The 57,046-nt window shown below is 74.6% G+C and carries 53 protein-coding genes and 1 pseudogene (2 of these 54 running past the window's edge); 42 read left to right on the top strand and 12 right to left on the bottom strand.

What is annotated here, in order from left to right; genetic code table 11:
• Positions 1-556 carry the beginning of a protein kinase domain-containing protein gene (locus QRT03_RS12910; RefSeq protein ID WP_345783246.1) on the bottom strand. The gene continues 647 nt to the left of window position 1, outside the view, so only the first 556 of its 1,203 coding nucleotides appear in the window; it begins with the start codon at positions 554-556; its stop codon lies beyond the left edge, outside the window.
• 108 nt (positions 557-664) lie between these two features.
• On the opposite strand from QRT03_RS12910, the gene QRT03_RS12915 reads away from it, so the two are divergent.
• Positions 665-1,024, top strand: coding sequence for an Rv2175c family DNA-binding protein (locus QRT03_RS12915; RefSeq protein ID WP_286053228.1), 360 nt, complete (start codon positions 665-667; stop codon positions 1,022-1,024).
• Between the two features lie 3 nt (positions 1,025-1,027).
• Here QRT03_RS12915 and QRT03_RS12920 read toward each other — a convergent pair whose 3' ends face one another.
• Positions 1,028-1,369, bottom strand: coding sequence for a hypothetical protein (locus QRT03_RS12920; protein ID WP_286053229.1), 342 nt, complete (start codon positions 1,367-1,369; stop codon positions 1,028-1,030).
• Positions 1,370-1,464: 95 nt separating this feature from the next.
• Here QRT03_RS12920 and QRT03_RS12925 point away from each other — a divergent pair, with 95 nt between their 5' ends.
• Positions 1,465-2,313, top strand: a complete 849-nt coding sequence (locus QRT03_RS12925; protein ID WP_286053230.1) for a DUF5995 family protein — start codon at positions 1,465-1,467, stop codon at positions 2,311-2,313.
• A gap of 64 nt (positions 2,314-2,377) precedes the next feature.
• Here QRT03_RS12925 and QRT03_RS12930 read toward each other — a convergent pair whose 3' ends face one another.
• Genes QRT03_RS12930 through QRT03_RS12940 form a run of 3 tightly spaced genes read right to left on the bottom strand, consistent with a single transcriptional unit; the run spans position 2,378 to position 5,975 of the window.
• Complete coding sequence (locus QRT03_RS12930; RefSeq protein WP_286053231.1) at positions 2,378-3,367, bottom strand: phytoene/squalene synthase family protein; 990 nt, start codon at positions 3,365-3,367, stop codon at positions 2,378-2,380.
• The gene (gene crtI / locus QRT03_RS12935; protein ID WP_286053232.1) at positions 3,364-4,845 is read right to left on the bottom strand and encodes a phytoene desaturase family protein; all 1,482 of its coding nucleotides are present in this window, start codon (positions 4,843-4,845) and stop codon (positions 3,364-3,366) included. Before crtI ends, QRT03_RS12930 begins: the two co-directional genes overlap by 4 nt.
• The gene (locus tag QRT03_RS12940) at positions 4,845-5,975 is read right to left on the bottom strand and encodes a polyprenyl synthetase family protein (RefSeq protein ID WP_286053233.1); all 1,131 of its coding nucleotides are present in this window, start codon (positions 5,973-5,975) and stop codon (positions 4,845-4,847) included. The genes crtI and QRT03_RS12940 overlap by 1 nt, the downstream gene beginning before the upstream one ends.
• Before the next feature lie 133 nt (positions 5,976-6,108).
• On the opposite strand from QRT03_RS12940, the gene metF reads away from it, so the two are divergent.
• Positions 6,109-6,996, top strand: a complete 888-nt coding sequence (gene metF, locus QRT03_RS12945) for a methylenetetrahydrofolate reductase [NAD(P)H] (protein WP_286053234.1) — start codon at positions 6,109-6,111, stop codon at positions 6,994-6,996.
• 6 nt (positions 6,997-7,002) lie between these two features.
• Here metF and QRT03_RS12950 read toward each other — a convergent pair whose 3' ends face one another.
• Positions 7,003-7,677: an LppM family (lipo)protein gene (locus QRT03_RS12950; RefSeq protein ID WP_286053235.1), complete on the bottom strand. Its 675-nt coding sequence runs from the start codon at positions 7,675-7,677 to the stop codon at positions 7,003-7,005.
• 29 nt (positions 7,678-7,706) lie between these two features.
• Complete coding sequence (locus QRT03_RS12955) at positions 7,707-8,405, bottom strand: GNAT family N-acetyltransferase (protein WP_286053236.1); 699 nt, start codon at positions 8,403-8,405, stop codon at positions 7,707-7,709.
• Between the two features lie 273 nt (positions 8,406-8,678).
• Here QRT03_RS12955 and QRT03_RS12960 point away from each other — a divergent pair, with 273 nt between their 5' ends.
• Together QRT03_RS12960 and QRT03_RS12965 are read left to right on the top strand one after the other, a co-directional pair.
• Positions 8,679-8,969 carry a hypothetical protein gene (locus QRT03_RS12960; protein WP_286053237.1) on the top strand — a complete coding sequence of 97 codons (291 nt, stop codon included), beginning with the start codon at positions 8,679-8,681 and terminating at the stop codon, positions 8,967-8,969.
• 28 nt (positions 8,970-8,997) lie between these two features.
• Complete coding sequence (locus tag QRT03_RS12965) at positions 8,998-9,519, top strand: SAV_6107 family HEPN domain-containing protein (protein ID WP_286053238.1); 522 nt, start codon at positions 8,998-9,000, stop codon at positions 9,517-9,519.
• A gap of 2 nt (positions 9,520-9,521) precedes the next feature.
• On the opposite strand, the gene QRT03_RS12970 is transcribed toward QRT03_RS12965, so the two are convergent.
• A complete protein-coding gene (locus QRT03_RS12970) occupies positions 9,522-10,388 on the bottom strand; it encodes a ParA family protein (RefSeq protein WP_286053239.1) in 867 nt (288 codons plus the stop codon).
• Between the two features lie 58 nt (positions 10,389-10,446).
• Between QRT03_RS12970 and QRT03_RS12975 the strand changes: the two genes are divergently transcribed.
• From QRT03_RS12975 to QRT03_RS13000, 6 genes are all read left to right on the top strand, one after another.
• A complete protein-coding gene (locus QRT03_RS12975; RefSeq protein ID WP_286053241.1) occupies positions 10,447-11,196 on the top strand; it encodes a class I SAM-dependent methyltransferase in 750 nt (249 codons plus the stop codon).
• 233 nt (positions 11,197-11,429) lie between these two features.
• Positions 11,430-11,831 carry a DUF3040 domain-containing protein gene (locus tag QRT03_RS12980; RefSeq protein ID WP_286053242.1) on the top strand — a complete coding sequence of 134 codons (402 nt, stop codon included), beginning with the start codon at positions 11,430-11,432 and terminating at the stop codon, positions 11,829-11,831.
• 720 nt (positions 11,832-12,551) lie between these two features.
• Positions 12,552-12,983: a division/cell wall cluster transcriptional repressor MraZ gene (gene mraZ, locus QRT03_RS12985; RefSeq protein ID WP_286053243.1), complete on the top strand. Its 432-nt coding sequence runs from the start codon at positions 12,552-12,554 to the stop codon at positions 12,981-12,983.
• 220 nt (positions 12,984-13,203) lie between these two features.
• On the top strand, positions 13,204-14,211 hold the full coding sequence (gene rsmH / locus QRT03_RS12990; protein ID WP_286053244.1) for a 16S rRNA (cytosine(1402)-N(4))-methyltransferase RsmH: 1,008 nt from the start codon (positions 13,204-13,206) through the stop codon (positions 14,209-14,211).
• On the top strand, positions 14,208-14,924 hold the full coding sequence (gene ftsL / locus QRT03_RS12995) for a cell division protein FtsL (protein ID WP_286053245.1): 717 nt from the start codon (positions 14,208-14,210) through the stop codon (positions 14,922-14,924). The genes rsmH and ftsL overlap by 4 nt, the downstream gene beginning before the upstream one ends.
• A complete protein-coding gene (locus QRT03_RS13000) occupies positions 14,924-16,828 on the top strand; it encodes a peptidoglycan D,D-transpeptidase FtsI family protein (protein ID WP_286053246.1) in 1,905 nt (634 codons plus the stop codon). Before ftsL ends, QRT03_RS13000 begins: the two co-directional genes overlap by 1 nt.
• On the opposite strand, the gene QRT03_RS13005 is transcribed toward QRT03_RS13000, so the two are convergent.
• Positions 16,818-17,297: a GNAT family N-acetyltransferase gene (locus QRT03_RS13005; protein ID WP_286053247.1), complete on the bottom strand. Its 480-nt coding sequence runs from the start codon at positions 17,295-17,297 to the stop codon at positions 16,818-16,820. The two genes, QRT03_RS13000 and QRT03_RS13005, sit on opposite strands and share 11 nt — an antisense overlap.
• 52 nt (positions 17,298-17,349) lie before the next feature.
• Between QRT03_RS13005 and QRT03_RS13010 the strand changes: the two genes are divergently transcribed.
• The 29 genes and pseudogenes from QRT03_RS13010 (at position 17,350) to dnaE (ending at position 53,023) form a co-directional block, all read left to right on the top strand.
• Positions 17,350-18,006, top strand: a complete 657-nt coding sequence (locus QRT03_RS13010; protein WP_286053248.1) for a TetR/AcrR family transcriptional regulator — start codon at positions 17,350-17,352, stop codon at positions 18,004-18,006.
• Between the two features lie 14 nt (positions 18,007-18,020).
• The gene (locus QRT03_RS13015; protein WP_286053249.1) at positions 18,021-19,625 is read left to right on the top strand and encodes a UDP-N-acetylmuramoyl-L-alanyl-D-glutamate--2,6-diaminopimelate ligase; all 1,605 of its coding nucleotides are present in this window, start codon (positions 18,021-18,023) and stop codon (positions 19,623-19,625) included.
• Entirely contained in the window at positions 19,622-21,043 is a 1,422-nt protein-coding gene (locus QRT03_RS13020; RefSeq protein ID WP_286053250.1) for a UDP-N-acetylmuramoyl-tripeptide--D-alanyl-D-alanine ligase, read from the top strand. Before QRT03_RS13015 ends, QRT03_RS13020 begins: the two co-directional genes overlap by 4 nt.
• Positions 21,040-22,107 (top strand): phospho-N-acetylmuramoyl-pentapeptide-transferase, encoded by a 1,068-nt coding sequence (gene mraY / locus QRT03_RS13025; protein WP_286053251.1) that lies wholly within the window; start codon positions 21,040-21,042, stop codon positions 22,105-22,107. The genes QRT03_RS13020 and mraY overlap by 4 nt, the downstream gene beginning before the upstream one ends.
• Positions 22,100-23,566 carry a UDP-N-acetylmuramoyl-L-alanine--D-glutamate ligase gene (murD, locus tag QRT03_RS13030; protein WP_286053252.1) on the top strand — a complete coding sequence of 489 codons (1,467 nt, stop codon included), beginning with the start codon at positions 22,100-22,102 and terminating at the stop codon, positions 23,564-23,566. The genes mraY and murD overlap by 8 nt, the downstream gene beginning before the upstream one ends.
• Positions 23,563-24,843 (top strand): putative lipid II flippase FtsW, encoded by a 1,281-nt coding sequence (gene ftsW, locus QRT03_RS13035; protein ID WP_286053253.1) that lies wholly within the window; start codon positions 23,563-23,565, stop codon positions 24,841-24,843. Before murD ends, ftsW begins: the two co-directional genes overlap by 4 nt.
• Positions 24,844-24,862: 19 nt before the next feature.
• The gene (gene murG / locus QRT03_RS13040) at positions 24,863-25,987 is read left to right on the top strand and encodes an undecaprenyldiphospho-muramoylpentapeptide beta-N-acetylglucosaminyltransferase (RefSeq protein ID WP_286053254.1); all 1,125 of its coding nucleotides are present in this window, start codon (positions 24,863-24,865) and stop codon (positions 25,985-25,987) included.
• An 11-nt stretch (positions 25,988-25,998) separates the two neighbouring features.
• Complete coding sequence (gene murC, locus QRT03_RS13045; protein WP_286053363.1) at positions 25,999-27,495, top strand: UDP-N-acetylmuramate--L-alanine ligase; 1,497 nt, start codon at positions 25,999-26,001, stop codon at positions 27,493-27,495.
• Between the two features lie 239 nt (positions 27,496-27,734).
• Positions 27,735-28,376: a cell division protein FtsQ/DivIB gene (locus QRT03_RS13050; RefSeq protein WP_286053255.1), complete on the top strand. Its 642-nt coding sequence runs from the start codon at positions 27,735-27,737 to the stop codon at positions 28,374-28,376.
• 306 nt (positions 28,377-28,682) lie between these two features.
• Entirely contained in the window at positions 28,683-30,020 is a 1,338-nt protein-coding gene (locus QRT03_RS13055; protein WP_286053256.1) for a hypothetical protein, read from the top strand.
• Complete coding sequence (locus tag QRT03_RS13060) at positions 30,004-31,425, top strand: polysaccharide lyase family 20 protein (RefSeq protein WP_286053257.1); 1,422 nt, start codon at positions 30,004-30,006, stop codon at positions 31,423-31,425. The genes QRT03_RS13055 and QRT03_RS13060 overlap by 17 nt, the downstream gene beginning before the upstream one ends.
• A gap of 307 nt (positions 31,426-31,732) precedes the next feature.
• Entirely contained in the window at positions 31,733-32,986 is a 1,254-nt protein-coding gene (ftsZ, locus tag QRT03_RS13065; RefSeq protein WP_286053258.1) for a cell division protein FtsZ, read from the top strand.
• Between the two features lie 13 nt (positions 32,987-32,999).
• Positions 33,000-33,710 (top strand): peptidoglycan editing factor PgeF, encoded by a 711-nt coding sequence (gene pgeF, locus QRT03_RS13070; protein WP_286053259.1) that lies wholly within the window; start codon positions 33,000-33,002, stop codon positions 33,708-33,710.
• Positions 33,707-34,435, top strand: a complete 729-nt coding sequence (locus tag QRT03_RS13075) for a YggS family pyridoxal phosphate-dependent enzyme (RefSeq protein ID WP_286053260.1) — start codon at positions 33,707-33,709, stop codon at positions 34,433-34,435. The genes pgeF and QRT03_RS13075 overlap by 4 nt, the downstream gene beginning before the upstream one ends.
• Positions 34,436-35,160: 725 nt before the next feature.
• Positions 35,161-35,502 (top strand): annotated as a pseudogene (locus QRT03_RS13080) (cell division protein SepF); the annotation flags it as partial.
• A gap of 385 nt (positions 35,503-35,887) precedes the next feature.
• Positions 35,888-36,829: a DivIVA-like cell division protein Wag31 gene (wag31, locus tag QRT03_RS13085; RefSeq protein ID WP_286053261.1), complete on the top strand. Its 942-nt coding sequence runs from the start codon at positions 35,888-35,890 to the stop codon at positions 36,827-36,829.
• A gap of 72 nt (positions 36,830-36,901) precedes the next feature.
• Positions 36,902-38,743, top strand: a complete 1,842-nt coding sequence (locus QRT03_RS13090; protein WP_286053262.1) for a hypothetical protein — start codon at positions 36,902-36,904, stop codon at positions 38,741-38,743.
• Between the two features lie 41 nt (positions 38,744-38,784).
• Positions 38,785-39,594: a methyltransferase domain-containing protein gene (locus QRT03_RS13095; RefSeq protein ID WP_286053263.1), complete on the top strand. Its 810-nt coding sequence runs from the start codon at positions 38,785-38,787 to the stop codon at positions 39,592-39,594.
• Between the two features lie 89 nt (positions 39,595-39,683).
• On the top strand, positions 39,684-41,168 hold the full coding sequence (locus tag QRT03_RS13100; RefSeq protein ID WP_286053264.1) for a potassium/proton antiporter: 1,485 nt from the start codon (positions 39,684-39,686) through the stop codon (positions 41,166-41,168).
• Between the two features lie 46 nt (positions 41,169-41,214).
• The gene (gene lspA / locus QRT03_RS13105) at positions 41,215-41,838 is read left to right on the top strand and encodes a signal peptidase II (RefSeq protein ID WP_286053265.1); all 624 of its coding nucleotides are present in this window, start codon (positions 41,215-41,217) and stop codon (positions 41,836-41,838) included.
• Positions 41,835-42,770 carry an RluA family pseudouridine synthase gene (locus QRT03_RS13110; protein ID WP_286053266.1) on the top strand — a complete coding sequence of 312 codons (936 nt, stop codon included), beginning with the start codon at positions 41,835-41,837 and terminating at the stop codon, positions 42,768-42,770. The genes lspA and QRT03_RS13110 overlap by 4 nt, the downstream gene beginning before the upstream one ends.
• 80 nt (positions 42,771-42,850) lie before the next feature.
• Positions 42,851-43,510, top strand: a complete 660-nt coding sequence (locus QRT03_RS13115; protein ID WP_286053267.1) for a hypothetical protein — start codon at positions 42,851-42,853, stop codon at positions 43,508-43,510.
• A gap of 170 nt (positions 43,511-43,680) precedes the next feature.
• Positions 43,681-44,970, top strand: coding sequence for an NAD(P)/FAD-dependent oxidoreductase (locus tag QRT03_RS13120; protein ID WP_286053268.1), 1,290 nt, complete (start codon positions 43,681-43,683; stop codon positions 44,968-44,970).
• 98 nt (positions 44,971-45,068) lie between these two features.
• Entirely contained in the window at positions 45,069-46,187 is a 1,119-nt protein-coding gene (locus QRT03_RS13125; protein WP_286053270.1) for a sensor histidine kinase, read from the top strand.
• Positions 46,184-46,843 (top strand): response regulator, encoded by a 660-nt coding sequence (locus tag QRT03_RS13130; protein ID WP_286053271.1) that lies wholly within the window; start codon positions 46,184-46,186, stop codon positions 46,841-46,843. Before QRT03_RS13125 ends, QRT03_RS13130 begins: the two co-directional genes overlap by 4 nt.
• An 82-nt stretch (positions 46,844-46,925) precedes the next feature.
• Positions 46,926-47,903: a malate dehydrogenase gene (locus QRT03_RS13135; protein ID WP_286053272.1), complete on the top strand. Its 978-nt coding sequence runs from the start codon at positions 46,926-46,928 to the stop codon at positions 47,901-47,903.
• Positions 47,904-47,955: 52 nt separating this feature from the next.
• Complete coding sequence (dapA, locus tag QRT03_RS13140) at positions 47,956-48,798, top strand: 4-hydroxy-tetrahydrodipicolinate synthase (protein ID WP_286053273.1); 843 nt, start codon at positions 47,956-47,958, stop codon at positions 48,796-48,798.
• Positions 48,799-49,132: 334 nt separating this feature from the next.
• Entirely contained in the window at positions 49,133-49,303 is a 171-nt protein-coding gene (locus tag QRT03_RS13145) for a hypothetical protein (protein ID WP_286053274.1), read from the top strand.
• 177 nt (positions 49,304-49,480) lie between these two features.
• A complete protein-coding gene (gene dnaE, locus QRT03_RS13150; protein ID WP_286053276.1) occupies positions 49,481-53,023 on the top strand; it encodes a DNA polymerase III subunit alpha in 3,543 nt (1,180 codons plus the stop codon).
• A 75-nt stretch (positions 53,024-53,098) separates the two neighbouring features.
• On the opposite strand, the gene QRT03_RS13155 is transcribed toward dnaE, so the two are convergent.
• From QRT03_RS13155 to QRT03_RS13165, 3 genes are read right to left on the bottom strand one after another with little or no spacing between them, the layout of a single operon-like run.
• The gene (locus QRT03_RS13155) at positions 53,099-53,893 is read right to left on the bottom strand and encodes a crotonase/enoyl-CoA hydratase family protein (RefSeq protein WP_286053277.1); all 795 of its coding nucleotides are present in this window, start codon (positions 53,891-53,893) and stop codon (positions 53,099-53,101) included.
• Positions 53,890-54,927: an LLM class flavin-dependent oxidoreductase gene (locus QRT03_RS13160; protein ID WP_286053278.1), complete on the bottom strand. Its 1,038-nt coding sequence runs from the start codon at positions 54,925-54,927 to the stop codon at positions 53,890-53,892. The genes QRT03_RS13155 and QRT03_RS13160 overlap by 4 nt, the downstream gene beginning before the upstream one ends.
• Positions 54,928-54,934: 7 nt before the next feature.
• On the bottom strand, positions 54,935-55,969 hold the full coding sequence (locus QRT03_RS13165; RefSeq protein ID WP_286053279.1) for an LLM class flavin-dependent oxidoreductase: 1,035 nt from the start codon (positions 55,967-55,969) through the stop codon (positions 54,935-54,937).
• Positions 55,970-56,019: 50 nt separating this feature from the next.
• Here QRT03_RS13165 and QRT03_RS13170 point away from each other — a divergent pair, with 50 nt between their 5' ends.
• Complete coding sequence (locus QRT03_RS13170; RefSeq protein WP_286053280.1) at positions 56,020-56,835, top strand: class II aldolase/adducin family protein; 816 nt, start codon at positions 56,020-56,022, stop codon at positions 56,833-56,835.
• A gap of 10 nt (positions 56,836-56,845) precedes the next feature.
• Positions 56,846-57,046 carry the 5' portion of an amidohydrolase family protein gene (locus tag QRT03_RS13175; protein WP_286053281.1) on the top strand. It continues 633 nt past the right edge of the window, so 201 of the gene's 834 nt are visible here — the first part of the coding sequence; it begins with the start codon at positions 56,846-56,848; its stop codon lies beyond the right edge, outside the window.

Consider the following 57,046-nt stretch of genomic DNA (forward strand, 5'->3'; position numbering starts at 1 on the left):
GGTCGTCCGAGGTGGACCCGCCGGTGTCCAGCGACCCGTCGGCCGCCCCGTCCCACGCCGCGGCGACGAGGCCGAAGTCGGCCACCTTGAGCTGACCCGTCGTCGGGACCAGGACGTTCTCCGGTTTGACGTCGCGGTGCACCATGCCGGACCGGTGGGCCACCGAGAGGGCCGCGACGACCTGCTCGACCACCGTCAGCGCCGTCGCGGGCGCGAGCCGGACCTGCTCGCGCAGGACGTCGCGCAGGGTCCCGCCCTCGACGAGCTCGAGGACGAGGAAGATCGTGCCGTCCTCGTGCCGCCCCTGGTCGTGCACCGCCACGATCCCGGGGTGCGAGAGCCGCGCGGCCGCCCGGGCCTCGCGTTCGAAGCGGCGCACGAACACCGGGTCCCGGGCGAGCGACGGCTCCATGATCTTCACCGCGACCGGCCGGTCGAGCCGCAGGTCGGTCCCGCGGTGCACCGTGGACATGCCGCCCCGGGCGATCACCTCGCCGACCCGGTACCGGCCGTCGAGCACCGTGCGGGCGGTCCCCGGGGAGGCGTCGCGCGGCATGGGCCGATGCTAGGCGCGCCGCAGGGCCGTGAGCGGGGACGACGCGCGGCGCGCGTCCGTCCCGGAACCGATGTCCCCCGGGCGTGTCCTCTGGCACAGTGGGCGCCGATGACCGCCGCACTGACCGCTCTCGTGGGTCGCGAGATCGACGCCCTGACCCTCGCCGAGGCCGGCGAGCGGCTCGGCGTGCCCCGCACCCGAGTCAGCCAGATGATCAAGCAGGGCCAGCTCCTCGGCGTCCGCGAGGGCGACAAGTGGATCGTCCCCGCCGCGTTCCTCGTCGAGAGCGGCGTGGTGAAGGGCCTGCCCGGGCTGATCACGCTGCTCCGCGACGGCGGCTACACCGACGCGGAGATCCTCCGCTGGCTGTTCCAGGAGGACCCGACGCTGCCCGGCGCCCCCATCGATGCGCTGCGCTCCGACCGCGGTGGCGAGGTCAAACGCCGCGCGCAGGCGATGGCCTTCTGAGGGTCAGGGAGACGCAGCGGAGCGGAGCTCGACCCGGATGATCGTCGTCGCGAGCCCGACGAGTGCGGCCGCACGACGCGGACCCAGGGTCCGGACGAGGCCGAGCGCCACCGCCGGCCCGTGCCACGCCCGCACGTGGTCGGTGCCGTCGGCGCCGACGCTCACGGCGAGCAGCGTGGGCGCGTGCGGGGGCTCGGCGCCGTACGCCTCTTCGCGCCACGCCCGCACCCGGTAGTCCCGCAGCGGGAGCACGTCCATCTCGGGCACCCGCCGGCGGGCCTCGGCCGCGACCGTCCGGCACGTCGCGCAGTCCGCGTCGAAGGCGAGGACCAGCTCGTCGGGCACGCGTTGCAGTGTAGTGCTCACCCGTCCGGAGCAGATCGTGTGGACGCGGAGATCCGTACGGTGACACGGGGTGGTCAGGTCGGTGGGGAGGGCACGTGGACCGTCGTGCTTTCCTCGCCGCCGGGGCCGCCTGCCTGGTGGCGGCGGACGTGGCGGTGGCGGCCCGGCTCGGCTCGACGCCGCCCGCGGTCGGCGGTCCGCGCGATCCCGCGCGCCGGGCTGCCCTGGCCCGGGCAGCGGCCCCGACCCCGGTCCGTATCGACGACGTGGTCGACCAACTGGCCGCGATCCGCGACGTCGCGGCCGCCGAACCCGGCCGACCCAACGGCATCTGGTGCTTCAGCACGCTCTACCACCGGATCACCGTCGGGGTCCGCGACGGGCTGTCGGGCACGCCCGACGCGGACGCCCGCTTCGTGGCCCTGCTCGACGTCGAGTTCGCGAAGCTCTACATCGACGCGGTCCGCTGCTACGCGGCCGATCCCCGGACCTGTCCCGCGAGCTGGCGGGTGCTGTTCGACCGCCGCGACGACCCGACGATCCCGGCCGTGCACTTCGCCGCCGCCGGGGTCAACGCGCACATCAACTTCGACCTCGCCTTCGCACTGCTCCACACGTGGCCCCTGGTCGACGCGGGGGACGACCTCGACCGGACCCGCGCGGCCTACCTGACGGTGAACCAGGTGTTCGCGACCAACATGAACCGGCTGCGCACGACCTTCGACGCGCCACTCACGCGGTGGGGGACGCGCGCGGACCATGCCGGCGACCTGCTCGGGACGCTCCTCGTGCGCACGACCCGGGCGGAGGCCTGGTCGGTGGGCGTGGACCTGTGGGCCCACCGCCACGACCCACGCGCCCTGGCCGCCCGCCGCGCCGGGTTGGACGCCCGCACGGCCGCGCTCGGACTGGCCGTCCTGCGCTCGCCGCTGCTCGTGGCGTGACGCCCCCACCGTCGCGAGCGAACGGCTCTTTCGCAGCTTCTAGGCGCGCGAGGGTGCCGTTCGTTCACCGAGTACGCCGACGTACCCCCGGCGCACGGCGGGCCGCGACCGCGCGCAGCAGCCCGGGCCCCGCCACCGCGGCGCGCCGGGCCTTCCCGACGACGACCCGGTGCGTGATCACGTCGTAGTCCGCCGCCACGATCTCGTCGAGGATGCCGCTGTAGAGCACGGATGCGGTGCGGACGCAGGGCCGCGAGACGGGGTCGAGCAGGTCGATGCCCGCGTCGGCGCGGCGGTAGATCGCCCGGGTCCGGGCGACGAGGTGCGCGATCGCACGGCGGACCCGGGGCTCGGTGCGCTCGCGCTCCCGGCACCACACGAGCAGCTCGCGGTCGACCCCGAAGGCGGCGAGCTCGTCGGCGGGCAGGTAGATGCGACCGCGGTCGAGGTCCTCGCCCACGTCCCGCAGGAAGTTCGTCACCTGGAAGGCGACCCCGAGGGCCGCGGCGGCCGGCTCGGCCTCCTCCTGCGGCACGACGGTGCCCAGGACGGGCAGCACCTGCAGCCCGATGACCGCGGCCGATCCGTGCACGTACACCGCGAGGTCGTCGAACGTCGGGTAGTCGGTGATCGTCAGGTCCATCGCCATCGAGTCCATGAAGTCCTCGAGATGACGGTGGTCGATGCCGTACGTGTCGACGGTGTGGGCCAGCGCGGCCACGACCGGTTCCTCGGCCAACACGTCCCGCGTCCCCGAGAGCGCGACCCGCATGCGGGCCCGGATCTCCTCGATCCGGGCGACGACCTCCGCGACCGTCGCCGCCCCGGGCGCGTCGACCACGTCGTCGGCCATCCGAGCGAACCCGTACAACGCGTGGATCGCCGGGCGCTGCGCGGGCGTGAGCAGACGCGTCGCGAGGAAGTAGGTGCGGCCGTGCTCCGCGTTCAGGGCCCGGCACCGGGCGTAGGCGCCGCGCAGGTCCGGGGACGTGATGCCGGCGGCGTCCAGTTCTGCCGCCGCCCCGCGCGGCGGGACCGCCAGACCCGTCGTCATGAACCCTTCCCGACGACGCGGGCGGCCGCCAGCTTGCCCGAGACGACCACGGTGGGGACCCCGACCCCGGGGTTGGTGCCGCACCCGGCGAGGTAGGCGTTCGCGAGGCCGGCGACGCGGTTCCCGGAGCGGAACGGCCCGGTCTGCGCGAACGTGTGCGCCGCGGAGAACGGGGTGCCCGCCGCCATGCCGAGGCGCGCCCAGTCGGCGGGGGAGATGCGGTGTTCGGCGACCACGTGGCCGGTCACGTCGATGCCACGGCCGGCCAGCACGCCGAGGATCTCGTCCCGGTAGCGCGGGGCGATGCGGTCCCAGTCCAGGTCCGGCGCGGTGGCCAGGTTGGGACACGGCGCGAGCACGGAGACGTAGTCGGCGCCGGGGGGCGCGAGGCCGGGATCCGTGGTCGTCGGGCGCGTGACCAGCAGCGAGGGGTCCCGCATGAGCCGCCCCTCGGTGATGATCTCGTCGAAGGTCGACGCCCATGCGTCGCCGAAGGAGATCGTGTGGTGGCCGAGGTCGGGCTGCGGCCGGTCGAGCCCGAGGTGCACCACGAAGGCCGACGGCGACCACCGCAGCGGGACCGCGCGCCGCGGTCGGCGACCCACCAGCTCGTGCACCGCGGGCAGGTCGGGGGTCAGGACGACGGCGTCGGCCGGGATCGTGCCGCCCGCGGTCTCCACCGCGGTGACCCGGCCGCCGTGTCGTTCGAGCGCGGTGACCTCGGTGTCGTAGCGGAACTCGACGCCGGCCGCGGCCGCCGCGTCCGCGTAGGCCTGGGGCAGGGCGCGGACGCCGCCCCTCGGGAAGTACACGCCTGCGATCGTGTCCATGTAGGCGATGACCGCGTAGGCGGCGAGCGCCCGGGCCGGCGGTACCCCGGCGTAGAGGGCCTGGAACGAGAAGATGCGGCGGAGGCGCTCGTCGTCGAGGAAGCGCCCGATGCGCGGCCCGAGCCGGCCGAAGCCGCCGAGCAGTCCGAGGCGCACGAGGTCGCGGCCGAGGACGTCGAGGGGGGAGTCGAAGTTGGCGTCGATGAACGTCGCCATCTGGACGCCGTAGAGCTCGGTGAGCCAGGCCCGCAAACGGCGGTAGCCCTCGGCGTCGCCGGCGGAGACCTTCTCCCGGATCTCCTGCTCCATGGCGTCGCCGTCGGTGTGGACCTCCAGGGTGGAGCCGTCGGCGAACCGGGCGTGGTAGGCCGGGTCGAGCCGGACCAGGTCGAGACGGTCGCCGAGCTTCTCGCCGACCGCGGTCAACGGCTCCTCGAGCAGGTCCGGCATCGTCAGGACCGTCGGACCGGTGTCGAGCCGGAACGAGCCCGACCGGCCGTCGGGAAGATCGAGCCGCCCGGCCCGGCCGCCGGGGAAGCTCTCGCGCTCGACCACGGTGACCTCGCGGCCCGCGCCGCGCAGGTGCAGGGCCGCCGTCAGCCCGGCGAGTCCCGCGCCCACGACGACGACGTGTCCGCCGCCCGCCATCAGAACGCCCGCCGGGTGGCCTTGGCCGCGAGGGCGGTGAGGCGCTCGTGCGCCTCGGGCCCGACGTCGGCGGTGGCGAGCGCGTCGAGGGCCGAGGTGGTGAGGGTGGCGATGCGCTCCTCGACCTCGTCGACGACGCCGAGCCGCTGCAGGGCGGTGCGGGCGGCCTCGACGTCCGCCGGGGCGAGGTCGTCCAGGCCCAGGGCGTGCTCGACGGGGGCGGCCGCGTCCCGGTCGGGATGACGGCGGGCGAGGGCGACCAGCAGGGTGCGCTTGCCCTCGCGGAGGTCGTCGCCCGCGGGCTTCCCGGTGACCGCGGGGTCGCCGAAGACGCCGAGGAGGTCGTCGCGCAGCTGGAAGGCGATGCCGAGGTCGGTGCCGAACCGGCGGTAGCAGGAGACGAGGTCGTCGTCCGCCCCCGCGAGCGCGGCGCCGAGGTGCAGCGGCCGTTCGATGGTGTAGGCGGCGGTCTTGTAGCGGCTGATCCGCAGGACGCCCTCGGGCGTCGCGAGGTCCGTCGCGTGCCCCACGACGTCGAGGAACTGCCCGGTGAGCATCTCGGTGCGCATCGCGTCCCACACCCCGGCGACCCGGGCCAGGGTGGACGCGTCCAGCCCGGCCCCGCGCAGCATGTCGTCCGACCACGCCAGGGCCAGGTCGCCGACGAGCACCGCGATCGCGGCTCCGAGGCGCTCGGAGGAACCGATCCAGTCACGCTCCGCGTGCCGCGCGGACCAGCGGGCGTGCACCGTCGGGATGCCGCGGCGGAGGTCGGAGTCGTCGATCAGGTCGTCGTGCACGAGTGCGCAGGCCTGCACCAGCTCGAGCGCCGCCACCGTGCGCAGCACGACGTCGGGTCCGGGCCCGCCCTCCCGGCGGTCCCCGCCGGCACCACGCCACCCCCACCAGGCGAAGGTGGGCCGCAGCCGTTTCCCACCGCCGAGGGCCATCGCGGACAGGTCGTCGACCGCGTCGACGAACTCCGGCGCGAGGTCGGCGCAGGTCTCGCGGCGGACGGCGAGGAAGCGGGCGAGCTCCTCGGTGACCGCGCACGGCAGGTCGGCCTCGATCTCCTCGAGCCCGACCGGCACCCTCGTCTCGCGCGCGGGCAGCGTCCGGCCTGCGGTCATCCGTACTCCCATCGCCGTTCGGCGGACGCCAGGGTAGGGAAACGACGCGCACCCGGCCGGACGAGCGCAAGGGGTCGCGTCGACCGTCACACGAAAGCCCCACTCGGCGCGCTCGGCCACGTATGGTCACCGGATGCCCACTGTCATGGAGCGGATCCAGCGCGGGACGCCGACCTTCTCGGTGGAGTTCTTCCCGCCCAAGAACGACGAGGGCGAGCGGACCCTGTGGAACACGATCCGGTCGTTGGAGCCCCTGGACCCGGCGTTCGTGTCGGTGACCTACGGCGCCGGCGGGTCGAGCCGGGACCGCACGGTGCGCACCACCGGTCGGATCGCCACCGACACCACGCTCACCGCGATGGCCCACCTGACCGCCGTCGACGCCTCGATGGAGGACCTGCGCCACGTCATCGGGTCCTACGCCGAGGCCGGCATCTCCAACGTCCTCGCGATCCGGGGTGACCCGCCGAACGACAAGGACGCCGAGTGGGTCCCGCACCCGGCGGGCTTCGCCTACACCGAGGAACTGGTCCACATGGTCCGTCGCCTCGGGACGTTCTGCGTCGGGGTGGCGGCCTTCCCGTACCTGCACCCGCGGTCCGGCGACGAGGACTCCGACACCCGCTTCTTCGTCCAGAAGGTGAAGGCGGGCGCCGAGTTCGCCATCACGCAGATGTTCTACGACGCGGACCAGTTCCTGCGGATGCGGGACCGCATCGCCGCCGCGGGGTGCGAGATCCCGATCATGCCGGGACTGATGCCGATCACCACGCCGAAGGCGATGGAGCGCGGCGCGGACTTCTCCGGGGCCGCCCTGCCGCCGGCGATGACCGAGCGGCTGGAGCCCCTGGTCGACGACGCCGCGGCGTTCCGCGAGGCGGGCATCGACCTGTGCGTCGAGCTCTCGCAGCGGATGTACGACGAGGGCGTCGGCAACATCCACTACATCAGCATGAACCGCCACCCCGCCGTGGTGGACGTGGTGCAGCGGCTCGGCGTCGCGTCCTTCCCGGACGCCTGAGCCTCCTCAGCGGCGCGCCCGCCGGTCCACCCGCGGGCGCGTCGCGGCGGCCAGGGCGAAGACGACGCCGGCCGCCACCAGCACCACCGCGGTGAGCAGGAGGGCCCAGCTCACCCAGGACGGGGCGTTCGGGTCGGGGTACTCGGCGACGGCGTTGACCTCGCCGACCTCGCCCGGGGTGAAGGTCCAGCTGACGACGCCCGCCGAGACGGTGCCGTCGGTCTGGCGCACCGTGCCGGGGAAGGCCATCTTGAGCTGGACGTCGGCGCTCTCCGGCGTGACGCGCGTGAGGTCGACCTGCCCGGAGAGGACCACCCGGTCCCCGGCGCGGCGCAGCTGGAGCCGGACGGCCGACGACGTCGTCGGGCTGATCTGGGGGAGCAGCCGGGACACGTCGTCGAAGGACAGGTCCTCGAACGCGAGGTGCGACCCGATGTACCCGTCCTGCTCGTAGCGGGTGACCGTCACGTCGCCCTCGAGGTCGGACGGCACCTGCAGCGGCGGGCCGTTCCCGCCGGGCGTGCCCGCCGGGGTGCCGACGTCGATCGTCCCCGAGACCGTGTCCTGCGGGGACACCGCGAGCCCGGCCCGCACGCGGACGCAGCCCGTGCCGAGCAGGCCCACGAGCGCGAGGACGAGGGCGAGCAGGACGACGGAGCGTCGGCGACGGCGGGTGGGCACGCGGACATCGTGCCAGGCACCCCCGACGGTCACGGCGCGCGCCGGACGGGCTCCTCCGGGACGAGCGGCAGCGGGCGCCCGAGCACCGCGAAGGGGCGCGGGTCGCTGGAGAAGCGGTGGTGGCGCAGGACGTCGCGGAAGCCGCAGCGGCGGTAGAGCGACCAGGCCCGGGTCGGGGAGGGGGCCTCGGGCGTGGACAGCAGCACGTGCCCGGCCTCCGGACGGTCGAGCAGGCGGCGCAGCAGGGCCTCGCCGAGCCCGTGGCCCTGCGCGTCCGTCCGGACGTGCAGTTCGGTGAGCTCGAAGTAGTCCGCGAGGTAGGTCTCCGGGTCGCCGTCCAGCGGCCAGGCGTCGAGATCGGGATCCTCGCCGTGGGGGACGGTCTCGCCGAGCAGCCGACCGAGCCCGGCGCCGAAGAGGCCGCCCGGTGCCCGGGAGGCGCGGGCGGCGCGCCGCAGACCGCGCCGCACCTCCTCGTACCACCACTGGCCGGGCGCCCCGGGGTAGCCGTAGGCGATCCCGCGCAGGGCGTCCGCGCCGTCCACCGCGGCGACCGCGCGCCAGCCCCGGCGTCGCGAGTGCTCCAGCCACATCGGGGCGCGCTGCCGTGCGGTGCCCGGGGGATAGCCCATGGCCCGCACGTAGAGGTCGAGGGCCTCGTCGAGGCGACGGGCGAGCTCGGCCGGATCGAGGTCGACGAGGTGGGTGTCCTCGGGCGCGGCGGTCATGACGCCGTGGTCGCCGGCGTCGGTGCCTCCCCGTCCATCCTTCCATCTCATCACGCCGGGCGGCGCGGATCACGCTCACTCCCGGACGACTTGACGTTCGGCTCGGGGCAGGGTTCACTCAAGGTCGTCGAACACGTGTTCGACTGGCCGGTCGGCGAGGCGTGGGGAAGCGTCCCGTCGGCCGTGCCGGAGCCGCCGGCTTCCCCACGGTGGCAGGCACAGGCCGCCCCGCGCCATGCGGGCGGCATCGAGCGCGCCGCCCGTGGAGGACGCATGGTTCGCAGCCCGTCGCCGGTCCAGGTCCGGTGCGTCGACGGGGACCCCGTCGAGTTCCACCGCCGGCCGAACCGCCGGGACAGCCACTACCTGGTCACGGAGGTGCAGGAGCGGTGGATCGAGGAGTCGCGGTGGCCGTTCCGGTCGGTGATGCCCGTCGGGGGAGACCGGTGCCGGTGCTGGCGGGTGCTCGCGCGGCGCTCCGACGAGCCGCACCTGCCGCCCGGCGAGTTCGTCCTGCGCATGCGCTCCGGCCCGGGGGTCTGGGACCTCCGGTGGCTGACCTGACCCGTCCCGATCCACCCGAGGAGTTCCCGTGAGCACCACCTGCACCACCGGCGACCTGTTCGACACCGGGGCGGCCGACGCCCCCGCACCGCGTGCGGGCGACCGGGCGCACGTCCCGGCCCGGCGTGAGACCCGTCGTCGACCGTCCAGCACCCCCCGACCGCCCGCTCCGCCGCCCTCGCGGTCCGTGGTCTCCCTGCTCGGCGCCGCCCGCGACGGGCTGCGGGAGGCCCAGGGCGCGGAGACGCCGGCCGAGCGGTTCCGGCTGGCCCACCTGGCCGCGCTGCGCTCGGCCGCCGCGGTGCTGGCCGTCCGGGCGCGGTCCCGCCGGAGCACGCGTCCGACCGACGCCTGGACCCTGCTGGCCTCGGTCGCGCCGGAGTACGGGGAGTGGGCGGCGTTCTTCGCGGCGCACTCGTCGACGCGGTCGGCCGTCGAGGCGGGGGCGACGCGGCTGGTCGGCCAGCGCGACGCCGACGACATGGTCCGGCAGGCCGACCTGTTCCTGGCGCTGGTGACGCGGACGGTGGCCGGGCTCCGCCCGATCTGAGGTCAGCCCGTGCGGCGGGAGCTGCCGCGGCGCTCGCGGGCGCTGTGGCCGGCCCGCACGATGCGGCCGAGCAGGTTGTCGAACTGTTGCGAGATCTCGCGGGCACCGGGGGTGTCCCAGCGCTGGATCGGGACGCCGGCACCCTGGGCCTGCTGGACCGCGGTGCGGTCGGGCAGCACGCCGGAGAGCACGAGGGGGCCGAAGAGTTCGCGCAGCTCGTTGATCCGGAACTCGTGTTCGGCCGAGCGGGCGCGGTACCGGTTGATCAGGACCCCGAGCGGCTGCAGGCGCGGGTTGTGCGCGCGCTCGGCCTGGACCGCCTCGAAGGCGCGCTGCACCCCGGAGACCGCGAAGATGGTCGGCTCGGTCACCAGCACCGCCCGGTCGACCGCGACCAGCGCGGAGCGGGTCAGTTGGCCCAGAGAGGGCGGACAGTCGATGAGGACGAGTTCGTAGTGCGGCAGGTTCGCCCCCGGGGCGCTGCTGCGCGTCCGGGTCGTGGGCTCGTCGGGCTCGGTACCGCGGGGCAGGGCGGCCAGGAGGCGGGAGAGCCGACCGAGACGCTGGGACCCGGGGTCGGGGTGGTTGTGGCGCTCGATGTCCTCGGAGCCGACGAGGACGTCGATCGAGTCGTCCCAGTTGCTCGGGGCGATGGACGTGGCCAGGACGGCGGGGGAGGGGTGTTCGAGGGCGTCCGCGATCGTGGTCTCGCTCTCCGCGGGCTCGAGGGCGGTGGTGGCGTTGCCCTGTGGGTCGAGATCGACCACCAGGGTGCGCAGGCCCTGCTTCGCGGCGGCGCCCGCCAGCCCGAGGGTGACGGTGGTCTTGCCGACCCCGCCCTTGAGGCTGAGCACACCGGTCACGTACACGAGGGCAACGTACCGGCTCCGACGCGGATCCCCGATGGGTGAGCACTACGGTGTGGCCGTGACCGCCCGCCCGGCCCGAACTCCCGCGTCCCCGCCCGTCGACGTCGTGGCCGCGAGCCTGCGCGACGAGCTGGCCGCGGCGCGCGCCCGCGGCGGCACGGTGCGCGTCCTCGACGTGGGCGGCGGCAGCGGTGCCTGGGCCGTGCCGCTGGCCGTGCAGGGGTGCGAGGTCACGGTCGTGGACTCCAGCGCGAACGCGCTGGCCGTGCTGCGCAGCCGGGCGCGGGACGCCGGCGTCGACGCCGCCGTGCACGCCCTGCAGGCCGACGTCGACGCGCTGGCGGCCGTGACCGACGGGGTGCAGGCCGACCTCGTGCTCGGCCACGGCCTGCTGGAGTACGTCGACGACCCCGCCGCGGCCGTGCACTCGCTGGCCACCGCGACGGCGCCCGGCGGGGCGCTCTCGCTGCTCGTCGCGGGCCGGTACGCGGCGGTGCTCGCGCGCGTGGTGAGTGGCCGGGTCGGGGACGCGCGGCGCATGCTCGCCGATCCGGCCGGCCGCTGGGGCGCGGCCGACCAACTGCTGCGCCGGATGGACACCGCGGAGCTGACCGCCCTGGTCGAGCAGGAGCCGTCGCTGGCCCTGGAGCGGGTCCAGGGGCACCGGGTGCTGGCCGACCTGATCCCCGAGTCCGCCGCCGACGCCGGGACGCCGGCCGACGTCGCGGCCCTGGAGGAACTGGCCTCGACCACTCCGCCCCTGCGTGACCTCGCCTCGCGCATCCACGTGCTCGCCCGCCGCGCGTGACGCAGGTCTCGCGAGCCCGGTCGATCTTCACGCACCGCACCGCGGTGATCGCGGCGCGTCGCGGGTGGGAGGCGTCTCACCGGCCGAAAGAATGATCGTCCGCGCAGAACACCGGTCCGGGTAGTCGGACCGGCGGAGGGCTCGTACGATGAAGGCAGCCATCACGTTGATGTGCCGATCGTCCCTTCCCCCGGGGCCGGTCCTCGCTCTCGTTCCGGTGCCGGAGGAGAACCATGCCGCTCTCCGAGCACGAGCAGCGTCTGCTCGACCAGATCGAGCGCGCGCTCTATGCCGAGGATCCCAAGTTCGCGTCGACCGTCCGTGGTGGTCGTCTCCGACGGCCGTCGCGTCGACGCCGCATCCAGGGCATCGCGCTCTTCGTCGTGGGCGTCGCCGCCCTGGTGATGGGCCTGGTGTTCCAGTGGTTCCCCGGCGGCTTCCCGGTCGTGAGCGTCATCGGCTTCCTCATGATGTTCGCCGGCGCGGTGCTCGCGATCACCGCGACGGGCGGCAAGAAGGGCGAGGCCGCCGCCGGTGAGGGTGACGCCAAGGGCGCCCCGGCCGGTGACAAGGAGAAGAGTCGCTTCACCACGAAGATGGAGGAGCGCTTCCGCAAGCGCTTCGAGCAGGAGTAGCGCTCACCCGCACACCCACGCGCCGTCGACCTCGGGTCGGCGGCGCGTTCGTGTGTCCGGGGTCGCTCGGGGTTCGGCAAGGTCGACGTGAGGCAGGTTCCGGGGGCGGTCGGGATGCCTCACGTCGTCCTCGCGGCAGGTGCGCCGGTGCCGCGGCTCTGGCGCGCGAGCCGGAGGGTCTCGCCGCCGATGAATGAGTGGCGCCGTTCGCGCATCTGACGCCAGCAATGGGCCATCGCTGACACCGCGGGCCCGGGTCCCCCCACTCCGCCCCACCGGGCCGCCCCGCTCCGCCCCACGCCCGCACCGAGGTCGGTCGGCGGCGGCGTCGAGAGGCACATGAGGCACCTGCGGCGGCCCGGGAACGTGCCTGGTGTGCCTCTCGGCGCGGCGCGCCCCCACTCCGCCCCCACTCCGCCCCATCGGGCCGCCCCACTCCGCCCCACCGCGTCCCCCACGAGCCCCCACGGCGCCTCCGAGCAGGCCGGAACCGGGGCCGGGACGGGCTCGCAGGCGTGTCGAAGCCTGCTCCGACCAGGTGGATCAGGGATCGTCGGGCGCCGGTCCTCCCGCGTCCCCCACCTCTCCCCACCTGCACTGACCTGCGCGAACTCCACCGATCGGGGAGCACACGCCGGCCCGGGGAGGTTGAAGGTGGTGGATCGTGGGGTATTGTGGTGCGCAGTGGGGCGATAGGGGCCTCATCGGGGAGGTGGGGCCGTGTTCCTCGGCACCCACACCCCGCGGTTGGACGAGAAGGGCAGGCTCACCCTGCCCGCCAAGTTCCGCGACGAGCTCGCAGGGGGGCTGATGATCACGAAGGGGCAGGACCACTGCCTGTACGTGTTCCCCCGCGACGAGTTCGAGCAGATGGCCCGCAAGGTGGCCGAGGCGCCGTTCACCGACGAGCGGGTGCGCGCGTACCAGCGCTACCTGTTCGCCGGCACCGACGAGCAGCGTCCCGACTCCCAGGGTCGTATCCCGATCGCGGCCGAACTCCGGCGCTACGCCGGGCTCGATCGGGACTGCACGGTGATCGGGGCGGTCACCCGCCTCGAGATCTGGGACTCGGCGGCCTGGCAGAGCTACCAGGACGCCCACGAGGACAGCTACGCGCAGGCCCAGCAGGAGGTACTCCCCGGGGTCTTCTGATCCCGAACGCACCAGCAGGACCCCGCCCAGGAGAGCGAGACGGGTGCCGTGAGGCCCCGACCCGCAGGGTGACGGCCCTGGCACACCTTCCCCGGTGCCAGGTCCGCCCGCCCTGCGGGCCGGGACGTGACGGCATCCGCCCCGCCTCGGGCGCCGGCCGGCGACCACCGCCGGCCAGCACGCACCAGACAGCGCCCGGCGGACACGGTGGAGGCGGACGATGGACCCTTCCGGGCCCTCGGATGACGACGCCTCCGGATTCACCCACACGCGCCCCAGCGGTGAGCGCCACGTGCCGGTGCTGCTCGAACGTTGCCTCGAGCTCCTCGCGCCCGCCCTCGAGGTGCCCGGTGCGGTCGTCGTCGACGGCACCCTCGGGCTCGGCGGGCACGCAGAGGCGCTGCTGACCCGGCACGCCGACCTCACCCTCGTCGGCCTCGACCGCGACCGTGAGGCCCTGCGCCTCGCCGGTGAACGCCTCCGCCCGTTCGACGGGCGCACCCACCTCGTGCACGCCGTCTTCGACGAGATCGCCGACGTGCTCGACCGGCTCGGGCTCGGCCGGGTCCACGGCGTGCTGTTCGACCTCGGCGTCTCCTCGCTGCAGCTCGACGAGGACGAGCGGGGCTTCTCCTACTCCCGCGACGCCCCGCTGGACATGCGGATGGACCCGACGACGGGTCCGAGCGCGGCGGACGTCCTCAACACCTACGCGCCCGGCGAGCTGGTGCGCGTGCTCCGGGACCACGGGGAGGAACGCGCGGCCCGACGCATCGTCGAGGCCGTCGTTCGTGCGAGGCGGCGGGCTCCGCTGCGGACCAGCGCGGAGCTCGTCGCCCTCCTCGAGCAGGCCATGCCGGCAGCCAGCCGACGGACGGGCGGTCACCCCGCGAAGCGCACGTTCCAGGCGCTGCGCATCGAGGTCAACGGCGAGCTCGACGCCATCGCGGGGGCGGTCCCGGCCGCGGTCGACGCCCTCGCGCTGCACGGCCGCGTCGTCGTCATGAGCTACCAGTCCCTGGAGGACCGCATCGTGAAGCGGGTCCTCGGCGAGCGGTCCCGCCCCAGCGCACCCCCGGACATGCCGGTGCTGCGCGAGCAGGACCAGCCCGAGCTCGCGCTGCTCACCCGCGGCGCGGAGAAGGCCGACGAGTCCGAGGTCGCCGCGAACCCGCGGGCGGCCTCGGTGCGGCTCCGTGCCGCGGAACGCATCCGGGAGGCGGCATGAGCTCGGGCACCCTCACCCACCGGGAGGCGACCCGCACGACGACGGGTGCGAGCCGGTCGGCCACGACCGACACCCGCACGACGAAGGCCGGCGCCCGTGCCCGGGCGACCAGCCGGCGCACCCCGGCGCCCGGCGCGAAGCGCGCCCGCACCACGACCGCCCCGATCCCGGAGACGACCGGCGGCACGGCCCCGTTCGTCCTGCTGATCATGGTGCTCCTGACGTCGGGTCTGGTCGCCACGCTGTGGCTGTCCACCGCCGCCGCGGCGGACTCCTACCGCCTCGAGGACGCCCGGCAGACCACGCGGGACCGCTCGGAGGAGGTCGAGCGGCTCCACCGCGACGTCGCCGCGATGCAGGCCGCCCCCGCGCTGGCCGCGTCGGCGGAGCGGATCGGCATGGTCCCGGCGGGCGTGCCCGCGGTGATCCTCGTGCACCCCGACGGCACCAGCCAGGTCGTCGGCTCCCCGCAGAAGGCCCGCGCCGCGGCGCCCCCGCCCCAGCCGGCCCCGGCGCCCCAGCCCGCCCAGCCGGCACAGACCACGCAGCCGGCGCAGCCCACCCAGCCCGGCTCGACCTCCCAGGACGCCCGTTCCCAGGGCGACCCCGAGGGGCTCGCCGCCAACCCGTCGACCGGGGTCCAGGCGGCCTCCGGCGGCTCGCCCGCACCCGCGCCCGCCGGTGCCGGCACGACGTCGGGCGGCACCCGCTGATGGCCCGCCCCCCGGCCACCCTGACGCGGCCGCCGTCCCGGTACCCCGCCTCCCGCGGCCGTGACGACCGCCCGCCACCCCCACGCCGGCCGCAGCCGCCGGCCGGACCCCCACGCCGGCCCCGCGTCCCGAAGCCCCCGGACCCCCGCCGCCGCCTGCGCATCGGACGCCTGCTGCTCGTCGTCGTCCTGATCATCGCGGCGGTCAAGCTCGTCGAGGTCCAGGCGATCAGCGCCGGCGACCTCGCCGCCGACGCCGCGAAGCAGCGCATGACCCGCCTCGTCGTGCCCGCCGAGCGCGGCGCGATCCTCGACCGCAGCGGCACGCCCCTGGCGTTCTCGGTCGAGGCCAAGGCCCTCGTCGCGAACCCGCGCCGGATCGCCGAGGACTGGTCGAAGCCGGAGATCCGGTCCACCCCGGGGGCGCCGACCCCGGAGCAGCGCAAGGCGCAGATCGCCCAGGGGATGGGCGCGATCCTGCACGCCGACCCCGTGCCGTTCTACGCCGCGCTGATGAGCGACCGCAGCTACGTCGTGCTCGCCCCGCTGGTCGACCCGACCGCCGCGCGCACCATCCGCGAGCAGTTCCCCGAGATCGCCCAGGAGGACCGCGAGTCGCGGCAGTACCCCGCGGGCGACGTCGGCGGCTCCGTCGTCGGCAGCGCGTCCTGGTCGATGGACAAGAGCCGCATCAACGGCAACGTCGGGCTGGAGAGCGCCGAGGACACGGTGCTCGCGGGCCGCGACGGGTTCCGCGTCGTCGACACCGCGGAGGGCAGCGACGCCGTCATCCCCGGGTCGACGCGCGCCGAGCAGCCCGCGCAGGCCGGGAACGACCTCGTCCTGACCCTGGACTCCGACCTGCAGTACACCGTCCAGCAGAAGCTCTCCGCCTACGTCGGGCGGACGGGGGCGAAGGGCGGCAGCGCGGTCGTGCTGGACGCGCACACCGGGCAGATCCTCTCGCTGGCCAACGCCGGTGCCGGCGGCGGACCGGCGCCCGGCGACCCCGCGGTGACGACGCCGTTCGAGCCGGGGTCGGTGAACAAGGCCGTCACCTTCTCCGCCGCGCTGGAGGCGGGCCTGATCAAGCCCGAGGACGTGCTCACCGTCCCCGGGAGCATCAAGTTCGCCGACCGGACGATCAACGACGCCTGGTCGCACGGCCCCGTCCCGATGACGATGAACGGCGTCCTGGGCAAGTCCTCGAACGTCGGGACGCTCATGACGGCCCAGCGGGTCGGCCCGGACCGGTTCGGCGACATGCTCGACAAGCTCGGCATCGGCGCGCGGACCGGCGTCGAACTGCCGGGGGAGAGCGGTGGGTCGGTGCCGCCCCGGGACAAGTGGTCGGGGTCGACCTTCGGCAACCTGCCGATCGGTCAGGGCCTGTCCATGACGACGCTGCAGATGGCGAGCATGTACCAGGCCATCGCCAACGGGGGCGTCCGCGTCCCGCCCCGGGTCATCTCAGCGACCGTCGGCGCCGACGGCGTGCGGACGCCGGCCCCCGCCCCCGAGGGGGTGCGGGCGATGTCGCCGCAGACCGCGGACACGATGCGTCAGATGCTGCAGTCGGTGACCCAGGCCGGGAAGAGCCCCAACGAGGGCACCGGGGCCAAGGCGGCCATGGACGGCTACCCGGTGGCGGGCAAGACCGGCACCGCGCAGCAGGTCGACCCGTCGTGCGGCTGCTACGCCCGCTCGACGTACTGGATCACCTTCGCCGGCATGTTCCCGGCGGCGGACCCGCGCTACGTCGTCGCGCTCATGCTCGACGCGCCGCCCGGCGGCGACTCGGCGGCCCCGCTGTTCCATGACATCGGGACCTACCTCGCCGCCCACGGCGACGTGCCGGTCTCCACCGCGCCGCCGCGCCAGGTGCCGCTGCAGCTCACGCCGTGAGGACCAGCTCGTAGTCCTGGCCGAGTAGGGCGACCCCGAACTCGTCGTGCTCCGCCTCGGCGACGAGCCGGAAACCCTCCGCGAGGTAGATCGTGCGGGCGGCGTCCAGGGGGGCGTTGGTCCACAACACCAGCCGGCCGTACTCGGCGTCGCGGGCGTGGGCGACGCAGCGGCGCACGAGGGCACGGCCGACGCCGAGGCCCCGGGCCACGGGGTCGAGCAGCAGCAGGCGCAGCCGCGCGGTCGACGCGTCCTCGTGCACGCAGAAGACGCAGCCGACCCGGCGCCTGTCGAGCTCGGCGATCCACGCCCGGTCGTGTGCCGGCCCGGCCGCGAAGTCCGCGACGATCCGCGCCGTCACGGCCTCCACCGACCAGCCGTACTCGCGTGCGTACAGCTCCCCGTGCGCCATCACGACCCAGCCCAGGTCCCCGGGCCGGTCGGCGTCGCGCAGCACGACGTCACCCATGCTCACACCCTCCTGACTGAAACGAGTGTTTCAGTGAAGCACACTGGGCGCCGTGACGGTGACCGGTTCCCGGAGCGCGACGACGACCCCCGACGAGGACGGCGAGGGCTCGGCGCGCCGGCGCGAGCTGCTCGACGCGGCGTACGGGTGGGTCCTCGCACACGGCTGGGCGGGGATGTCGCTGCGCCCGCTGGCGGAGGCGATCGGCTCCAGCCCGCGGGTGCTGCTCTACCTGTTCGGCAGCAAGGACGGCCTGGTGCGCGCCCTGCTCGGGCGCTCCCGGGCCGATCAGTTGCGGGTCCTCGACGCCCTTCCCGACGACGTCGGGCTCGGCACGGTCGGGCAGGTCCTCTGGGACTGGCTCGCCGCGGACGAGCACCGGGCCCTGCTGCGGTTGTGGCTGGAGGCGTACAGCCGGTCGGTGGGGAACCAGGAGGACGACCCGACGACGCCGTGGGCCGGGTTCGCGCACGGCACCGTCACCGACTGGGACCTGCTGCTGGCCGCCCACCAGCCCTCCGACCGGGTCTCGACCCCCGACGGGACCGCCGAGCGTGCCCTGCTGCTCGCGGTCCTGCGCGGGGCCCTGCTCGACCTGCTGGCGACCGGCGACACCGCGCGCACCGGAGCGGCCGTCGCGGCGCACCTGCGCGGCCTCGGTCGCGGGGCGGGGACCCCAGGGCCAGGGGAGGACCGCACCGGGCGGTGAGTAGCCTTCGCCGCGTGCCGCCCGCGCCGAGCCGGACCGCCGTGGAGCCCGACGAGGGCCCCTCGGGTCCCGTGCCGTCGGGGGACGGCCCGACCGGCCAGGAGGACGTGATCCGGCCCGGGACGGTCGTCCCGACCTCGCTCGAGGCGCTGGTCGAGCGCATCACCGCGGCGACCGGCGAGGCCCCGGAGGTGCGGGGTGAGGTCGACGGCACCACGACCGGCGCCACGCTGCGGGCCGGCGAGGTCCGCCGCGGCGACCTGTTCGCCGCGCTGCCCGGGGCCCGCGCGCACGGCGCGGACTTCGCCGACCAGGCCCTCGGCCGCGGGGCGGCCGCCGTCCTGACCGATCCCGCCGGGGCCACGCGACCCGCCGTCGGGACCGTGCCGGTGCTCGTGCACCCCCGGCCGCGCGAGGCCCTGGGACCGGCCTCGTCGCGGATCTACGGCGACCCGTCGTCGCACCTGGCCCTGCTCGGGGTGACCGGGACCAGCGGCAAGACGACCACGGTCTACCTGCTCGAGGCGGCGCTCGCCGCGGCCGGCGCGACGACGGGCCTGATCGGCACCGTCGAGACGCGGATGCGCGGGCGGCGCGTGCCGAGCGCCTTCACCACGCCCGAGGCCCCCGACCTGCAGGCGCTGCTCGCGGCCATGGTCGAGCAGGACGTGACGCACGCGGCGATGGAGGTGTCCAGCCACGCGCTCGCGCAGGACCGGGTCGGCGGCACCGCCTACGCCGTCGGGGCCTTCACCAACCTCTCCGCCGAGCACCTCGACTTCCACCCGACGATGGAGGACTACTTCGCCGCGAAGGCCCGGCTCTTCGACGGGCGGGCCCAGCGCCACGTCGTCTGCGTCGACGACGCCTGGGGCCGCCACCTGGCCGGGATGGTGGAGGCGACGACGGTGAGCACCACCGGCGAGGCCGACTGGACCGTCGCCGACCTCGTCGCGCACCCGGACGGCACGCAGTCGTTCCACGTCCACGGCCCCGACGGCCTCGAGGTACCGGTCGAGCTGGCCCTGCCCGGCGCCTTCAACGTCGCCAACGCGCTGGTCGCCCTGGCCTGCGGGCACGCGGTCGGGCTCGACCCGGTCCGGCTGGCCGGCGGCCTCGCCACGGTCGCCGTCCCGGGCCGGATGCAACGGGTCGACGCGGGCCAGCCGTTCCTCGCGATCGTCGACTACGCGCACAAGCCCGCCGCGGTCGAGGCGCTGCTGACGACGTTGCGCGACGAGGTGTCCGGGCGGGTCCTGACGGTGCTCGGCTGCGGCGGCGACCGGGACCGCGAGAAGCGCCCCGTGATGGGGGCGCTCGCGGCGCAGCTCTCCGACCTGGTGTGGATCACCGACGACAACCCGCGCACCGAGGACCCGGCCGCGATCCGCGCGGCGATGCTGGACGGGGCGCACCGGGCCGAGGGGGCCCGTGCGATCGTGGCCGAGGAGGGCGACCGGCGGGCCGCGATCCGCGCCGCGGTGGCCGCCGCCCGCGCCGGTGACGTGGTCGTCGTCGCCGGGAAGGGCCACGAGCTGGGCCAGAAGGTCGGTGCGGAGGTCGTGCCCTTCTCCGACGTGGACGAACTCATGACCGCCATCCGAGAGGACCCTGCGTGATCGAGCTGACCCTCGCGGAGCTCGCCCGCCTCGTCGGCGGGCGGCTGCACCGGGCGACCGGCGACGAACGCGTCACCGGCACGGTCGAGTTCGACAGCCGCGCGGTGGGCCCGGGCGGGCTCTTCGTCGCCCTCCCCGGTGAGCGGGTCGACGGTCACGACTTCGCGACGACGGCCGTGGCCGCGGGCGCGGCCGGGGTGCTCGCCGCCCGCGAGGTGGACGCGCCCGCGGTGCTCGTGGAGCCGCTGACCGGTGCGCACGTCCCGGACGCCGCCCATGACGCGGCCGGCGCGGCCGTCCTGGTGGCCCTGCAGACCCTGGCGCGGCACGTGGTGGACGCGTTGCCGGACCTGGACGTCGTCGGCATCACCGGGTCCTCCGGCAAGACCTCCACGAAGGATCTGGCCGCCGCCCTGCTCGAGCGCGACGGTCCCACCGTCGCCCCGCCCGGGAGCTTCAACAACGAGCTCGGGCACCCCTGGACCGTGCTGCGCTGCGACCCCGCGACGCGGCACCTCGTCGCCGAGCTCTCCGCCCGCGGCCGCGGCCACATCGCGGCGCTGTGCCGGGTCGCACCCCCGCGGATCGGGGCGGTGCTCAACGTCGGGTCCGCGCACCTCGGGGAGTTCGGCTCGCGCGAGGCGATCGCGCAGGCCAAGGGCGAGCTGGTCGAGGCCCTGCCCGCGGAGGGTGTGGCCGTCCTCGGCGCCGACGACCCGGTCGTCGCCGCCATGCGCTCCCGCACCGCCGCCCGCGTGGTCCACACCGGCCGGGCGCCGGAGGCCGACGTCCGCGCGGTGGACGAGACGATCGACGGGGAGGGCCGGGCGCGGTTCCGGCTCCTCACCCCGTCCGGCGAGGCCGAGGTCGCTCTCGGGCTGCGCGGGGCGCACCAGGTCGACAACGCGCTGGTCGCCGCCGCGATCGCGCTGGAGTCGACGCGGCTGACGGTGGACGAGGTCGCGACCGCGCTGGGCGAGGCCGTCCCGCGCAGCCGCTGGCGCATGGAGGTCGGGGAGCGTCCGGACGGTGTCCGGGTGCTCAACGACGCCTACAACGCGAACCCCGAGTCGATGCGGGCGGCGCTGGCCACCCTGGCGTCGATGAGTGGGCGGCACACGGCCGTCCTGGGCGTGATGGGCGAGCTGGGCGACGACGCCGAGGCGGCGCACGCCGAGCTCGGCCGGCTCGCAGCCGCGTCCGGGCTGCAGCGGCTCGTCGTCGTCGGGGAGGCGGCCCGCCCGACCTACGAGGCGGCCCGCACGGCCGGGCTCGCCTCCGACCTGGTGCCCGACGCGGCCGCGGCCGTGGAGGCCGTGCACGCGGCCCCCGGCGACGTCGTGCTGGTCAAGGCCAGCCGGTCCGCGGGCCTGGAGAAGGTGGCCGAGGCGTTGCTGGACCAGGGAGCCGTCCGATGAGGGGCGTGCTGGTCGCGGCCGGGATCGCCCTCGCGGTGTCGATCCTGCTGACGCCGTACGTGATCCGGCTGTTCATCAAGCAGGGCTTCGGGCAGGAGATCCGCGAGGAGGGCCCGCAGAGCCACCAGGGCAAGCGCGGCACCCCGACGATGGGCGGGGTCGCGATCCTCATCGCGATCTGGGTCGGCTACCTCGTCTCGCACCTGGTCGCGGACGTGTCGATCTCCGCGTCGGGTCTGCTGGTCCTGCTGCTCATGACCTCGCTCGGCGTGGTCGGCTTCCTCGACGACTTCATCAAGATCCGTCGACAGCGCAACCTCGGGCTGAACAAGACCGCGAAGCTGGTCGGCCAGCTCGTCACCGCGGTGATCTTCGCGGTGCTCGCGCTGCAGTTCTCCGACGAGCAGGGGCTGACACCGGCCTCGACGAACCTGTCCTTCGTCCGCGACATCGCGATCGTCGGCTTCGGCAGCATCGGGTTCGTCCTGTTCTGCTACCTGATCGTCACGGCCGCCTCGAACGCGGTGAACCTGACCGACGGGCTGGACGGGCTCGCGGCGGGCATCTCGGCGATGGTGCTCGCCACCTACCTGATCGTCTCGTTCTGGCAGTTCCGCAACGCCTGCGGCACCGCGATCGAGGCGGGCTGCTACCAGGTCCGCGACCCGCTCGACATCACCCTCGTCGCGGCCGCCGGCATGGGCGCCTGCATCGGCTTCCTGTGGTGGAACGCGGCCCCGGCGCGGATCTTCATGGGCGACACCGGGTCCCTCGCGCTCGGGGGCATGTTCGCGGGCCTCGCGATGGTGACCCGCACCGAGCTGCTCCTGGTGGTCCTGGGGGGCGTGTTCGTCGTCGAGGCCCTGTCGGTGGTCCTCCAGGTCGCGGTCTTCCGGACGACGAGGCGGCGCCTGTTCCGGATGGCCCCGTTCCACCACCACTTCGAGCTGGCCGGGTGGGCCGAGACCACCGTCATCATCCGGTTCTGGCTGCTCGCGGCGATCTGCTGCGCGTTGGGGCTGGGACTGTTCTACAGCGAGTGGCTGGCCGCGTCCGGTGGCTGAGCGCGGGGGACTCGCGGGCACGCACGTCCTCGTCGCGGGGGCGCGCCGGACCGGTGCGTCCGTCGTCGACGTGCTCCTCGAGATCGGCGCCCGGGTCACCGTGGCGGACGCCGACCCGGCCCAGCTCGCCACCCTGTCCGACCGCAAGGCCGAGTTCACCGAGGACCTGACGACGCTGCCGCCGGACTGCGGCCTCGTCGTCACCAGCCCCGGCTTCCGCCCGGACTCGCCGCTCGCCACCGCCGCGCACGCGGCCGGTGTCGAGATGATCGGCGAGCCGGAGCTCGGGTGGCGCCTGGGGCAGGACCCGGCCGTGTGCCCGGACGGGCCGCCGACCTGGCTCGCCGTCACCGGCACGAACGGCAAGACGACGACGACCGGCATGCTCGAGGCGATCCTGCTCGCGGCCGGACGCGACGCGGTCGCCTGCGGCAACATCGGCCTGCCGATCGTCGACGCGCTGCGGGCCGGGCACCGGGTGCTCGCGGTGGAGCTCTCCAGCTTCCAGCTCGAGTGGTCGCCCTCGGTCGCGCCGTTCGCCGGTGCGGTGCTCAACGTCGCCGACGACCACCTCGACTGGCACGGGTCGATGGCCGCCTACGCGGCGGCGAAGGCGCGCGTGTTCCGGGGTCGGGTCGCCGTCGGCGGGCTCGACGACGAGCGGGCCGCCGGCCTGCTCCGGGCCGCCCCCGGGCGGCGGGTGGGCTTCACCCGGGGCGAGCCGGGGCCCGGCGAGCTGGGCATCGTCGCCTCCCGCGGGGTGCGCCGGCTCGTGGACCGGGCGTTCGACGACGCGGGCGGCGAGGACCGGCGCCCGACCGTGATCACCGACGCCGCGGACATCGTCCCGGCCGGTCCGCCCGGCGAGGCCAACGCGTTGGCGGCCACCGCGCTCGCGCGGGCGATCGGCGTGCCCGCGGAGGCGGTCGCGGCCGGACTCCGCGCCTACGCCCCCGGCGCCCACCGCGGCGCGGTGGTGGCCGACGCGGCCGGGGTCCGCTGGGTCGACGACTCCAAGGCCACCAACCCGCACGCCGCGGCCGCGTCCCTGGCCGCGCACGCCCGCGTGGTCTGGGTGGCGGGCGGCCTGCTCAAGGGCGCCGAGGTCTCCGACCTGGTGCTCGCGCACGCCGGCCGCCTCGCCGGGGCCGTCGTGCTGGGCGCCGACCGGGCCCGGATCCTCGACGCGCTCGCCCGACACGCCCCCGAGGTGCCGGTCGCGGACGTCGGCGGGGGCGACGATGGCCCGATGGACGCGATGCTGGCGGCGGCCCGGGCGGCCGCGACGATGGCCCATCCCGGCGACGTCGTGCTGCTGGCACCCGCAGCGGCCTCGATGGACATGTTCCGCGACTACGCGGCCCGCGGCGACGCCTTCGCCGCGGCCGCCCAGCAGGTCGCCGCCGCGGGCGGCGCGAGCGGGGACGTGGCCGGGACCGACGCGGACCCGTCGTCGTGACCACCCGGTCGTCGGCGCCGCGCCGCGAGCGACCCGCGCGCGGCCAGGCGCCGCCGCACGTCCGCGCCCTCGGCGGCGCGCTGCACCAGTGGCTCGGCCGCCCGCTGACCTCGCTGCACCTCGTCCTCGCGGTGTTCGGGCTGCTGACCGCGCTCGGCCTGGTCATGGTGCTCTCGGCGTCGTCGGTGAACGCCTACGCGTCCGGCGGCTCCTCCTACGGCGTGTTCGTCCGGCAGGCGGCGTTCGCCGTGCTCGGGGCCGGGCTGTTCTGGCTCGGGCTGCGCGTGCCGCCGCGACGGTGGCGTGCCGCCAGCCCGTGGCTGCTCGGCGTGTGCCTGCTGCTGCTCGCGCTGGTCCTCGTCCCGGGGCTGGGCGCGGAGGTGAACGGCTCGCGGTCGTGGTTCCGGGTGGCCGGGCTCTCCCTGCAGCCCAGCGAGATCACCAAGATCGCGCTCGCGCTCTGGGGCGCGCACGTGCTCGTGCGGCACCGCCCGGCGCCGCGGCGCTGGCGGCAGGCGCTGCTGCCGATGGTGCCGGTCGCGGTGCTGGTCTTCGTGCTCGTGATGCTCCAGCCCGACCTCGGCACGACGATCTCGCTCGGCGTCATCGTGGTCGCCCTGCTCTGGTTCGCCGGCGCGCCGCTGGGGCTGCTCGCGCTGATCGGCACCGGCGGCGTCGTGGGCATGGTGGTGCTCGGCGTGATCGCGAGTTACCGCCAGAGCCGGATCGCGGCGTTCCTCGACCCGGCGAACGCCGACCCGCTCGGCCCGGCCTACCAGGCCCGGCAGGCGCTGTACTCGCTCGCCGACGGCGGGCTGTTCGGCCAGGGCCTCGGGCAGGGCCGCGCGAAGTGGAGCTACCTGCCCAACGCCGACAACGACTTCATCTTCGCGATCATCGGCGAGGAGCTCGGCTTCCTCGGCGCGGTCGCGGTGATCGCCCTGTTCGTCACCCTCGCCTACACCGGCCTGCGCATCGCGGCGCGGTCCGTGGACCCGTGGATCCGGGTCGTGTCCGCGACGCTGACGGTGTGGCTGGTGGTGCAGGCCGCCATCAACATCGGCTACGTCGTCGGCCTGCTGCCCGTCACCGGCATCCCGCTGCCCCTGGTCTCCTCAGGTGGCACCTCGCTCGCCCTCGCCCTGTTCGCGGGCGGCCTGCTCGCGAACTTCGCCCGCCACGAGACCGACGCCGCCGCGGCGCTGCGCACCCACGGGCAGGGCCGCCTCGCGCGCGCCCTGCGCCTGCCCCCGCCCGATCCGGTGCGCGCCCGCTGACCCCCGAGGAGTACCCCTGGTGCCCGACCGCCCCCGCCACCCGCTCTCCGTCGTCGTCGCCGGCGGCGGCACGGCCGGCCACATCGAGCCCGCGCTCGCGCTGGCCGACGCGGTGAAGCGGCTGCGCCCGGACGCGCGGGTGACCGCCCTGGGCACCGCGCGGGGCCTGGAGACGACCCTGGTGCCCCGGCGCGGCTACCCGCTCGAGCTGGTGCCGCCGGTGCCGCTGCCGCGCAAGCCGTCCAAGGACCTCGCGGCGCTGCCCTGGCGCATCCTGCGGTCGGTCCGGCGGACCCGCCAGGTGCTGCGCCAGGTCGACGCGGACGTCGTCGTCGGGTTCGGCGGGTACGTGGCCCTGCCGGCGTACCTCGCCGCGCGGCTGCCCGGCACCCGCATGCCGGTGGTGGTCCACGAGGCGAATGCGAGCGCCGGCATCGCGAACAAGGTCGGGGCCCGCCACGCCGCGGCGGTCGCGGCCGCCGTGCCCGGCAGCGGGCTGGACGGGCCGGTGATCGGGATGCCGCTGCGCCGCGCCATCACCACCCTCGACCGCGAGGCGCTGCGCGCGAAGGCCCGGGCCCACTTCGGTCTCGACCCGCACGCGCCCACGCTGCTGGTGTTCGGGGGGTCGCAGGGCGCGCGGTCGCTCAACGAGGCGGTCGCGGGCGCCGCGCCGGAGCTCGCACGGGCCGGTATCGGCGTGCTGCACGCCCACGGGCCGAAGAACACCGTGGACGTCGCGCCCAGCACCCCGCCCTACGTCGCGGTGCCCTACCTGGAGCGGATGGACCTGGCCTACGCCGCCGCCGACCTCGCCATCTGCCGGTCCGGCGCCATGACCGTGGCGGAGGTGTCCGCGGTGGGCCTCCCCGCGATCTACGTGCCGTTGCCGCACGGCAACGGCGAGCAGCGTCTGAACGCGCTGCCGGTCGTGGAGCACGGTGGGGGCATCCTGGTCGAGGACGCGGAGCTCACCCCGGAGAAGGTCGTCGACCTCGTGGTACCGCTCCTGACCAGCGGTGAGCGGCTCTCCGCGATGAGCGCGGGAGCCCGGCGTACGGGCCACGCGGACGCGGACGAGACACTGGCCCGGATGGTGCTGGACGCGGCAGAGGGCCCGGGGGCCGAGGAGGGGGCACGGTGACCGAGGAGACCATGCAGCCCGGTGAGCAGGCGGTCGCGCCGGAGCTGCCGCGCCTGCTCTCGCGCGTGCACTTCATCGGCGCGGGCGGGGCGGCGATGAGCGGGATCGCCCGCATCCTGCTCGCCCGTGGCGCCATGGTGTCCGGCTCGGACGCGAAGGACTCCCGGGCCGTCCTCGCCCTGCGCACCCTGGGCGCCGAGGTCTCGATCGGCCACGACGCCGCGAACCTCGACCTGCTGCCCGGCGGCCCCACCGCCCTCGTCACGACGAAGGCGGTGCACCAGGCGGACCCGGACAACCCCGAGCTCCTCGAGGCCGCCGCCCGCGGGATCCCGGTACTGCACCGCTCGGCGGTGCTCGCCGAGCTGATGGCCGACCACCGCGCGGCGTGCGTCTCGGGCAGCGCGGGGAAGACCTCGACCACGTCGATGCTGGTCGTCGCGCTGCAGGCCTGCGGCACCGACCCGTCGTTCATGATCGGCGGCGACCTGCTGGCGTCCGGTTCCAGCGCCCACCACGGGCACGGCGACGTGTTCGTGGCCGAGGCCGACGAGTCCGACGGGTCGTTCCTGGCCTACACGCCCGCCGTCGCGATCGTCACCAACGTCGAGCCCGACCACCTCGACCACCACGGCACCGTCGAGGCCTACGTGGCGGTGTTCGACGCGTTCGCCGGACGCATCGAGCCGGGTGGGGCCCTGGTGGTGTGCGCGGACGACCCGGGCGCCGCCGCGCTGGGCGACCGGGCGGCCGCGGCCGGGGTGCGCGTGCGCCGCTACGGCCGGACGGCCACCGGCCCCGACGACGTCGCCGTGCTCGACTACCGCGCCGAGGCCTCGACGGGGGTCCTGACGATCCGCGTCGACGATGTGGAGCGGACCGTGCGGCTCGGGGTCGCCGGGGAGCACCAGGCCCTCAACGCGTGCGCCGCCCTCCTCGCCGGGCTGGACCTCGGGGCCCCGCTCGAGAAGCTGCTCGACGGGCTCACCTCGTTCACCGGGGTCCGCCGGCGGTTCGAGCTGCGCGGTGAGACCGGGGGGGTGCGCGTGTACGACGACTACGCGCACGCGCCGACGAAGGTCGCCGCCCAGTTGCGCGCCGCGCGGCCGGTGCTGGGGGAGCGGGGCCGGCTGATCGTGGCGTTCCAGCCGCACCTCTACTCGCGGACCCGGGACTTCGCCGAGCAGTTCGGCGAGGCGCTCTCGCTGGCCGACGAGGTGGTGCTGCTCGACGTGTACGGCGCCCGGGAGCAGCCGGAGCCGGGCATCAACGGCACGACGATCGCGCGGCACGTCGCGCTGCCCGCCGAGGACGTGCACTACGAGCCGTCCTGGGCGGCCGTGCCGAGCCTCCTCGCCGACCTCGCCCGCCCCGGTGACCTCGTGATCACGATGGGCGCGGGCGACGTCACCGTGCTCGGCCCGGAGGTCCTCGCCGAGCTCGAGCGTCGGGACCAGGCGAGCGGAGCGACGGGGACGGGCTCGAGCCCGGCCCACGTCGGGGGCTGAGCCCCCTGCCGCCCCCGACCCGACGTCCGCGGTCCGGCGCCCCCGACGGCCGGTCGGGGCGCTCGGGCGGGTCCCGCTCGACAGCCTCCCGCTCGACGGGCTCCCGGTCGGCGGGCGGCCGGGACCGGGGACGCCGCCCGTCGTCGCGACCCCCGCGGGAGCGTCCGCCCCGCGACCACGCCGCGATCGAGGCACGGGCCGCGCGCCGGCGCACGCTGCGGCGGCGCTGGACGGCGGGGGTGCTCGCGCTCGCCGTCGTCGGGGGACTGGTCTACCTGCTCGGCTTCTCGCCGGTGTTCGACGTGCGCGGTGTACAGGTCGACGGTGCGACGCCGGAGACCCTCGGGACCGTGCAGGAGGCCGCGGCGGTGCCGCCGGAGACGTCGCTGCTGTGGCTGTCGACGGCGGAGCTGGACGCACGGGTGGCGGCGATCCCCCGGGTCGCCTCGGTGGACGTCCGGCGGTCCCTGCCGGGCACCGTGACCGTGACGGTGACCGAGCGGGAGCCGGTGGCGGCGGTGCCGATGGCGGCCGGTGTCGCCCTCGTCGACGGCACCGGGTTCGTCTACCGGACCATGCCCGCGCCGCCCCCCGGCATCCCGCGCCTGGTCCTGCCGCCCGGGGTGGCGGCCTCACCCGAGGACCCGGCCACGGTGGCCGCCGTGCGGGTGCTGGAGGCCCTCCCGCCGAACCTGCAGACGAAGGTGACCGAGCTGCGCGCCGGGAGCGCCTACGACGTCTCGTTCACCCTCGACGGGCGCACGGTGCGCTGGGGCGCCGACGCCGAGGACGACCGCAAGGCCGCCGTCCTCGGCCCGCTCCTGACCCGGCCGGGCTCGGTCTACGACGTCTCCACCCCGGAGCTCCCGGTCGTCAGCTGAGCGCCGTACGACCGGCCGCGCTGCGCGACCGGACGACTCTCGATCACCACTCGAAGTATCACGCACGGTCACCGTGTCTGCGGTGGTCGGCGGCCACCGAGGGTCGCCAACTCCCGCGGAGAACAACTCGTCCGAGGTCGCCGCCCCTCGCTCGGGGGACACGCGAAGGACCTGTGACCTGCGCGAACGAGTTTCACCACTCCGGTTATCACTCACGTGCACACCACGCGTTTCGCTTGACCCAGATGTGTCACGCAGCGTCAACTCTGCGCCGTCGGCACGACGGTGGGGAGAGGTGCGAGGGCGATGACCATGAGGACCGGCCGCGACACGCGGGGTGCGGCGCCGCCACGGGTGCGGCGGGCGCTGGCGACCGTGCTCGCCGCGGCCGCGACCGCCTCGATCCTGGGGGCCACCCTCGGCCACGCCCCCGTCGCCCGGGCGTCCGAGCCGGGCGAGACCTGGGTCCCCGAGCTCGCCGTCGAGGGCGGTGACGACACCAACGTCGTCGCGACCACCGGCGCCGTCCGTCTCGCCGCCGGTGTCGTCCGCGCCCAGAGCGCCCGCTCGACGCGGAACGAGGGAGAGCTGCTCCTCGCCCCGCGCCGGTCGTCCACGCCCGTCGACCGCGTCACCGCGGAGGTCACCGCGGACGTCCCGCCGGGCGGTGAGGTGCTCGTCGACGTCCGTGGCCTGCGCACCGACGGCACCTGGAGCCAGTGGAGCACCGCGAGCCCCGCGGGCCCCGCCGTGCTGGCCCAGCCCGCCACCGAGCTGCAAGTCCGCGTCACCCTCGTGTCGGGCGACTTCGGGGCGAGCCCGGCCCTCCAGCGCCTGTGGCTCGCGGCCGACCGCTCCACGCCGACCCCCGCACCCACGGCCCCACCGGCTCCGCCGGCGCCGACGGCCCCGCCGACCGTCCCCACCGCCGCCCCCGCGCCCGCCCCGGAGCCCGCGAAGGCCGCCCCGGTCACGAGCCGCGTGTTCGCGACCCGCATCGGCCTGGTCGGCAACACCACCGCCAACGGCCACGTCATCGTGCCGCGGGACCACTTCGTCGCCCTGCCCTCGCGCCGCGGGCTCTCCCCGCGCGACAAGGGCGACTACACGGTCAAGGTCTGCGCCGCGAACGGGCGCTGCGCCTGGTCCCCGGTGTGGGACGTCGGGCCGTGGAACATCCGCGACGACTACTGGAACGCCGCCCGCCAGCAGTGGGGCGATCTCCCGCTGGGCTTCCCGCAGGCCCAGGCCGCCTTCCAGCGCGGCTACAACGGCGGCAAGGACGGGTTCGGACGGCGGGTCGCGAACCCCGCGGGCATCGACCTCGCCGACGGCACCTACTACGACGACCTCCAGCTGCGCGACAACGGCTGGGTCACCGTCACCTACCTCTGGACCGGCACCGGTCCCTCCGCCCTGGCCCGCCCGACCGGCGCGCCGACCCTCGTCGTGCGCTCCGCCCCCACCGACGCGTCGTCCTCGGTCGGTGCCGTCGCCTCCGGCGCGCGGATGGCCGTGACGTGCACCGCCACCGGCCAGCTCCGCGCCGGGTCGCAGGGCCCGAGCGCGCAGTGGCTCCAGATCGGTCCGCAGCAGTACGTCCCCGCCGCCGCCGTGGAGGCCCCCCGTGTCGCGCCCTGCTGATCTCCTCGAACCGCTCGCCCCCCGCCCGCTCTCCCCGCACGCCGGTCCCGGCGCGACGCCGCCGACCGCCCCGGAGGACCGCGAGCGACGCCGTCGCCACCGCCACCGCGCCGTCCTGACGGCGGGTGCGGGCGCGCTCCTCGCCGCCGTCCTCGGCCTGGCGGCCTCCGCGACCGCCGTGCCGACCGGGGAGAGCTGGGGCAGCGAGCTCGCCGTCTCCGGCGGCGACGACGTCAACGTCTCGATGGTCGACGGGGCCGTCCGGCTCGCGACGCCGTCGACGGCGAAGGCGCGCTCGGAGGGCGTCATGCTCCTGCCGCCGCGCCGCCCGGCGGCCCCGACCAATGCCGTGACCACGGAGCTCACCGCCGACCTGCCGCCCGGCACGTCCGCCCGGGTCGACGTGCGCGGCATCCTGCCCGACGGGTCGTGGAGCCGCTGGTTCCCGACGAAGGACGACGTGCGCACCGTCCTGCCCGCGATGACGACGCAGGTCCAGGCCCGGGTGGTCATGCTGGGCGGCTCCGGCTCGGTCAGCCCGGCGGTCGAGCGGCTGTGGCTCACCACGTCGACCACGAGCGCCGCCCCGGCGACCGGGACGGCTCCGGCCGCGCCGACCACGACCACGCCGGCCCCGACGACGACTGCGAGCGCGGCCCCGAGCCCGGCCCCGCCCTCGACCACCCTCATCCCCATCCGCCCGACCACGCCGGCGGCGACCCCGAACGCCGCCCCCGCTCCGGCCGCGAAGCCGATCTGGGACGCGGCCATCACGGCGCAGGGTCTGGGCATGTTCAAGGACACGCCCTGGAACATGGTCGGCGCGAAGACGCCGACGGTCGTCCCGGCGACCGGGCTGACCGGCCGCAAGGCCCTGAAGTTCACGATGCCCGGCGGCGGTAAGCGCTCCGAGATCGAGCCGAACGTCGACAACTTCACCGAGGGCCAGGACCGCTACATCCGGCTGTCGGTGCGGCTCGCCGACGGCTTCCCGGTGGACACCGACTCCTGGCAGCTCATCACCCAGTTCAAGAACGAGGGCGAGGGCAGCCCGCCGCTCGAGCTGCGCATCGGCGGCGGCAACTTCGTGCTCTCCGGCGGGTTCGGCCACCCGGACGGCTCGAAGAGCTTCGACAAGGTGATCGCACCAGCCGCCGTCGGGAAGGTGACGACGCTCGTGCTGCACGTGAAGTTCTCGTCGACGAGCTCCAAGAGCGTCGTCGACGCGTGGGTCGACGGGCAGCAGAAGGTCACGGGCTTCCGCCCGCCCGGCGGGACCATGTACCCCGGCGACTACAGCTACTGGAAGCTCGGGCTCTACCGCGACACCGGGATCTCGCAGGCCTCGACCTACGAGCTCTCGGACGCGAAGCTCGGCGACTCCTACGCCTCCGTGGCCGGCTGACGGGCCTCCCGCAACCGAGCGAGCGGCACTCTCGCTGCGTCTACGTGCGCGAGAGTGCCGTTCGCTCCGAACCGGAGGGGCGAACTCTCGACCCGCCGTCGAGAGTTCGGTGGCCGTGCGGCAGACGGGTGACATCGACGCGGGACATGCCCGGCGCGCCTGCGTGCATCCCCGGGTGTCGGCTGCCTACGGTCACGCCGACACCGGAACGGGGAAGCCAACCATAGACCTCCAGTCGAGGTCGAGGGTCGAGGGTTCGCCCGCGTGTCGGCCGGTGTCGCCGAGCTCCGCAGTGAAAGGCGGTCCCATGACGCCCCCGCACAACTACCTGGCCGTGATCAAGGTCGTCGGCATCGGTGGCGGCGGCGTCAACGCCGTCAACCGCATGATCGAGGTCGGCCTCAAGGGCGTCGAGTTCATCGCGGTGAACACCGACGCCCAGGCCCTGCTGATGTCCGACGCCGACGTCAAACTCGACGTCGGTCGCGAGCTCACCCGCGGGCTCGGCGCCGGCGCGGCGCCCGACGTGGGCCGCCGCGCGGCCGAGGACCACGCCGAGGAGATCGAGGAGGTCCTCAAGGGGGCCGACATGGTCTTCGTGACGGCGGGTGAGGGCGGCGGCACGGGCACCGGCGGCGCGCCGGTGGTCGCGAGCATCGCCCGCAAGCTCGGCGCCCTCACGATCGGCGTCGTCACCCGCCCGTTCTCCTTCGAGGGCAAGCGGCGCGCCACCCAGGCCGAGAACGGCATCACCGAGCTGCGCAACGAGTGCGACACGCTCATCGTCATCCCGAACGACCGGCTGCTCCAGCTCGGCGACGTGTCGCTCTCGCTGATGGACGCCTTCCGGTCCGCCGACGAGGTGCTCCTCTCCGGGGTCCAGGGCATCACCGACCTCATCACGACGCCGGGTCTGATCAACCTGGACTTCGCCGACGTCAAGAGCGTCATGTCCGGGGCGGGCAGCGCCCTGATGGGCATCGGGTCCGCCCGCGGTGACGGGCGCAGCGTCGAGGCGGCGGGCAAGGCGATCAACTCCCCGCTGCTCGAGGCGTCCATGGACGGTGCCTACGGCGTGCTGCTCTCGATCGCGGGCGGGTCCGACCTCGGCCTGTTCGAGATCAACGAGGCCGCCTCGCTCGTGCAGGAGGCCGCGCACCCGGACGCGAACATCATCTTCGGGACGGTCATCGACGACTCGCTGGGCGACGAGGTCCGCGTGACCGTGATCGCCGCGGGCTTCGACTCCGGGACGGTGCCGCACGCGAAGTCCGTCCCGTCCGCCATCGGGCAGCCCGCCGGGCGCGGGCAGGGTCAGGGCCGTGGTCCGATCGCCGCGGGCGACTCCGGGTCCCGTCCGTCGGTGCCGGCCCCGCCGAGCCAGCCGCAGCCCGCCATCCCGACGGCGGTGGCCCAGGCCCCGACGACCCCGTCGATGCCGGTACCGAAGCCGGAGGAGGTCGAGGCCGCGAAGGAGGAGTCCGCCGACGGCGGGTCCGGCCCGTCGTCGTCGAAGGGCAAGGACGAGGACGACGTCGACGTCCCCTCGTTCATGCGCTGAGAGACTGGGACACGTGCGGGTACGTCGTGTCCTGACCACGCGTGCGGGCGGCCGGTCGAAGCCCCCGTACGACTCCTTCAACCTCGGTGACCACGTGGGCGACGACCCCACGGCGGTCGCCGCCAACCGGGAGCGGCTGGCGCGGGGGGTCGGCCTCGAGCCCGCCCGGGTCGCGTGGATGAACCAGGTCCACGGCACGGACGTCGTGGTCGTGGACGGTCCGCAGCAGGAGGTCCCGACCGCGGACGCCCTGGTGACCGAGCAGCCGCGTCTGGGCCTGGTCGTCGTCGTGGCCGACTGCGTGCCCGTGCTCCTGGCCGACCCGGAGGCGGGCATCGTCGCCGCGGCGCACGCCGGCCGGACCGGCGCGGCCGCGGGCGTGCTGCCCGCGACCCTGCGGGTGATGGAGGACCTCGGCGCCGAGCGGGACCGCGTCGAGGTCCTGCTCGGGCCGAGCGTGTGCGGACTCTGCTACGAGGTGCCCGAGGCGATGCGCGACGAGGTCGAGGCCGCACTGCCCGGCAGCGCGGGCACCACCCGGGTCGGCACGCCGTCGCTCGACCTGCGGGCCGGGCTGGTGCGCCAGCTCGGCGACGAGGGCGTCCTCAAGATCGACGCCGACGGGCGCTGCACCTTCGAGGACGACCAGCTCTTCAGCCACCGGCGCGCCCGTCCCACCGGCCGCCTCGCGGGGGTCACGTGGTGGGAGTACGACCGCCGGTGACCCCGACGGAGGTGGAGGAGCGGCGCGAGGGCCTGCGGCGCGCGCTGGCCGACGTCCGGGACCGCATCGACGCCGCCGCGCGGGCGGCCGGGCGCGACCCGTCCGAGGTGGGCCTGCTCGCCGTCACGAAGACCTGGCCGGCCTCGGACGTCGCGCTGCTGGTCGACCTGGGCCTCACCGAGTTCGGGGAGAACAAGGAGCAGGAGGGCGCGGCCAAGGCCGCGGAGCTCTCGACGCTGCGTCCCGGGTCCGACGCGCGCTGGCGGGTCGTGGGCCGGCTGCAGCGCAACAAGGCGCGCTCGCTCGCGCGGTGGGCGCACGCGGTGGACTCCGTGGACTCGCCCCGGCTGGCGGACGCCCTGGACCGCGCGGCGGGTGCGGCGCTGGACGCGGGGGAGCGCTCCGGGCCGCTGCACGTGCTCGTCCAGGTCAGCCTCGACGGCGCCGAGGGGCGTGGGGGCGTGCCGGTCGGGGAGGTGGAGGCGTTGGCCGAGCGTGTCGGTGCGGCCGCGCACCTGTCACTCGACGGCGTGATGACCGTGGCGCCGCGCGACGCCGAGCCCGGGGAGGCCTTCGGCACGTTTGCCGAGGTGGCCGAGCGGGTGCGTAGGTCGTTCCCCGACGCCAGGACCCTCTCAGCAGGCATGTCGGGGGATCTCGAGGCCGCGATCGAGCACGGTTCCACGTGTGTGCGTGTCGGAACGGCTCTCCTCGGCGCCCGGTAGCTAGCGTTCCGTGTGAGTGAATGACACGGATGTAAGTCGGCTGTCTCGCGGGTCGGTCGGCAGGTGAAGGGGAGAGGGCTGCCATGACCGCTCTGCACCGGGTGAAGGCGTACTTCGGCATGGTGCCCGCGGACGAGCTGGACGCCTACGACGGGTACGGCGACCACGACGCGTACGGCGAGCGCTCCTCCCGCACGGGTGACCGTTTCGACGCCTACCCCGCCGAGCGCTACGGACGTCGCCGGTACGACGCCGACCGGTACGCGGACCGCTACGACCACGACGGATACGACGACCGGCTCGACGACGAGCGCTACGAGGACCGGTACGCGGACCGCTACGAGGCCGACCGGCACGAGCGTCTCGAGACCGGCCGCGCCGACCGCCGCCCGGGGGCGGACCGCGCCGACCGGGCCGTGGCCGAGGACCGGGTCCGTACGCCGCGGCCCCGGGACCCCGAGCCGGAGGGTCGCGCCGAGCGCGATCTCCCACACCTGCGCACCGACACCGACCGGACGCCGCCCGGCGACCGAGACGAGGAGGCCGACGTGTCCGTCCGCTCGAGCAGCCGGGGTCGGAGCTGGGAGCAGAACACCGGCCCGAACCACACCTCGCGGTCGCGGTCGTCCGCGCTCGCCTCCGTCGGCGGGTCGTCGTCCTCCGGCTCGCTCTCCGGGTCGCTGGCGTCCGCCGGCGGCGGCTCGCTGTCCGCGTCCGGCGCGGCGGCGCTCGCCCTCGAGGAGGAGCCCCGCCCGGTGCGCGCGGTCGAGTCCGCGTCCGCCAAGGGCCCGGACACCCCCGCGGTCCCGGAGATCACCACGCTGCGACCCACCAGCTACAACGAGGCCCGCGTCATCGGCGAGCGCTACCGCGACGGCATCCCGGTGATCATGAACCTCACCGAGATGGACGACGCCGCGGCCAAGCGGCTCGTGGACTTCGCGGCCGGTCTCGCGTTCGCGCTGCGCGGCTCGATCGAGAAGGTCACGAACCGGGTGTTCCTTCTCTCACCGCCCAACGTCGAGGTCTCGGCGACCGATCGGCGCAAGTTCGCCGAGACGTCCTGACCCCGCTTCCCTGAGCCGAATCTGAGAGCCGGCAAGCCCTCTCCGAGCGATTGCGGTCAGTGGTCGGACGGGGGCGGTGAGCGTCCGAGCCACCCACGGCGGCCCCGTGGAGCAGGGGAAGTCCGACCGTCACGGGCGGTGGGCGGCGGTGAGCGGTCCCGCACCGTCCGGCCGATCGCTCTCTGGCGTGTCGGAAGGTACGCGTGTGGGTGCCCCTCCCGTGATCGGTGGCGCTGTGTCACCGATCGGGCGTCGTTCGCAGCGCATGACTGGACCCGTCCACTATGGTTCACCTGCTCGCAGAGGTCATACTCTGCGGGTCGCGGAGCTCGAAGAGCCCGAGTTACCTGGGGTTCCGCAGCCAAGGAGTGCTTGAGGAGATCCGATGCCGCTGACCCCTGCCGACGTCCACAACGTCGCGTTCAGCAAGCCGCCGATCGGCAAGCGGGGCTACAACGAGGACGAGGTCGACGCGTTCCTCGACCTCGTCGAGGCCGAGCTCGGGCGTCTGATCGAGGAGAACAACGATCTCCGCGAGCAGGTCGAGCAGCTCGAGCAGCAGCTCTCGAGCGCCCACGCCGACCTCGACGACGCCCGGAGCAAGGCCGCGCAGGCCCCCGCGCAGCCGAGTGCCCCGGCCCAACCGCCCGCGCCGGCCACCACGATGGTCCAGCCCCCGCCGCAGCGTCCCGTCGAGGACGCGCCGCGGACGGTGCAGCAGCCGATGCCCGTGGCGCAGCAGCCCGTGCCGCAGCAGCAGTCGGTCGTGCCGCCGCCCTTCGGCTCGGACCCGTCGCCCCTCGGCGGCGGTGGTGACCACCACGTGCAGGCGGCCAAGGTGCTGGGGCTCGCCCAGGAGATGGCCGACCGGCTGACGGCCGAGGCCAAGTCCGAGGCCGACGGCATGCTGTCCGACGCGCGGACCAAGTCCGAGCAGCTCCTCTCGGAGGCCCGCACCAAGTCCGACAGCATGGTCAACGAGGCGCGCAGCCGCGCCGAGACCATGCTCAACGACGCCCGGACCCGGGCGGAGACCCTGGAGCGGCAGGCCCGTGACAAGGCCTCGACGCTCGAGCGGGACGCGCAGCGCAAGCACAACGAGACGATCACCCTCATCGAGCAGCAGAAGACCGGGCTCGAGAAGAAGATCGACGAGCTGCGCACCTTCGAGCGGGAGTACCGCACGCGACTCAAGACCTACCTGGAGTCGCAGCTGCGTGACCTCGAGGGCCGTGGTTCGGCCGCGCCCGCCGACGGCGCCGGTCGGAACGGTTCCGGGGGTTACGCGACCAGCGGTTACGGCTCGCGGGCCGAAGCCGGCAGCTGAGTCGGTTCGAAGCGGTCGGGGCAGGGGAAGGCCTCCGACCCATGAGCCGACGCGGTACGTGAGGGGCCGACCGTGCTACTGCTCGTCCTGCTCTGCGTCGTCGTGGCGTTCGCCCTGCTCGTGGTCGCCGTGGTCACCACCACGGCGGCCTGGGCGTGGGGATCGGTCGCGGCGAGCGCCGTGGCCGCGGCCCTGCTGATCGCCGACGTCCTCCGGCGGCGCAAGGCGCGTGCGGATGCTCCGGCTCCCGCGGCCGCCGACGCCGCCGTGCCCGGACAGGAGCCGTGGGCGCAGGCGCCGCAGGTCGACCGGGCGCCCTCGCAGCCCGTGGGCGCTCCGCCGTCGTCCGGTCCCGTGCCGCAGGACGGAGCGGCCCCGGCGGGTGGACGCCCGTTCGCCGGTGGCGGGCCCCAAGGCCCGGGTGGGCCCGGTGGACCAGCAGGCCCGGGTGGGCCCGGTGGCCGCCCGTCGATGCCGCCGCCGGCACGCCCGCGGGGCATCCCGCGCGGCCTGCGCGCCTCGGCGTCCGGCCGGCTCGGGCACGACCCGTCGCGGGTCCCGAACGCCCCCGAGGGATCCCGGTTCCTCGGCCTCGTCCCCCTGCCGAACACCCCGGCCGCCGGTCCCGGCGCCCGCCCCCTCGGCGGCCCGCCGCCCCACGGCACCGGGAACGCCCCGGGCGCCGGCCGACCCGGCGGCCCGGGCCGGCCCCCGCAGGCTCAGCAGCAGGGCCCGCCCCCGCAGGGCGCCGGGTCCGCGGACCGGACCGGCGGTGGGCCCCGGGACGACGCCCGGACGGCCCACGAGGCACCCGCGACCGAGGCCGCCGAGCGCCCCGGCGGGACGGACGACGGAACCCGCGCCGCCGGCCTGGCCGGTGCCGCGGCGGTGGCCGGTGCCGGCGCGGCCGCGGCCGCGGCCGGAGGGGCGACCCACGGCCCGGAGGACGAGCAGGACGCCACCAACCGCATGTCCGCCGAGGCCCTGGAGCGGGCCCGGCAGGGCGCGTCCGGGCCGCGCGCCGACGCCGCTGCGGACGACCGCGCGCCGGCGGGCGACGAGACCGCGACCGTCCGGCCCGGGGGACCGGCCGACCCGCGCGGACCCGAGGGTCAGCGACCCCAGGGTCCCGGGAACGGTCCCGACGCCACGTTCGGCGCCGGTGCCCCGGCCGCCGACGGTCGTGGCGGGCTCCCGAACGGCCATCGTCCCGACGAGTCCCGGCCCGGTGACGGCCGGTACTCCCCGGCGGGTGGGCCGACCGGCCGCGCCCCGAGCCAGCCCGTCGAGGCCCAGGTGCCCGACGCCGGCGCGCAGCCGGGCCGGCCACCGCAGCAGTCGGCCGATTCCGGCACGGCGCAGACCCGGCTCGGGCAGGGGCCACCGCCCCGCAACCCCGACTCCGCCCCGCACCAGCCCGGCCAGCACCAGCCCGGCCAGCACCAGCCCGGCCAGCAGGGCGGGCCGCAGCAGGGCCAGGTCCCCGCGGGTCAGGCCCCGACGGGCCAGCCTCCGACGGGCCAGGGCCCTGCCGGACAAGCCCCTGCCGGACAAGCCCCTGCCGGGCAGGCCCCGGCCGACCGGGCGCAGGCGCCGGAGCGCAACGGCGGAGCGGCCCCCGGCACGCCGCCGCCGTCGGCGCCCCTGCCGCCGGTGCCGCCCGCCCGGGCGCCGGAGCCGGAGGACGAGAACCCGGGGTCCTCGGCGCTCGACGTCGTGGTCGCGCGGGTCGACGAGGTCCTGGTGATCGACGAGGAGCCCCTGTTCCACCTCGGTCGCTGCGGCTACCTGTTCGGCCGCGAGGTGATCCCGCTCCCGGTGTCCGAGGCCATCGAGCTCGGCTTCACCGGGTGCTCCTGGTGCACCCCGGTGCAGTCGCTGGCGGAGCAGCACGGGGCGGAGAGCCGCCGCTGACCGGAGGGCGTGCCGCGGCGCCGCGTGATCAGATGGGCGCCGTGGACACCTCGACCGGGATGCAGGCCCGCACCGCCGCCGATCGTTGGACCGCCCTCATGGCGGCCCGGCGCGTCCCGGACGAGATCCTCGCGCACGCCCCCGCGAGCCCGTACCGCCAGGACCCCGAGCGGTTCCGCCCCGCCGTCGAACCGCCGGACACGCCCTCGCGGCGGGCGGCGGTGGCGTTCCTCGGGGCGTCGCCGGACCGGACCGTGCTCGACGTCGGGTGCGGGGTCGGGGCCGCGTCCCTCGCGCTGGTGGGGGAGGCCCGCCACGTGATGGGTGTCGACCCGGCGTCGGACATGCTCGCGGCCTTCGCCGGCGCCTGCCTGGACCGGGGCATGCCCTACCAGGGCGTCCTCGGCTCCTGGCCGGAGGCGCTCGCGGACACCGGCACCGCGGACGTCGTGCTCTGCCACCACGTCGGCTACGACACCGACGACCTCGCGCCGTTCGCGGCGGGACTCGGCGCGGCCGCGCACACGGGCGTCGTCATGGAGATCCACACCGAGCACCCGCAGGCATGGCTGGACCCCTTCTTCGAGCGCTTCCACGGGCTGCGCCGCCCCGCGCCGCCGACGGCGGAGGACGCGATCGCGGTGCTCACCGAGCTGGGGGTCGCGCCACAGGTGGAGCGCTGGACCGCGGAGGCCCGCCCCACGGAGGACCCGGACGCCCGCGCCGCCCGTGTGACCCGCCGGCTCTGCCTGCCCCCGGAGCGCGCCGGCGACGTCGCGGCCGCGCTCGCCGCCCACGACGGACCGACCGCCCCGCCCCGCGACCGCGTCACGCTCACGTGGCGACCGTGATCCCCACCGCCGGACCACCCGGTCGGGACGGGACCCGACGCTAGGATCACCGCTCTGGGTCGGGCGAGGCGAACGGAGGACCGCGGCGCGTGGACCGGCTGCCGCTGCTGCTCGGGATCGGCTCGGCCGTCGTCCTGCTCGCCGTCGTGGCCGTCCGCTTCTCGACCCGGCTCGGGCTGCCCTCGCTGCTGCTCTACCTCGGCATCGGGGTGCTCATCGGGGAGTCGGGCCTCGGCATCCGGTTCGACGACGCCGCCCTGACCCAGGCCCTCGGGGTCGCCGCTCTCGTGCTGATCCTCGCCGACGGCGGACTCTCCACCCGCTGGTCGACCGTGCGGCCGGCGCTGGGGCTGGGGATCGCGCTGTCGACGGTGTCGGTGGTCGTGAGCATCGCGGTCACCGGGTTCGCCCTGCACTGGCTGCTCGGCCTGGACCTGCGGGTCGGGTTCCTCTGGGGCGCCGTGCTCTCCTCCACCGACGCGGCCGCCGTGTTCAGCGTGCTGCGCGGCCTCGGGCTGGGCGGCCGGCTGGTGGGTTCGCTGGAACTGGAGTCCGGCCTCAACGACGCCCCCGTGTTCATCGCCGTCGTGCTGCTCTCCTCCGGGACGGCACTGTCCTGGACCGACCCGCTGCTCGTGGTCTACGAGCTCGCCCTCGGCGGGGTGCTCGGCGGGCTCCTCGGACGGCTCGGCGTGGCGGGGCTGAAACGGGCCGCACTTCCCGCGACCGGTCTGTACCCGCTCGCGACCCTGGCGGTCTGCGTCGGGGCGTTCGCCCTGGTGCAGAGCCTGCACGCCTCGGGCCTGCTGGCCTGCTACGTCGCCGCACTCGTGCTCGGCAACGGCTCGCTGCCCCACCGCGAGGGCACCCGGTCCTTCGCCGAGGGCCTCGGGTGGCTCGCCCAGATCGGGCTCTTCGTGCTCCTGGGCCTCTACGTCTCACCGGACCAGCTCCTCGCCGCCGTGGTCCCGGCCCTGATCGCCGCGGCCGTGCTGCTCGTCCTCGCCCGCCCGCTCTCGGTGGTCGCCGCCGCGTCCTGGTTCCGCATCCCGTGGCAGGAGCAGGCGTTCCTGTCCTGGGCCGGCCTGCGCGGTGCGGTCCCGATCGTGCTCGCGCTCGTGCCGCTGACCAGCGGGCTGCCCGGGGCCCGGGAACTGGTCGACGCGGTGTTCGTGCTGGTGGTGGTCCTGACGGTCGTGCAGGGCACCACCCTGCCCGCCGTCGCCCGGTTCCTCGGGCTCGCGAAGCCGCAGGTGCAGGAGATCGAGGTCGACGCCGCCCCCCTCGAGGCGCTGCGGGCCGACCTGCTGCAGATGACGGTGCCGCAGGGCTCGCGGATGCACGGGGTGTACGTGCGCGAGCTGCGCCTGCCGGAGGGCACCGGCCTGTCGCTGGTCGTCCGTCGCGGCGCGAGCTTCACCCCGCAGGGCGACACCCGCCTCCAGGAGGGCGACCAGCTCCTCGTCGTCGCCACCGCGACCGCCCGGGAGGCGGCCGAGCGACGCCTGCGGGCGGTCGACCGTTCGGGCCGCCTCGCCCGCTGGCGCGGCGACTCCGGGACCGCGACGTCCTGACGGGCCCTCACGGCGGGCACGCCGCGCGCCGGGGGAGGATGGAGCCATGACCGACGCCGATGCCACCGAGCGCGGGGAGACCACACCGGCCGCCCCCCGGCGCCGGCTGCCGCTGCTGGTGGCCGTGACGGTGTTCGTCCTCGTGGTGGACCTCGCGACCAAGATCACCGTCGTGGCCTCGATGGCCGACGGCGAGCGCATCCCGCTGCTGTTCGACGGCACGGTGAGCCTGGTCCTCGTCCGCAACCCCGGAGCCGCGTTCTCCCTGGCCACCGGGATGACCTGGCTGCTCACGCTGGTGGCCGTGGCGGTCGTCGTCGGGATCGCGCGCTTCGCCCGACGGCTGCGGTCGCCGGGCTGGGCGGTCGCGCTCGGGCTCGTGCTCGGGGGTGCCCTCGGCAACCTCGTCGACCGCTTCTTCCGCAGCCCGGGGCCGCTGCGCGGGCACGTCGTGGACTTCGTCTCGGTCGGCTGGTGGCCGGTGTTCAACGCCGCGGACTCCGCGATCTGCCTCGGCGGCGCCCTGCTGGTCGGGCTCGCGCTCTGGGGTGTGGAGATCGACGGGCGGCTCACGTCGAGGGCGGGAGACGGAGCGGAGCGGAGCTCGACCTCGGGGCTCGGCGAGTCGCTCGAGTCGCGCGAGGCGCCGGAGCCGAGGGACGCCCGATGACCCTGCGCACGCTCCCGGTGCCCGACGGGCTCGACGGCATGCGGCTGGACGCCGGGCTCTCCCGCATGCTCGGCCTCTCCCGCACCGTCGTCGCCACCCTGGCCGAGGACGGGGCCGTCCGCCTCGACGGGGCCGCCGCGGGCAAGTCCGACCGGCTGGTCGCCGGCAGCTGGCTCGAGGTCGACCTGCCCGACCCCGAGCGGGAGCCGTCGGAGCGGGTCGTCACCGCGCGGGCGGTCGAGGGCCTCGAGGTGCTGTACGAGGACGACGAGATCGTGGTCGTCGACAAGCCCGTCGGGGTCGCCGTGCACCCGAGCCCCGGGTGGGGCGGCCCCACCGTGGTCGCCGGCCTCGCGGCGCTCGGGGTCTCGATCGCCACCTCCGGCGCCGCCGAGCGGCAGGGGATCGTGCACCGCCTGGACGCGGGGACGACCGGGGTGATGGTCGTCGCCAAGTCCGAGCGGGCGTACTCGGTGCTCAAGACCGCGTTCCGCGAGCGCACCGTGTCCAAGACCTACCTCGCCGTCGTCCAGGGGCACCCGGACCCGAGCGAGGGCACGATCGACGCGCCGATCGACCGGCACCCGAAGCACGAGTGGCGGTTCGCGGTGATGACCGACGGCAAGCCGTCCGTCACGCACTACCGCACCCTCGAGGCGTTCCCCGCGGCGTCGCTGCTCGAGGTGGAGCTGGAGACCGGCCGCACCCACCAGATCCGCGTGCACTTCTCCGCCCTGCGCCACCCCTGCGTCGGGGACACCGGTTACGGCGCCGACCCGACGCTGTCCGCGCGCCTCGGCCTGACCAGGCAGTGGCTGCACGCCCACCGCCTCGGGCTGCACCACCCGGCCGACGGCCGGTGGGTGGAGTTCACCAGCGAGCCCCCGGCCGACCTGGCCCACGCCCTCGACGTGCTGCGGGCCTTGGCCTGAGCGAGCCCGAGGACGCCGCCGACCTGCCGCGGTGGCCGCGCTACGCGATCGCGGCGGCGGTCCTGCTCGTCGTCCTGCTCGTGACGGCGTGGGTGGCCGGGCGGCAGGCGATCGGTCCCGACGACGGGGGAGCGCCGGTCTCGACCGACGTCGTCCGGCTCGGGCCCGAACCGGGCGAGGACGTCACCGCCTACCTCGCCCGTGCGGCCGCCGTCCCGGACCCCGCCGACCCCTCCGAGCGGCTCGCCCTCGTGCAGCTCGACGCGAGCCTGACGCCCGAGGCCGCCGCACCCGCCGTCGGGAGGACCGTGGCGTTGCGGGCGGTGGTGCGCGTGCCGTTCCCGCGGGTCCAGACCGCCCTGCGCGACGTCGACCTGCAGCCCGCGCCACCCGTGGCGGCCCTCCGCGCGGCCCTGACCACCGCGTCCGCGCAGGCCCGCCAGGACGCCGTCGCCGGGGTGCCGGGCACGCGCCGCACCGCGCTGGCCGCCGCCGAGGCCGCGGCGCTCGCCCGGCCGGACTGCGCCTGTCTGGTCGCGGCCGTCGTCCGCCTGGCCCCCGCCGACGTGCCGGGTGTGCGGGCGCTCCCCGGCGTCCGTGCGGTGCAGGTGGCGCCGCCGGGCACCGCACGCTCCCGCCTGGCCCTCTCGCCGCTGCTGCCCGACCAGGGACCGGGCCGTCCGGACGGTCCGGTCGTGGGTCCCGTTCCCGACGACGGGCCGGTGCCGGCCGGTGGGTGACCCCCCGACCGGGTACCGAGCGTGACCGGTACCACCACGTGACATGCACGGCAGCGGCCGGACCTCGCAGGCTCCCGCGTGACGGAGGACCATGGAGGGTAATCGGGACATGAAGGCCGATGTGTCGTTCTGAATCGAATCGGCCGGCCGAGTTCGGGAAGGGGTCAGGGATGGGTGCCGCGGTGTCCGAGGAGGTCGGGACGGTGGACCGGGACAGCGCCGACAGCCGTCCCCACGTCGTCGTCGTGGGGGCCGGGTTCGCGGGGCTGTCCGCGGTGCGCACGCTGCGCAAGGCCCCGGTGCGGGTCACGCTGATCGACCGTCACAGCTACTCGACGTTCCAGCCGCTGCTCTACCAGGTGGCCACCGGCGCGCTGAACCCCGGTGACATCACCTACGGCGCGCGGGGGTTCATCGCGACGGTCGGCCGCAAGGGCGAGACCTGGGCGACCTTCCGCAAGGGCGTCGTCACGGAGATCGACCCCGAGGCGAAGGTGCTGACGCTCGACGTCGGGCCGCAGCTCTCCTACGACTACCTGGTGCTCGCCAACGGCGTCACCACGAACTACTTCGGCGTACCCGGGGCGCGGGAGAACGCCTACCCGATCTACACGCGCGCCGAGGCCCTCGCCGTGCGCGACCGCATGATGGGCTACCTCGACCACATCTCCGCGACCCGCGAGACCAGCGGCGCGTCCGTGGTGGTGGTCGGAGGCGGCGCCACCGGCGTGGAGATGGCCGGCACCCTCGCCGAGCTGCGCAACTCGATGCTGCCCACGCGCTTCCCCGAGCTCGACCCCGACCACGTCAAGGTCATCCTGCTCGAGATGACCGACAAGGTCCTCGGGCCGTTCGACGCCAAGCTGCGCACCTACGCGGCCCACCAGCTCCGCGAGCGGGGCGTGGAGCTGCGTCTGGGCACGGCGGTCGCCGAGGTCCGGCCGGACCGGGTCGTCCTCAAGGACGGCGAGGAGATCCCGGCGCAGATGACCATCTGGGCGACCGGGGTCGCCGCGCACGACACCGTCAAGAAGTGGGGCCTGACCCAGGGCCGCGGCGGCCGCATCGTCGTGAACGACCAGCTGCGGGTCGCCGAGCACCCCGACGTCTTCGTCGCGGGCGACATCGGCGTCATCGACGACAACCCGCTGCCGCAGCTCGCGCAGCCGGCGATCCAGACCGGGGCGCAGGCCGGCAAGAACCTGCTCGCCGTCCTCGAGGGTCGCCCGACGGCGCCGTTCAAGTACTTCGACAAGGGCACGATGGCGACGATCGGCCGCCGCGCCGCCGTCGCCGAGATCGCCCACGGGCCCAAGCTGACCGGCACCATCGCCTGGCTGGCGTGGATGTTCGTGCACGTGTTCGCGCTGCTCGGCAACCGCAACCGGATCATGGTGTCGCTGGCGCTGCTGTTCCGCTACGTCGGTCAACGGCGGTCCCAGCTCGTCGTCGGCGACTGAGTCCCGGCCGCCGCGGCGGCATGGCTCCTCCGGGGGACGGCCCGGGCCCCTCGTGAGCGGGACGCGGGTCCCGCCGTCGGAACCCTAGGCTCCGCCCCATGGCCGAGTCCTCGCCGCTGCGCACCTGGGTGCTGCCCGGGGCGGCGGCCGCGGTGACGCTCGCGATCGCGTGGCCGACGGCGGTCCCGGAGCTCGGCGTCGGCCCGGCCGTGGCGCTGCCGCTGGGGCTCGCGGCGGCGCTGCCCGTCGCCGGGATCGTCGCCGCCCCGATGCCGGCGTGGGCCCTCTCGTTCGTCGCCGCGCTCGTGGTCGCGGGGAGCGTCGGGGAGGTTCCCGGCGACCTCTGGCCGGTCGCGGTGATGCACGGGATCGCGCTGCTCGCGCTGCTGGTGGCCGTGGTGCTGGCCGCGCGGTGGTGGGAGGTGCTCGCGGCGACCGTCGCGACGGCGGCGCTGTTCGGCATCGGCGCGGGCTCGTGGTCGTGGGGGCTGGTGATCGTCCCCGGCCTCGCGGTGGTCGCGTGGCTGGGCCGCCAGCTGGTGACGTCGCGGCGGCAGCTGGCCGCCTCGGAGGAGGCCTCGGAGCTCGAACGGGCGCGCCGCGCCGTGCTCGAGGAACGGGCCCGCATCGCCCGGGACCTGCACGACGTCGTCGCGCACTCGATGTCGATGATCGTGGTGCGCACCGAGACCGCGGCCTACCGGCTGCCCGGCCTGCCCGACGACGCGCGGGGAGAGCTGGCCGACATCGGTGCCGCCGCCCGCGCCTCGCTCGGTGAGGTGCGGACCCTGCTGGGGGTGCTGCACGATCCGGCGGCGGAGGCGGCGCGGACGCCCGCACCGGGTCTCGACGACGTCGACGAGCTGCTCGAGGGCGCCCGCCGCGCCGGGATGGCGCTGACCGTGGACCGTCGGGGCACCGACGAGCCGCTCGGCGCGGCCGCCGGACTCTCGCTGCACCGGATCCTCGCGGAGTCCCTGGCGAACGCCGCCCGGCACGCGGCGGGGGCCCCGGTCGAGGTCGTGCTGGACGGTGGGGAGGCCGAGGTCCGGCTCGCCGTCACGAACCCGTCCGGCGAGGATGCCGGCCCGGGCTCGGGCATCGGCGTGCCCGGGATGCGGGACCGGGCCGCGGTCGTCGGGGGCCAGCTGGAGGCCGGACCCGGTCCCGACGGCGGGTGGCGGGTCAGCGCGGTGCTCCCGCGGGAGGTCCCGTGATCCGGGTCCTCGTGGTCGACGACCAGGCGATGGTGCGTCAGGGCTTCTCCGCGCTGCTCGACGCCCAGCCGGGGCTGACGGTCGTGGGGCAGGCGGCCGACGGGCAGGAGGCCGTGGAGGTCGCCGCCGCGACCGGACCCGACGTCGTGCTGATGGACGTACGCATGCCGCGGATGGACGGGCTGGAGGCGACCCGGCGGATCCTCGCGACGTCCCCGGAGTGCCGTGTGGTGGTCCTCACCACGTTCGACGTCGACGACCACGTCTACGAGGCGCTGCGCTCGGGGGCGAGCGGCTTCCTGCTCAAGGACGCCCCGGCCGAGGATCTCGTGCGGGCGGTCGAGGTGGTGGCGGCCGGCGAGGCGCTGCTGGCGCCGTCGGTGACCCGACGTCTGATCGCCGACGTCGCCGGGCGCACGGTGGCCGCCCGTCGGGCGCCGTCGCGGTTCGAGGTGCTCACGCCGCGGGAGCGGGAGGTGCTCGTGGAGATCGCCCGCGGGCTGTCCAACGCCGAGATCGCCGCGGCGCTGGTCCTGGCCGAGGAGACGGTCAAGACGCACGTGGGCCGGATCCTCGCCAAGCTCGGGCTGCGCGACCGGGTCCAGGCGGTCGTGCTCGCGTACGAGACCGGGCTGGTCACCACCCGGGGGGCGTGACCCGCCTCGCTGCGTCGGTGTCGGTGGGACGTGGGAGGCTCGCGGGCGAGAGAGAACGATCAGCTCGCAGCTTGGAGAAGCAATGGCCTCGCCCGTCAACGTCGTCGTCACCGGAGCCGCCGGTCAGATCGGTTACGCGCTGCTGTTCCGCATCGCCTCCGGTCAGCTGCTCGGGGACGGCACCCCGGTCCGCCTGCGGCTGCTCGAGATCCCGCAGGCCGTCAAGGCCGCCGAGGGCACGGCCCTCGAGCTCGAGGACGGCGCGTTCGAGCTGCTCGACGGCGTCGACGTGTTCGACGACGCGAGCAAGGCGTTCGACGGCGCCAACGTCGGCCTGCTCGTCGGCGCCCGCCCGCGCACCAAGGGGATGGAGCGCGCCGACCTGCTCGAGGCCAACGGCGGGATCTTCAAGCCGCAGGGCGAGGCCCTCAACGGTGCCGCGGACGACGTCAAGGTCCTCGTGGTCGGCAACCCGGCCAACACCAACGCCCTGATCGCGGCGTCGAACTCGGACGTTCCGAAGGACCGCTTCACCGCGATGACCCGCCTGGACCACAACCGCGGGCTCGCGCAGCTGGCCAACAAGTTCGGCGTCGGCGTCGGCCAGATCTCGAAGCTCACGATCTGGGGCAACCACTCCGCCTCGCAGTACCCGGACGTCTCCAACGTCCTCATCGACGGCAAGCCGGTGGCCGACCAGATCGACCAGGCCTGGCTGACCGACGAGTTCATCCCGCGCGTGGCCAAGCGTGGCGCCGAGATCATCGAGGTGCGCGGCGCGTCCTCGGCCGCGTCGGCGGCCGCCGCGGCGATCGACCACGTGCACACCTGGGTCAACGGCACCCGCGAGAACGACTGGACCTCCGCCGCGATCGTCTCCGACGGCTCCTACGGCGTGCCCGAGGGTCTGGTCTCGTCGTTCCCGGTGACCGCGAGGAACGGTCAGTGGGAGATCGTCCAGGGCCTGGACGTCTCGGACTTCTCGCGCGAGCGGATCGACGCCTCGGTCGCCGAGCTCGGCGAGGAGCGCGAGGCCGTGAAGAAGCTCGGCCTGGTCTAGGTCGCGGCCCCCGGTGTCGACGGGCGGCACCCCGACAGGGCAACCTGTCCGGGTGTCGCTCGGAACCGTCCTCACCGCCATCGTCACGCCCTTCGACGAGCAGGGGGCGGTGGACGAGAAGACCTTCGTCGACCTGATGCACCACCTCGCGGCGCACGGGTCCGACGGCATCGTCGTGTGCGGGACCACCGGTGAGTCGCCCACGCTCTCGATCGAGGAGCACATGCGCCTCGTCGAGCTGGCCTGCTCCGAGCGTCCGGCGGGCGTGACGATCGTGGGGTCCGCCGGCTCGAACGACACCCGCCACGCCGTCGAGATGACCGAGCGGGCGACGACCGCCGGCGTCGACGCGATCCTGTCGGTCACGCCGTACTACAACCGGCCGAACCGTCGGGGGCTGGCCGCGCACTACGGCGAGATCGCGCGGGCCACCGACAAGCCGATCGTGCTCTACAACATCCCGTCGCGCTGCGCCCGGGACATCGCGAACGACGAGCTCGCGGAGCTGGCCCAGATCGAGCACGTCGACTACGTCAAGCAGGCCGCGAACGCGAACCTCGCCAAGGTCGACGGCCTCGGCATCTACGCGGGCAACGACGAGCTGTACGCCCCGGTCCTCGACCTCGGGGAGTGCGGCGTCATCTCCGTCGCCTCGCACGTCTGCGGCGACCTGATGGCGCGCATGGCCCGCGAGCCGGAGCACCGCGCCGAGCTCGAGGCGACGTTCAAGCCGATCCTGGACGCGCTCGCCGTCACCGTGAACCCGATCCCGGTCAAGGCCGCGCTGGCGATGCTGGGTCTCTGCGGTCCGGGGCTGCGCCTGCCGCTGGTCGAGGCGTCGGACGAGGAGCAGGCCGTCGTGCGCTCCGCGCTGGAGGGTGCGGGGCTGCTGTAGGTGCGGGGTCGCCGGCCGTCGTCTTGTCGTGGGCTACTCCGGCCGGCGGGGCGTCTTGTCGCGGGGATTCACAGCGACAAGGTGCGGGCGGACCGTCAACAACCCGCGACAAGGTGCCGCGGCGGCGAGCCCCGTCCTGAGCGAGGGGCCCCTCCGCTCGATCTATTCGCCGAAGGGCGCCCACGGCCCACCGACCACCGGATGGCGAAGGGCGCCCACGGCCCGTCTACCCGACTGATGGGCCCTTCGGTCCGTGGGGCGACCGGGCCGGCGCCCGTCGACTGTCGGCCCCCTCCGTCACCCTCCTCGCAGCGGACGACACGAGGAGGAACCGATGCGGCGGATCGTGGACCTGGCCGAGCTGGGGCGGCTGTGGATGACCGGGGACCTCGTCGACCCCCTGGAGGACGACGTCGAGGAGTTCGAGCAGGAGTACGGGCCCATCCCGTGCGACGGATCCGTGTGCTGTCCCTGCGGCACGTGCGACGGCCTCGAGCACTCTTGAGGCGCCGACACGCCGTCGGGGCGCGGTGAGCAGCACCGACGTCGGTCCGCCCGAGTGAGCGCCGAGACTGTCGGACCCTCCGGGTAGCGTGGCCGCAGTCCCGAGACCCCGCGATCGCCTCCTGCAGGCGCCGGGGGACGGGGCGTCCGAGGTAGCCGTCCCGGGGAGGTCTCTCGCGTGTCCGACGACTCGTTCGTCCACCTCCACACCCACACCGAGTTCTCCATGCTCGACGGGGCGGCGCGGCTCGACGACCTGTTCACCGAGGCCGCGCGCATGGGCATGCCGGCCCTCGCGATGACCGATCACGGCAACACCTACGGCGCCTACGAGTTCTGGAAGAAGTCCAAGGCGCACGGGGTCAAGCCGATCATCGGCATGGAGGGCTACATCGCCCCCGGCTCCCGCCACGAGCGCAAGCGCGTGTCGATCGGCCAGAACGCCAACGGCAGCGACAACCCCGACCTCATGTACACCCACATGACGCTGCTGGCGGAGAACACGGAGGGGATGCACAACCTCTTCCGGCTCTCCAGCCTCGCGAGCCTCGAGGGGTACTACTACAAGCCCCGCATGGACCGGGAGCTCCTGGAGACCTACGGCAAGGGGATCATCGCGACGACGGGGTGCCCGTCGGGCGAGGTGGCGCGCCTGCTCCAGCAGGGCGACCGCGACGGCGCGATGCAGGCGGCGAGCGACTACCGCGACATCTTCGGGCGGGACAACTTCTTCTGCGAGCTGATGGACCACGGCATCGAGATCGAGCGCCGGGTCCGGGACGACCTGTACGACCTGAAGAAGAAGCTCGACCTGCCGGGCCTCGCGACGAACGACCTGCACTACACCTACGCCAAGGACGCGAAGCCCCACGAGGTGCTGCTCTGCGTCCAGACCGGCAAGACGATGAACGACCCGAACCGCTTCCGGTTCGACGCGCAGGACTTCTACCTCAAGTCGGCCGCCGAGATGCGCGCGCAGTGGGACCCGGTGTTCCCGGAGGCGTGCGACAACACCCTGGCCGTCGCCGAGCGGGTCGACATCACCTTCACCGAGGGTCGCGACCTGCAGCCGGTGGCGCCGGTGCCCGAGGGGGAGACCGAGGGCTCGTGGCTGGTCAAGGAGGTCGAGCGGGGCCTGCACTGGCGGTTCCCGAACGGCGTCCCGGACAACTACCGCAAGCAGGCCGAGTACGAGGTCTCGGTCATCATGCAGATGGGCTACCCGGGGTACTTCCTGGTGACGGCCGACCTGCTGAACTACGCGCGCTCGGTGAACCTGCGCGTCGGGCCCGGTCGCGGCAGCGCGGCGGGCAGCCTGGTCGCCTACGTCCTGGGGATCACCGACCTCGACCCGATCCACCACAAGCTGATCTTCGAGCGGTTCCTCAACCCCGAGCGCGTCTCCATGCCCGACATCGACATGGACTTCGACGAGCGCCGGCGCGGCGAGATGATCCGCTACGTCACCGAGAAGTACGGCGAAGAGAAGATCGCCCAGATCATCACGTACTCCACGATCAAGGCGAAGGCCGCGATCAAGGACTCCGCGCGCGTGCTCTACGGCCAGCCCGGCTACGCGGTGGCCGACCGGATCACCAAGTCGATGCCGCCCGCGGTCATGGGCAAGGACATCCCGCTGTCCGGGGTGTTCGACCCGGCGCACAAGCGCTACTCCGAGGCCGCCGAGATGCGGGCGCTCTACGAGTCCGACCCGCAGGTGAAGGAGATCGTCGACACCGCGCGGGACCTCGAGGGCCTCAAGCGGCAGTGGGGCGTGCACGCCGCCGGCGTGATCATGTCCAAGGAACCGCTGATCGACGTCATCCCGATCCAGCGGCGCGAGGCCGACGGCGCGATCATCACGCAGTTCGACATGGGGGTCTGCGAGACCCTCGGGCTGCTGAAGATGGACTTCCTCGGCCTGCGCAACCTCACGATCATCGACGACGCGCTGAAGAACATCACGCTCAACGGCAAGGAAGCGCTCGACCTCGACCACCTCGGGCTCGACGACAAGGCCACCTACGAGCTGCTGTCCCGCGGCGAGACGCTCGGGGTGTTCCAGCTCGACGGCGGGCCGATGCGCGACCTCCTGCGTCGCATGGCCCCCACCGAGTTCGACGACATCTCGGCCGTCGGCGCGCTGTACCGGCCGGGCCCGATGGGCGCGAACGCCCACAACGACTACGCCGACCGCAAGAACGGTCGCCAGGAGGTCACCCCGATCCACCCGGAGCTCGCCGAGCCGCTCAAGGAGGTGCTCGGCGAGACCTACGGGCTGATCGTGTACCAGGAGCAGGTCATGGCGATCGCCCAGGTGCTCGCGGGCTACTCGCTGGGCAAGGCCGACCTGCTGCGCCGCGCCATGGGCAAGAAGAAGAAGGAGATCCTCGACAAGGAGTACGAGGGTTTCGCCCAGGGCATGAAGGACAACGGCTACTCCGCGGCGGCGATCAAGACGCTGTGGGACATCCTCCTGCCGTTCTCCGACTACGCGTTCAACCGCGCGCACTCCGCCGCGTACGGCGTCGTCTCCTACTGGACGGCCTACCTCAAGGCGAACTACCCCGCCGAGTACATGGCGGCGGTGCTCACCAGCGTCCGCGACGACAAGGACAAGGCGGCCGTCTACCTCGCCGAGTGCCGCCGCATGGGCATCACGGTGCTGCCGCCCGACGTGAACGACTCGGTCCGCGACTTCGCCCCGGTCGGCGACGACATCCGCTTCGGTCTGGGCGCCATCCGCAACGTCGGCGCGAACGTCGTCGACTCGATCGTCGGCAGCCGGCGGGAGAAGGGCAACTTCGCCGACTTCTCGGACTTCCTGCGCAAGGTCGAGCAGCAGGTCTGCAACAAGAAGACCGTCGAGTCGCTGATCAAGGCCGGCGCGTTCGACTCGCTGGGGCATCCGCGCAAGGGCCTGGCCCTGGTGCACGCCGAGGCGATCGACGCGGTGATGACCACCAAGCGTGCCGAGGCCGACGGCCAGTTCGACCTGTTCGGCAGCTTCGACGAGCCCGGTGACGACGAGGCCGTGGACACCACGGGAATGTTCGACGTCAAGGTGCCCGACGGGGAGTGGGAGCCCAAGCACCGGCTCGCTCTGGAGCGGGAGATGCTCGGTCTCTACGTCTCCGGGCACCCGTTGAACGGCATCGAGCACATCCTCGCCAGCCGCGCCGACACCCCGATCACGAAGATCCTGGAGGGCGACGTCGCCGAGGGCGCCGCGGTCACCGTGGGCGGCATCCTCGCGAGCGTCACCCGGCGCGTGAACAAGAAGGGCGAGCCCTGGGCGTCCGCCCAGATCGAGGACCTCGCGGGCGGCATCGAGGTGCTGTTCTTCCCGCGGACCTACGCCGCGGTGTCGATCGACGTCTCGGAGGACGCGATCGTGCTGCTCAAGGCCAAGGTCAACAAGCGCGACGACCGCGTCAGCCTCTTCGTGGAGGACCTCGCCGTGCCCGACCTGTCCACCGGTGCCCAGGCCGCCCCGCCGGTCCGGGTGACGATCGAGAGCGCCCGCTGCACGCCCGAGCGGGTCGGGAAGTTCAAGGAGGTCCTCGTCGCCCACCCCGGGCCGAGCGAGGTCCACCTGACGCTGCTCGCCGCCAACGGCGCCTCGCACGTCCTCCGGCTCGACGACGGGCTGAAGGTCACCAACTCGGGGGCCCTCATGGGCGACCTCAAGGCGCTGCTCGGCCCCCGCTGCCTGCAGTAGCGAGCGCCCTCGACGCGAGGGCTACACCAGACAGGTTCCCGGAGTCCCGGACCTGCCTGGCGTAGCACTCGCGAATCAGCTCGGATCGTCGGAGAAGCTCCCGTGCCGGCCCGCGCCCGCGGTGAACCGCGCCGCGCCGGCCACGCCCTCGGCCATCAGCGCCGCGAGTCCGCCGGAGAACTCCGCGGCCAGCGCGGACGCCTCGTCGAGGCCCTGCTGACCGAGCACCGATGCCCGGTCCGCGCGGAGGCACGCCTGCGGGAACGCCGCGAGCTCCCGGGCGAGGGCCTGCGCCGCGGACAGCGCCTCGCCGGCCGGCACGACCCGGTTCGCCAGCCCGATCGCCGAGGCCTCCGCGGCGTCGACCGGCCGGCCCGTCAGCACCAGGTCCATGGCTCGGCTCTCCCCGATGAGGCGCGGCAGCCGCACCGTCCCGCCGTCGATCAGCGGCACGCCCCACCGTCGGCAGAAGACGCCGAACACCGCGGTCTCGTCGGCCACCCGCAGGTCGCACCACAGGGCCAGCTCGAGCCCGCCCGCGACGGCGTGCCCCGAGACGGCCGCGATCACCGGCTTCGACAGGCGGAGCCGGGTCGGGCCCATCGGCCCGTCGCCGTCGGGGTCGGTGCGGTTGCCCGAGGCGGTACCGACGGCGGTCAGGTCGGCGCCGGCACAGAAGACACCGCCGGCGCCGTGCAGCACCGCCACGGCCGCGGAACCGTCGGCCTCGAACGCCCGGAAGGCGTCCGCGAGGGCGAGCGCGGTCGGTCCGTCGACGGCGTTGCGCCGCTCCGGGCGGTCGATCGTGACGGTCGTGACGGGGCCGTCGCGCTCGACCCGCACCGACCCGGCGTCGGGAAGGATCGTCATCGCGGGGACCACCCCAGCGCCGGCCCGAGCTTCGTGGCCATGTCGGTGAGGATCTGGACGTAGTCGTCGTGCTCGAAGGTGAACGGCAGCGCCCACACCACCTCGCGCACCTCGCGGAACGCCGGGTTCGCGTAGAGCGCCTCGGCGATCTCCTCGGAGCTGCCCACCAGGTCGCGGGCGAACAGCATCTCCCGGGGCCCGTGCGCGACCGCGGTCCGGGGGGTGCGGTGCTCGACGTAGGCCGCGTAGCGCGACCGCTGGTCGGCGGTCGCGGAGTCGGTGGGGATGACGACGAGGCCCTGGGAGACCCGGGCGGCCGCGCCGAGCGGGTGCACGGAGCGGAACAGCTCGATCTGCTCGCGCTGGATGTCGGCGAAGACGCGGGAGGCGTCGTCACCGAGGTCGTGTCCCTCGGACTGGATGACGTTGCTGGTGAGCATGGCGAGCCCCTGCTCGCCGGCCCAGCGCACCGAGCGGCGGCTGCCGCCGCCGTACCAGACCCGGTCGGCGAGGCCGGGGGACTGCGGCTGGACGTAGTCGGAGAACGACTCGATGCCGTCGACGCCGGAGAAGGAGCTCGCGGGCTCGCCGCGCAGCATGGCGAGCAGGCGGGACACGCGGGTGTAGGAGAGGTCCTCGACGTCGGCGGTGTCCGGGTAGAGGCCCGCCTTCACGTCGTCCCAGTGGATCGGCGGCCCGACGGACAGACCCGGGTTCATCCGCCCGCCGGACAGCACGTCGACGGTCCCGAGGTCCTCGGCGTAGCGCAGCGGGTTCTCCCAGCCCAGCGGCGTCACGGCGGTGCCGAACTCGATGCGCGAGGTGCGCTGCGACGCGGCCGCGAGGATCGCGATCGGCGAGGAGATGCCGGACTGGAAGTGGCGGTGCCGCAGCCACACCGAGTCGAACCCGAGCTCCTCGCCCAGGACGATCTCGCGCAGGAGGTACTCGTGCCCGGGGGCGGGGTCGGCGCCGTCGTAGGTGCCGAGGGTCAGGAACCCCTGGCGCTCCAGGGGGACACCGGGAGGTGGCATGGGCAGATCATGCCGCGCGGGACCACCCGAGGGCAGGACCGAGTGCGGTCGCCATGTCGGTGAGGATCTGGACGTAGTCGGCGTGGGCGAACCCGAACGGCAGCGCGAAGACCACCTCGCTCACCTCGCGGAAGGCCGCGTGCGCGTACAGCGCGTCCGCGATCTCCGCCGACGTCCCCAGGATGTCGCGGGCGAACAGCAGCCGGCCGGGCCCCTGCGGTGACGACGTCCGGGGCGTCCGGCCCTCCACGTAGGCCGCGTACTTCGCGCGCTGCTCGTCGGTCGCAGTGTCCGTCGGGATGACGACGAGCCCCTGCGAGACCCGCCCCGGGGCACCGTCGGGAAGGGCCTGCCGGTAGGTCCGGATCGTGGCGGACTGGATCGCGGCGAAGTCCGGCTCGGTGTCGTCGCTGCCCTCGCCCACCCGCACGACCGACGACGTCAGCAGGTTGAGGCCCTGCCGGCCGGCCCAGATCGCGGACCGGTCGCTGGCCGCGCCGAACCAGACGCGGTCGGCCAGGCCGGGGGAGTGGGGCTGGACGTGGTCGGAGAAGACCTCGATGCCCTCCGTGCCGGAGAACGAGCTGGCGGGCTCGCCGCGCAGGAGGTGCAGCAGGCGCTCGACGCGGGTGTAGGTGAAGTCCTCGACGTCGGCGGTGTCCGGGTACAGCGAGCCCTTGACGTCGTCGAAGTGCCCGGGCGGACCGACCGAGAGCCCCGGGTTCATCCGGCCACCGGAGAGGACGTCGAGAGTGCCGAGGTCCTCGGCGTAGCGCAGCGGGTTCTCCCAGCCCAGGGGCGTGACCGCGGTGCCGAACTCGATCCGCGAGGTGCGCTGGGAGGCGGCCGCGAGCACCGTGACGGGCGAGGAGACGCCGTGCTGCAGGTGGCGGTGGCGCAGCCAGACCGAGTCGAACCCGAGCTCCTCGGCGAGCACGATCTCCTGCAGGAGGCTCTCGTGGCCGGCGCGTGGTTCGTCAGGGGAGAAGGTGCCGATCGTGAGGAATCCGAGCTTCTCGAGCGGGACGCCGGGTGCGGGCATGTCCCCGATCATCCCTTGACCAGGCCCGTGACGCGGCGCACCGTCGGGGGATGGCCGCACCGACGCAGGACCGCCCCGCCCACGACGACGCGATGCCCTCCCAGGGAGGCCTCGCGATGCCGCAGCCGCCGACGTTCTCGACCGTCGAGGAAGAGCGGCTCCACCGCAAGCAGCAGCTCGCGGGGGCGTTCCGGGTGTTCGGCCGGTTCGGCTTCGGGGAGGGGATCGCCGGACACATCACGGTCCGCGACCCCGAGGACCCGCACATGTTCTGGGTGAACCCGTTCGGCATGAGCTTCCGGCACATCCGGGTCTCGGACCTGATCGCGGTCAACCACGAGGGCGAGGTCGTGTACGGGAACAGGCCGGTGAACCAGGCCGGCTTCGTCATCCACTCCGCGGTGCACGCGGCCCACCCCGAGGTGGTCGCGGCTGCGCACGCGCACTCGGTGTACGGCAAGGCGTGGAGCTCGCTCGGTCGCCCGCTCGACCCGATCACGCAGGACGCCTGCACCCTCTACGAGCAGCACGGCGTGGTCTCCGAGGGGCGCGGCGCGGTGGTGCTGGACCCGGAGGTCGGGCGGGCCCTGGCGAACGGGCTGACCGGCCGCAAGATGGTGTTCCACCAGAACCACGGCATCTTCAGCGTGGGGAAGACGGTCGCCGAGGCGGCGTGGTGGTTCATCAACACCGAGCGCAACTGCCAGGCCCAGCTGCTCGCCGAGGCCGCCGGGACGCCGACCCAGATCGACCACGTCAACGCGAAGTTCTCCGCCGAGCAGACGGGCACGGAGTACGCCGGCTGGTTCTCCTTCCAGCCCATCTGGGACGAGATCGTGCGCACCGACCCGGACCTGTTCGACTAGCGTCCCTGCGGTGATCGTCGACGCCCACGTCCACGTCGCCCACCTCGCCCGGCTGAAGGTGTCGTGGGAGACGTGGATCGGGCCCGCGGGCGACGCTGCGGCGTGGGCGGCGATGTACGACGACGACGGCGCGCCGATCCCCGCGCGGGTCAGCGAGTACTTCGCCGGTGAGGGCGTCGACCGCGTGCTGATGTTCTGCGAGTACAGCCCC

The organism is Actinomycetospora termitidis, from assembly GCF_030286555.1.
In the GTDB taxonomy this organism is placed as follows: Bacteria; Actinomycetota; Actinomycetes; order Mycobacteriales; family Pseudonocardiaceae; genus Actinomycetospora; species Actinomycetospora termitidis.

Excerpts from the sequence above, each read along its gene's own strand:
- mraY (WP_286053251.1), top strand. The coding sequence starts at position 21,040 with ATGAGGGGCGTGCTGGTCGCGGCCGGGATCGCCCTCGCGGTGTCGATC.
- QRT03_RS12915 (WP_286053228.1), top strand. The coding sequence starts at position 665 with ATGACCGCCGCACTGACCGCTCTCGTGGGTCGCGAGATCGACGCCCTG.
- murC (WP_286053363.1), top strand. The coding sequence starts at position 25,999 with ATGCAGCCCGGTGAGCAGGCGGTCGCGCCGGAGCTGCCGCGCCTGCTC.
- QRT03_RS13160 (WP_286053278.1), bottom strand. The coding sequence starts at position 54,927 with ATGCCACCTCCCGGTGTCCCCCTGGAGCGCCAGGGGTTCCTGACCCTC.
- QRT03_RS12940 (WP_286053233.1), bottom strand. The coding sequence starts at position 5,975 with ATGACCGCAGGCCGGACGCTGCCCGCGCGCGAGACGAGGGTGCCGGTC.
- QRT03_RS12980 (WP_286053242.1), top strand. The coding sequence starts at position 11,430 with ATGCCGCTCTCCGAGCACGAGCAGCGTCTGCTCGACCAGATCGAGCGC.
- QRT03_RS13000 (WP_286053246.1), top strand. The coding sequence starts at position 14,924 with ATGGCCCGCCCCCCGGCCACCCTGACGCGGCCGCCGTCCCGGTACCCC.
- QRT03_RS13155 (WP_286053277.1), bottom strand. The coding sequence starts at position 53,893 with ATGACGATCCTTCCCGACGCCGGGTCGGTGCGGGTCGAGCGCGACGGC.
- QRT03_RS13055 (WP_286053256.1), top strand. The coding sequence starts at position 28,683 with ATGACCATGAGGACCGGCCGCGACACGCGGGGTGCGGCGCCGCCACGG.
- metF (WP_286053234.1), top strand. The coding sequence starts at position 6,109 with ATGCCCACTGTCATGGAGCGGATCCAGCGCGGGACGCCGACCTTCTCG.
- ftsZ (WP_286053258.1), top strand. The coding sequence starts at position 31,733 with ATGACGCCCCCGCACAACTACCTGGCCGTGATCAAGGTCGTCGGCATC.
- QRT03_RS13145 (WP_286053274.1), top strand. The coding sequence starts at position 49,133 with ATGCGGCGGATCGTGGACCTGGCCGAGCTGGGGCGGCTGTGGATGACC.
- QRT03_RS12930 (WP_286053231.1), bottom strand. The coding sequence starts at position 3,367 with ATGACGACGGGTCTGGCGGTCCCGCCGCGCGGGGCGGCGGCAGAACTG.
- lspA (WP_286053265.1), top strand. The coding sequence starts at position 41,215 with ATGACCGACGCCGATGCCACCGAGCGCGGGGAGACCACACCGGCCGCC.
- QRT03_RS13110 (WP_286053266.1), top strand. The coding sequence starts at position 41,835 with ATGACCCTGCGCACGCTCCCGGTGCCCGACGGGCTCGACGGCATGCGG.
- QRT03_RS13005 (WP_286053247.1), bottom strand. The coding sequence starts at position 17,297 with ATGGGTGACGTCGTGCTGCGCGACGCCGACCGGCCCGGGGACCTGGGC.
- wag31 (WP_286053261.1), top strand. The coding sequence starts at position 35,888 with ATGCCGCTGACCCCTGCCGACGTCCACAACGTCGCGTTCAGCAAGCCG.
- crtI (WP_286053232.1), bottom strand. The coding sequence starts at position 4,845 with ATGGCGGGCGGCGGACACGTCGTCGTCGTGGGCGCGGGACTCGCCGGG.
- QRT03_RS13120 (WP_286053268.1), top strand. The coding sequence starts at position 43,681 with ATGGGTGCCGCGGTGTCCGAGGAGGTCGGGACGGTGGACCGGGACAGC.
- ftsL (WP_286053245.1), top strand. The coding sequence starts at position 14,208 with ATGAGCTCGGGCACCCTCACCCACCGGGAGGCGACCCGCACGACGACG.
- QRT03_RS13170 (WP_286053280.1), top strand. The coding sequence starts at position 56,020 with ATGGCCGCACCGACGCAGGACCGCCCCGCCCACGACGACGCGATGCCC.
- QRT03_RS12955 (WP_286053236.1), bottom strand. The coding sequence starts at position 8,405 with ATGACCGCCGCGCCCGAGGACACCCACCTCGTCGACCTCGATCCGGCC.
- rsmH (WP_286053244.1), top strand. The coding sequence starts at position 13,204 with ATGGACCCTTCCGGGCCCTCGGATGACGACGCCTCCGGATTCACCCAC.
- QRT03_RS13135 (WP_286053272.1), top strand. The coding sequence starts at position 46,926 with ATGGCCTCGCCCGTCAACGTCGTCGTCACCGGAGCCGCCGGTCAGATC.
- QRT03_RS13125 (WP_286053270.1), top strand. The coding sequence starts at position 45,069 with ATGGCCGAGTCCTCGCCGCTGCGCACCTGGGTGCTGCCCGGGGCGGCG.
- QRT03_RS12960 (WP_286053237.1), top strand. The coding sequence starts at position 8,679 with ATGGTTCGCAGCCCGTCGCCGGTCCAGGTCCGGTGCGTCGACGGGGAC.
- QRT03_RS13165 (WP_286053279.1), bottom strand. The coding sequence starts at position 55,969 with ATGCCCGCACCCGGCGTCCCGCTCGAGAAGCTCGGATTCCTCACGATC.